This is a genomic window from Streptomyces sp. STR69 (assembly GCF_024519455.1).
Classification (GTDB): Bacteria; Actinomycetota; Actinomycetes; order Streptomycetales; family Streptomycetaceae; genus Streptomyces.
This window is the reverse complement of record NZ_JALJRY010000044.1, coordinates 1-56,937: the sequence shown is the minus strand read 5'-3', so window position 1 is coordinate 56,937 and position 56,937 is coordinate 1. Positions and strand designations below refer to the sequence as shown.

Here is a 56,937-nt window from a genome sequence, read left to right as displayed (position 1 = left end):
GGGCCGGGCCCGGTGCCGGGAGCGTATGCGGCGGGGCAGGGCGCGGCGCCTGGGGCTTATGCGGCGGGGCAGGGCGCGGCGCCCGGCGCTTATACGGCGGGGCATGGCCCGACGCCCGGGGCGTATGCGGGCGGGCAGGCCTCGATGCCGGGGGCGTACGTTCCCGGGCAGGCGGCGGAGACAGGGCCGTACGGAGCCGGGCGAGCCCCGGCGCCGGGACCGTACGCACCTGGACAGACGCCGGGAGCGGGGGCGTACGGCCCCGGGCAGTCCCCGACGCCAAGCCCGTACGGGCCGTACGCCCCCGGGCAGGGCACGGCATCCGAGGCGTACCCGGGCGGGGCCAGCCCGAGCGGGCCCTATCAGGGTGCGCCGACAGTTGTCCCCGGCGCCGCCGGACCGTTCCCCGGTGCTCCGGGCCGCGGGGATTCCGGCCCCTACCCGGCTCAGGCCGGACCTGCCGGACCTGCCGGGCCCACCGGATCCGCCGGACCGACCGGGCCCGTTGGATCGACCGGGGTCTCGCCGTATCCGCAGGGGCCGGTCGCGGGTATGCCGGCGGCCACGCCCTACGGCTCACCGCCCGCCGGGTACGCCCCGCAGGGCCCGTACTCCGGCGCCCCGGCACAGCCCCCGGCGTCTGCTCCGGCCGCGGTGCCGCAGCCCTCGGGACAGCACCCGGGCTCGACACCCGCCGCCCTGTCCAAGGCTCCGGCCGACCAGTCTCCGGCCCCGGCACCGGCACCGGCACCGGCACCGGCACCGGTCGGCACCGCCGGGGCCTCCGGATGGGACACCTCGGGCTCAACTCCCGCCGCCGCACCCGGGACACCCGCCTCGCAGCCCCCGGCCCCGGCACCCGCCGCCGCGTCCGAGGGATCCGGATGGCAGCCCCCGCCCGGTTACGGCCGGACACCGACCCTGCCCGCGCAGAACCTGCCGGAAGTGACCGCGGGCTCGGAGGAGGAGGGCATCGAGGAAGCCGACAAGCCGGAGGGCGGCGGCGCATGACCACGCTCGACCCCGCACCCGCCCCCACGCCCTCACCCGCTCCAGTTCCCCACCCCGACACCGACCTCGTCCCCCTCTGCGAGCGGCTGCTCGCAGAGCTGCGCAACGAGGTCGCCCGGGCCGATGGCAAGGCGTCCGTGCTGGTCGGGGCTCTGGGGATGACCGGGGGTGTGTTCAGTGGGCTGTTGGCGGGGCGGGGGTGGACCCCGGGCGAGCTGTCGGTCCTGGGCACCGTGCTGTGGTGGGTCGCGCTGGCCGCGCTGGGGCTCTCGCTGTTCGCGCTGCTGCTGGCCGTACTGCCCCGCTACCGCTCCGAGCAGTGGACGCCCGGCCGCCCCCTCTCCTACTTCGGTGACATCCAACAGGCCGTCCGGCAGGGCCAGTTGGAGACCGCGCTCGGCGACACCCGGCGTGACCCCACGACCGGGCTGACCACGGCCCTCGCCGAGCTGAGCCAGATCGTCGCCCGCAAACACCAGTGGATCCGTACCGGCCTGATCGCTTTCTGCACCGGCACGGTACTGCTGCCCGCCTCACTGCTGATCGGCTGACCGCCGCACCGGCACCCGTCCCCGCCTCAGAAGGAAGCAAGCACCATGACCCAACCACCACCGGGATACCCGGAGTACCCCGAATACCCGGAGTACCCCGAGCAGTCGGCGCAGGCACCCCAGCCCCAGGTACCCCCGCAGTACCCCACTCAGGCTGCCCAGTCACCCGTACCCCCGCAGTACCCCCAGCAGCAGCCGACCTCACCCGCCTATCCCCAGAACCCGTACGCCTACCCGCAGGCCCCGCAGGCCCCGCAGGCCTCCGCGCCGATACCCCCGCAGTACCCCCAGACCCCTCCCCAGGCGCCCCTGACTCCCCCGGCCCAGGCCGCGGCCTCGGCTCCCGCCCCGGCCGCCCATCCCGCGCCCGCGCCCGCGCCCGCCGACGACCCGGACCACCCGAACCACATCAACACCGACGCCCGCCGCGTCCACATCGCCAGCCAGCAGCGCCACACGGACGCCACCGCGGTCGGCAATCTGCTGCTCTATCTGCCGAACTTCCTGTGCAGCCTCGCCGTCGTCGGCCTGTTCTCCGCCTTCTTCGGCAAGCTCGCGTTCCTGGTGATCCTGCTCTGGCTGGCCAGCGGCGCACTCGTGTTCCACCGCCCCACGGAAAGCGCCCTCGCGCGCCGTCTGCTCCACCTGCGCTACCCCACTCCGCAAGAACGAGCCAAAATCGAACCGGTCTGGCGGGAGGTCACCGCCCGCGGCGGCGTCGAGGGACGTAACTACGAGCTGTGGGTCGAGGACAGCGACGGCCTCAACGCGGTCGCCGCGGCCGGCCACATCGTCGGTGTCACCCGCTTCGCCCTGAACGAGCTGCCCAACGGCGAGCTGGCCGCCGTCATGGCGCACGAACTCGGCCACCACGTCGGCGGCCACGCCTGGTCCGGGCTGCTCGGCTACTGGTACGCGCTGCCGGGCCGGATGGCCTGGCGGGTGCTGAAGGCGCTCTCCGTCGTCGCCTTCCATGTCTCGCGGGCCTTCGGCTGCTTCGGCGTCGCGTTCGTCGTGATGATCGTCGGCGGTCTCGCGTTCGCCACCATCAGCACTCTCTACGGGCTGCCCCTGCTGATCCTGGGGGTGCCGTACGCACTGGCCGCCGTCGGACGGCGTGCCGAACTCCGCGCCGACGAACACGCCGCCGCCCTCGGGTTCGCCCCGATGCTGGCGTCCGTGCTCGACAAGCTGCACCAGGGGGAGCAGCGCGAACAGGCCGTGCAGACCGCGAAGAACGGCGGTGTGCCGGTCGAGGAGAGCGCGCTGAGCAAGCTGCTCTCCTCGCACCCGGACTACCACACGCGGCTGCACCACCTGCAGCAGTACCTCCAGCCGCAGCGGCCGTACTGAGTACAGACACCAGGCACGGCTGAGGGCGGTCACCCCGTACGAAACGGGGTGACCGCCCTCAGTACTTCAGAGCCGACTACTACTGGTTGTACGGACCGTAGTCGTAGTCCTCCAGCGGGACGGCCTGGCCGGAGCCGGTGCCGAACGGCGAGTAGTCGATGTCGTCGTAGCCGACGGCCGAGTACATCGCGGCCTTGGCCTCCTCGGTGGGCTCCACCCGGATGTTGCGGTAGCGGGACAGACCCGTACCGGCCGGGATGAGCTTACCGATGATGACGTTCTCCTTGAGGCCGATCAGGGAGTCGGACTTGGCGTTGATCGCCGCGTCCGTCAGAACCCTGGTCGTCTCCTGGAAGGACGCCGCCGACAGCCAGGACTCCGTGGCCAGCGAGGCCTTGGTGATACCCATGAGCTGCGGACGACCGGAGGCCGGGTGACCGCCCTCCTGGACCACACGACGGTTCTCCTGCTCGAAGCGGGAGCGCTCGACCAGCTCGCCGGGCAGCAGCTCGGCGTCGCCGGACTCGATGATCGTCACGCGGCGGAGCATCTGCCGGATGATGATCTCGATGTGCTTGTCGTGGATCGACACACCCTGCGAGTTGTAGACCTTCTGGACCTCGCCGACCAGGTGGACCTGGACGGCACGCTGACCCAGGATGCGCAGCACGTCGTGCGGGTTGGTGGCACCCACGGTGAGCTTCTGGCCCACCTCGACGTGCTCGCCCTCGCTGACCAGAAGACGGGCACGCTTCGAGATCGGGAACGCCGTCTCGTCGCTGCCGTCGTCCGGGGTGACGACGATCTTCTTGGTCTTCTCGGTCTCCTCGATCCGCACGCGGCCCTGGGCCTCGGAGATCGGGGCGACACCCTTCGGCGTACGAGCCTCGAAGAGCTCGACGACACGGGGCAGACCCTGGGTGATGTCGTCACCGGCCACACCACCGGTGTGGAAGGTACGCATCGTCAGCTGCGTGCCGGGCTCACCGATGGACTGGGCGGCGATGATGCCGACCGCCTCACCGATGTCGACCAGCTTGCCGGTGGCCAGCGAGCGGCCGTAGCACATGGCGCAGGTACCGACGGCGGACTCGCAGGTCAGGACCGAGCGGGTCTTGACCGTCTCGATGCCGTGCTTGACCAGCTCGTCGATGAGGACGTCGCCGAGGTCGGTGTTGGCCGGGGCCAGCACCTTGCCGTCGACGGTGATGTCCTCGGCCAGCGCACGGGCGTACACGCTGGTCTCGACGTTCTCGGCCTTGCGCAGGACACCGTCCGCGCCGCGCTCCGCGATGTGCAGCTTGAGGCCGCGGTCGGTGCCGCAGTCCTCCTCGCGGATGATGACGTCCTGGGAGACGTCGACGAGACGACGGGTGAGGTAACCCGAGTCGGCGGTACGCAGAGCCGTGTCCGCCAGACCCTTTCGAGCACCGTGCGTCGAGATGAAGTACTCCAGCACCGACAGGCCCTCACGGAAGGAGGCCTTGATCGGACGCGGGATCGTCTCGTTCTTGGCGTTCGACACCAGACCACGCATACCGGCGATCTGGCGCATCTGCATCATGTTTCCTCGGGCACCCGAGTCAACCATCATGAAGATGGGGTTCGTCTTGGGGAAGTTCTCGTTCATCGCCTCGGCGACCTCGTTGGTCGCCTGGGTCCAGATCTGGATGAGCTCCTGCGTGCGCTCTTCCTTGGTGATCAGACCGCGCTCGTACTGCTTCTGGACCTTCTCGTCCTTGGCCTCGTAGCCGGCGACGATCGCCTTCTTCGCCTCGGGCACGACGACGTCGGAGATGGCCACGGTGACACCGGAACGGGTCGCCCAGAAGAAGCCGGCCGCCTTCAGGTTGTCGAGCGTCGCCGCCACGATGACCTTGGGGTAGCGCTCGGCCAGGTCGTTGACGATCTCGGAGAGCTGCTTCTTGCCCACCGAGTAGTCGACGAACGGGTAGTCCTCGGGCAGCAGCTCGTTGAAGAGCGCGCGGCCCAGGGTCGTACGGAGGCGGAAGGTGTCACCCTGCTGCCACTCCGGCTCGCCCTCCTCGCGGACCGGCGGCACCCAGCCACGCGGCGGGATGGTGCCCACCGGGAAGCGGATGTCGACGGCCGACTGGAGCGCCAGCTCTCCGGCGTCGAACGCCATGGTCGCCTCGGCCGTGGAGCCGAACGCGCGGCCCTCGCCCTTGACGTCACGGAGCTCGCCGTCGGTGGTGAGGAAGAACAGACCCAGCACCATGTCCTGGGTCGGCATGGTGACGGGACGACCGTCGGCCGGCTTCAGGATGTTGTTCGAGGACAGCATCAGGATGCGGGCCTCGGCCTGCGCCTCCGCGGAGAGCGGCAGGTGCACGGCCATCTGGTCACCGTCGAAGTCCGCGTTGAACGCGGTGCAGACGAGCGGGTGGATCTGGATGGCCTTGCCCTCGACCAGCTGCGGCTCGAAGGCCTGGATGCCGAGGCGGTGCAGCGTGGGCGCACGGTTCAGCAGAACCGGGTGCTCCGCGATGACCTCTTCGAGGACGTCGTAGACGACCGTGCGACCGCGCTCGACCATCCGCTTCGCCGACTTGATGTTCTGCGCGTGGTTCAGGTCCACCAGGCGCTTCATCACGAACGGCTTGAAGAGCTCCAGCGCCATGGCCTTCGGCAGACCGCACTGGTGCAGCTTCAGCTGCGGACCGACGACGATCACGGAACGCGCGGAGTAGTCCACACGCTTGCCGAGCAGGTTCTGACGGAAGCGACCCTGCTTGCCCTTGAGCATGTCGGACAGCGACTTCAGCGGACGGTTGCCGGGGCCCGTCACCGGGCGGCCACGACGGCCGTTGTCGAAGAGCGCGTCGACGGCCTCCTGGAGCATGCGCTTCTCGTTGTTCACGATGATCTCGGGGGCACCGAGGTCGAGAAGGCGCTTCAGGCGGTTGTTGCGGTTGATCACACGGCGGTACAGGTCGTTCAGGTCGGAGGTCGCGAAGCGGCCACCGTCCAGCTGCACCATCGGGCGGAGGTCCGGCGGGATGACCGGGACGCAGTCGAGAACCATGCCCTTGGGGCTGTTGGAGGTCTGCAGGAACGCAGACACGACCTTCAGCCGCTTCAGGGCGCGGGTCTTCTTCTGGCCCTTGCCGGTGCGGATGATCTCGCGGAGGCGCTCGGCCTCCTCGTCGAGGTCGAAGGACTCCAGGCGCTTCTGCAGCGCCGCGGCACCCATCGAACCGTCGAAGTAGGTGCCGAAGCGGTCGCGCAGCTCGCGGTAGAGCAGCTCGTCACCTTCGAGGTCCTGGACCTTGAGGTTCTTGAACCGGGTCCACACCTCGTCCAGGCGGTCGATCTCGCGCTGCGCACGGTCGCGCAGCTGCTTCATCTCCCGCTCGGCGCCTTCGCGCACCTTGCGGCGCACGTCGGCCTTGGCACCCTCGGCCTCCAGCTCGGCCAGGTCGGCCTCGAGCTTCTTGGCGCGGGCTTCGAGGTCGGAGTCACGCCGGTTCTCGACCTGCTGACGCTCCACGGAGACATGCGCCTCCAGGGAGGGCAGGTCGCGGGTGCGGCGCTCCTCGTCGACGAACGTGATCATGTACGCCGCGAAGTAGATGACCTTTTCGAGGTCCTTCGGGGCGAGGTCGAGCAGGTATCCCAGCCGGGACGGGACACCCTTGAAGTACCAGATGTGCGTGACGGGCGCGGCCAGTTCGATGTGGCCCATCCGCTCACGGCGCACCTTGGCGCGGGTCACCTCGACGCCGCAGCGCTCACAGATGATGCCCTTGAAGCGAACGCGCTTGTACTTGCCGCAGTAGCACTCCCAGTCCCGGGTCGGACCGAAGATCTTCTCGCAGAAGAGTCCGTCCTTTTCGGGCTTGAGCGTGCGGTAGTTGATGGTCTCGGGCTTCTTGACCTCGCCGTGGCTCCACTGACGGATGTCGTCAGCGGTTGCCAGACCGATCCGGAGCTCATCGAAGAAGTTGACGTCGAGCACTATGCGTCAATCCCTCTCAGGGTTGTAAGTCTTGGGGTCTGATACGGGGGTCCTGGGGCCGGAGACCTGCTTGGCGCAGGTCTCCGGACTCCCGTCAGACCTCTTCGACGCTGCTCGGCTCGCGCCGGGACAGGTCGATGCCGAGCTCCTCCGCTGCGCGGAAGACATCCTCGTCGGTGTCACGCATCTCGATGGACATACCGTCACTGGACAGCACCTCCACGTTCAGGCAGAGCGACTGCATCTCCTTGATGAGCACCTTGAAGGACTCGGGGATGCCGGGCTCGGGGATGTTCTCGCCCTTGACGATGGCCTCGTAGACCTTCACGCGGCCGGTGACGTCGTCGGACTTGATGGTCAGCAGTTCCTGGAGGGCGTAAGCGGCGCCATAAGCCTCCAGCGCCCACACCTCCATCTCGCCGAAGCGCTGACCACCGAACTGCGCCTTACCACCCAGCGGCTGCTGGGTGATCATCGAGTACGGACCGGTCGAACGGGCGTGCAGCTTGTCGTCGACCAGGTGGTGCAGCTTCAGGATGTACATGTAGCCGATCGAGATCGGCTCCGGGAACGGCTCGCCGGAGCGGCCGTCGAACAGGTTGGCCTTTCCGGACGCCTGGACGAGGCGGTCGCCGTCGCGGTTCGGGATCGTGGCCTCGAAGAGACCGGAGATCTCGTCCTCGCGGGCACCGTCGAAGACCGGGGTCGCGACGTTGGTGCCCGGGGCGACCTGGTCGGCGCCGATGACCTGCAGGCGCCGCGCCCAGTCCTCACTGAGCCCGGAGACGTCCCAGCCGCGGCTGGCGAGCCAGCCGAGGTGGATCTCCAGGACCTGTCCCGGGTTCATTCGGGACGGGACACCCAGCGGGTTCAGGATGATGTCGACCGGGGTGCCGTCCTCAAGGAACGGCATGTCCTCGATCGGCAGGATCTTCGAAATAACACCCTTGTTGCCGTGACGGCCGGCCAGCTTGTCGCCGTCGGTGATCTTGCGCTTCTGCGCAACATACACCCGGACCAACTGGTTGACGCCGGGCGGCAGTTCGTCGCCCTCCTCGCGGTCGAAGACGCGGACGCCGATGACCTTGCCGATCTCGCCGTGCGGCACCTTCAGCGAGGTGTCGCGCACTTCGCGCGCCTTCTCACCGAAGATCGCGCGGAGCAGGCGCTCCTCGGGGGTCAGCTCGGTCTCACCCTTGGGCGTGACCTTGCCGACGAGGATGTCACCGGCGACGACCTCGGCACCGATCCGGATGATGCCGCGCTCGTCGAGGTCGGCGAGGACCTCCTCGGAGACGTTCGGGATGTCCCGGGTGATCTCCTCGGGGCCGAGCTTGGTGTCACGGGCGTCGACCTCGTGCTCCTCGATGTGGATCGAGGAGAGGACGTCGTCCTGCACGAGGCGCTGCGACAGGATGATCGCGTCCTCGTAGTTGTGACCCTCCCACGGCATGAACGCCACGAGCAGGTTCTTGCCGAGCGCCATCTCGCCGAACTCGGTCGCCGGACCGTCGGCCAGCACCTGGTTGGCGACGACCCGGGCGCCCTCGTCCACGACAACCTTCTGGTTGACGGAGGTGCCCTGGTTGGAGCGGGAGAACTTGGCGAGGCGGTACGTGGTGTACGTGCCGTCGTCGTTGGCGGTGGTGATGTAGTCCGCGGAGACCTCCTGGACCACACCGTCCTTCTCCGACTTCAGGACGTCACCGGCGTCGACCGCGCAGCGGTACTCCATGCCGGTGCCGACCAGCGGCGCCTCGGACTTGATGAGGGGCACGGCCTGACGCATCATGTTCGCGCCCATGAGGGCACGGTTGGCGTCGTCGTGCTCCAGGAACGGGATCATCGCGGTCGCGACCGACACCATCTGGCGCGGGGAGACGTCCATGTAGTCGACGTCGTCACCGGGGACGTAGTCGACCTCGCCGCCGCGGATGCGGACCAGGACGCGGGACTCCTCGAAGCGGAACTCCTCCGTCAGCGGCGCGTTGGCCTGCGCGATGACGAATCGGTCCTCTTCGTCGGCCGTCAGGTAGTCGACCTCGTCGGTGACGACACCGTCGGTGACCCGGCGGTACGGCGTCTCGACGAAACCGAACGCGTTGACGCGGCCGTAGGAGGCGAGCGAGCCGATCAGGCCGATGTTCGGGCCTTCCGGGGTCTCGATCGGGCACATGCGGCCGTAGTGCGAGGGGTGCACGTCACGGACCTCGAAGCCGGCCCGCTCACGGGAGAGACCACCCGGGCCAAGAGCCGACAGACGGCGCTTGTGGGTGAGACCCGACAGCGGGTTGTTCTGGTCCATGAACTGCGACAGCTGGCTGGTGCCGAAGAACTCCTTGATGGAGGCGACGACCGGCCGGATGTTGATCAGGGTCTGCGGCGTGATCGCCTCGACGTCCTGGGTCGTCATCCGCTCGCGGACGACTCGCTCCATACGCGCCAGACCCGTACGGACCTGGTTCTGGATGAGCTCGCCGACGTTGCGCAGACGACGGTTGCCGAAGTGGTCGATGTCGTCGGTCTCGACGACGATCGTGGTGCCGTTGTCACCGACGGTCTCGGTCTCGCCGGCGTGCAGCTTCACCAGGTACTTGATCGACGAGATGATGTCCTCGACGGTCAGCACACCGGCGTCCAGCGGGGCTTCGCCGCCCAGCTTCTTGTTGACCTTGTAGCGGCCGACCTTGGCGAGGTCGTAGCGCTTCGGGTTGAAGTAGAGGTTCTCCAGAAGCGTCTGCGCGGCCTCACGGGTCGGGGGCTCGCCCGGACGCAGCTTGCGGTAGATGTCGAGGAGCGCGTCGTCCTGGCCCTGGGTGTGGTCCTTCTCCAGGGTGGCGCGCATGGACTCGTACTCGCCGAACTCCTCGAGGATCTGCTCGGTCGTCCAACCGAGAGCCTTGAGCAGGACGGTGACGGACTGCTTGCGCTTGCGGTCGATGCGGACACCGACCATGTCGCGCTTGTCGATCTCCATCTCCAGCCAGGCACCCCGGGAGGGGATCACCTTGGCGGAGAAGATGTCCTTGTCGGACGTCTTGTCGATCGAGGAGTCGAAGTAGACGCCCGGCGAACGGACCAGCTGCGACACGACGACACGCTCGGTGCCGTTGATGACGAAGGTGCCCTTGTTGGTCATGAGCGGGAAGTCGCCCATGAAGACCGTCTGGGACTTGATCTCGCCGGTCTCGTTGTTGGTGAACTCAGCGGTTACGAAGAGCGGGGCGGCGTACGTGAAGTCGCGCTCCTTGCACTCGTCGATGCTGTTCTTGGGAGGTTCGAAACGGTGGTCGCGGAAGGTCAGCGACATCGACCCGGAGAAGTCCTCGATCGGAGAGATCTCCTCGAAGATCTCCTCCAGACCGGACTTGGTGGGGACGTCCTGACCCGACTCCAGAGCCGCCTCGACCCGACTCTGCCAGGCGGTGTTGCCGAGCAGCCAGTCGAAGCTCTCGGTCTGCAACGCGAGCAGGTTGGGAACCTCGAGGGGCTCCTTGATCTTTGCAAAGGAGATGCGCAGCGGGGCGGTGCTGGCGCCGTTGTTCATATTCGCGGTCGAGGCAGTGCGCGAGGCGGCCAAGAGGGGGTCCTTCCGAGGGCTCGGACTCACTACGCGCGTACCGGCCCCTCGCAGGGGCAAGGAGACATGGACTTCCTGAGACGGCCCGGAAAGGCCAGGTCAGAGATGGTCCGGTCATCGATGCTCAAGTGAGGGCATGCCCCTGGTGACGGGCAGGGAGCAGCTAACAGGCAGCGCAAAGGGTCAGTGTAGCCACTTGGCGCACTGATGTCCAGCCCCGCTTTTTTGAGACCCTCGTCGTGCTCAACACCCTCGGCAAGCTCACGTCCTCAACGCGTTGATACTGCCCTCTTCGCCGCCGATCCATGCCTCGGATTCGGATCGTTGTGACGACGCGTCCTGAGAATTGCGCGCTGCGTGCAGTTCGTCAAGGCCTCCATGGCCCACACCACATGCCACCAGGGATGCTCGGAGGCACGAAGAAGATCACCATACTCCGCGAACCCCTGACCGCAAGGCTGCCGCTCACCCGACCCGGGAACGCCGAAGAGCGACCACCCAGATGGATGATCGCTCTTCGGTGCTTAGGCGTTACAAGGTCCTTGGGACCTCGTCCACGACCTCGACGGTGTTACTTGACCTCGACGGAGGCGCCGGCGGCCTTGAGGGACTCGGCGGCCTTCTCGGCGACGTCCTTGGCGACCTTCTCGACGACGGGCTTCGGGGCGCCGTCCACGAGGTCCTTGGCCTCCTTCAGACCCAGGGAGGTCAGCTCACGCACGACCTTGATGACCTGGATCTTCTTCTCGCCGGCACCCGTGAGGATGACGTCGAACTCGTCCTGCTCCTCCGGGGCGTCGGCAACGGCGGCCGGGCCGGCCGGACCGGCGACGGCGACCGCAGCGGCGGCGGTGACGTCGAACTTCTCCTCGAACGCCTTCACGAACTCGGAAAGCTGGATGAGGGTCATGGTCTCGAACTCGGCGAGCAGTTCGTCCTGGGTGAGAGCCACGATGGCTTCCTTCCACTAATTTTCGGCTGGTGCCGGTGTGTACATGTCTGGCGGGCGTACGTTCGGCCCGCTACGACCACTGCCTTGGGCTGGCTGCTTCAGGCGGCGGTCATGCTGCGAGCCGAATTACTCGGCACCGCCCTGCTCTTCTTGCTTGGCGCGAAGGGCGTCCACCGTGCGGACGAGCTTCGACGGGAGCGCCTGGAAGAGCTGCGCAGCCTGAGTCTGCTTGCCCTTGAAGGCACCCGCCAGCTTGGAGAGCAGAACCTCGCGGGACTCAAGGTCCGCGAGCTTCTTGATCTCGTCGGCGGACAGCGCCTTGCCGTCAAGGACACCGCCCTTGATGACGAGGTTCGGGTTGTCCTTGGCGAAGTCACGAAGACCCTTCGCCGACTCCACCGGGTCACCGGTGATGAAGGCGACCGCCGTCGGACCGTTGAACAGGTCGTCGAGCGTAGAGATCCCGGCCTCGTTGGCCGCAATCTTGGTCAGCGTGTTCTTCACCACGGCGTACTGGGCGTTCTCACCGAGCGAACGACGCAGCGTCTTGAGCTGCGCCACAGTGAGACCCCGGTACTCGGTCAGCACGGCGGCGTTCGAGTCGCGGAACTGTCCCGCGAGCTCGGCTACCGCGGCAGCCTTGTCGGGCCTTGCCATAGAGCGTCGGCCTCCTTCCGGGTGATGAGGACCGCTCAGAAGGGGCTGGGACAGAGAAAACGCCCCGGCGCAGGCGCACGGGGCGTAGCTCGACCGGAAACAACGTTCCCGGGAGCACATCCAGTTCACCTGCGCGGGTCGTCCACTGTTCAGCGGATCCTTCGGTCACCACACCCTTTGACAGGCACGGCAACGACCAGCGGTCTTTGGCTTCTTCACCACCGTACGCGAGCGTCACGGATTCAAGCAAATCCGCCCGTACGGCTCAGCCCTGGGCGTCCTTCATCAGCTGGGCGAGGTCGGTGGTGTCCTTCGCCGCCGGGGCGGTGACCGTCACCGGTTCATTGACGTCGAGGAAGGTGACCGTCATGTCGAGCGGGCCCTTGTCGCCCTCGCCGCGCATCCGGAACCGCTTGGTGTGGTGGTCGCCGTCGACCCACATGTCCATGGTGAGCGCGTCGACGCCCATCTTCTCGTAACTCTCGACGCTCTTCGCGCGCCGCTCCCGGGTGTCCTTGTCCTCGCCCTCGGCCGCGGCGGCCCTGACGTCGGCGAGGGTGACCTTGCCCGCGTAGTGGGTGGTGCGCACCCCGTCGACGGTCTCGGTGCCGACCTTCCTCACGTCCTTGGCGCCGGTGAGGAAGGCGGCCTCGGCGGCCGGGTTCTTGTCGGCCTCGGCCGCGCCGGCCCCGTTGGCGGTGAGGTTGTTCCCCAGGCCGCCCAGGGCCGACATGTCGAGCTTCAGCCAGTGCTTGCCGCCGAGTTCCTTGGCCGTTTCGGCGCCGCCGTCGAGGTAGAGCGCCTTGTCCACGACGCGCACCTGCACCGTGGAGCCGGTCCTGGCCGAGGTCATCCTCATGCTCATGGCCTGGGGTTTCATGCTCATGGCCGCCTCGGCCGTGATCTTCCCCTCGCCGGGCATCGTGCCGGCCATCCGGTAGCGGAGCGACGTGATGTCCTGTGTCCGCTTCGCCGCCTCGGCCACGGCCGCCGCGGGCGCCATGTCCGGCGAGGAGTCCGCGGCGAGCTTCGAGCAGCCGACCGCTCCCCCGGCGAGGAGCAGGGCGACGAGCCCGGCACCGGCCGCTCTGCGGCGCGTGGCACGACGTACGGAAGACCCCATTGATTCCCCCCGAGGAACCCGACAGCCACAAGGAACACATGGCCGATTCACAGCAGAAGCCGTGAGCCTAACCTCGGGCCGGTTCGGCGGTCATCCGAATTCCCTTGGGCCTACGGCCAGTTGGGCGGCTCAGGAGCTGGTGCCGGACCCGGTCGCCGTGTCGGCGCTGCCCGGTGTCACCCCCTGTTTCTTGAGCAGCGTCATGAAGTCCTCGGTGTCGCTCGCCGGGGGCACGGTGGCCTCGACCTTCACGCCGTAGTCGCTGTAGTAGGCGGTCTGGCTGTACTCGCCCGACGACATCTCGCCCTTCTCGACCTTCTTGACCAGCAGGTCCTTGGCGTTGATCCAGATGTCGACCCGCTCCGTGGAGACGCCGGCCGAGGTGAGCTGCTTCTTCAGGCCTTCGAGCTGGCTCGCGGTGAGGTTGGAGTTCTTCGAGGCGAGGTCCGCGACGTTCACCGTGCCCGAGTAGTGCGTGGTCTGCTGGCCGCGGACCGATTCCGTGCCGACCTTCTTGACGTCCCCGGAGGCGAGCAGGAGCTTCACCGACTGGTTCGGGGTGGAGTTCTGCATCTGGTCCTTGAGGTACGCGCCGGAGCTGCCGCCGAGCTTGGCGAGGTCGTCGTACGCGTACTTGATCCAGTGCTTGCCGCCGGCCTGCTCGGCGAACTTCTCGCCCATCTTGGCGTAGTAGGCGTCGGGCAGATAGCGCGCCTCCATCGAGGTGCTGCCCGCCGCGCGCATCGCGTCGGCCATCGTGCCGCCGGTGTAGTTCATCGTGAGGGTGCCGCTGATGCCGTCGCTCCAGCCGAGGTTGCCCTTGGCGTCCATGGACATCAGGGTGCCCAGGACCGTGGAGGACTCGACCTTGGCCGAGTCGGCCTTGTCGGTGGACTGCTCAGCGGTGCGCAGGGCCGCTATGGGGCTCACATGGGCCGTGCCCTTGCCGACCGTCTTGTCGTCCTTGCCGGAGCCCCCGGAGGAGCCCGTGGAACTGCAGGCGGCCACCGAGGCCAGCGCGGTCCCCAGCGCGATCGAGAGACCCATCCTGCGCACGGTCCTGCTCTTCATCCGTCCCCCACCTCTAAAGCGATTGCTGTGCCTGCCTCAAACGCTAGCGCAGGGCACTGACACCCCGTACGAAAGAGGACGAGCCCCGCACCTCGAAGGTTGCGGGGCTCGTCCAATTCTGACGCGTACGCGACGCGGCTACCGGGGTGAGCGCGGGGCTCAGACGGCGGCCGGGTCCTCCTCGACGAGGAGGTTGCGGGTGCGGTTCGGGTCGAGCGGAATGCCGGGGCCGATCGTGGTGCTGATCGCGGCCTTCTTGATGTAGCGACCCTTGGCGGCGGACGGCTTCAGACGGAGGATCTCCTCCAGGGCCGCGCCGTAGTTCTCCACCAGCTGGGTGTCGTCGAAGGACGACTTGCCGATGATGAAGTGCAGGTTCGAGTGCTTGTCGACGCGGAACTCGATCTTGCCACCCTTGATCTCGGTGACAGCCTTGGCGACGTCCGGGGTCACGGTGCCGGTCTTGGGGTTCGGCATGAGACCACGGGGACCGAGCACGCGGCCGAGGCGGCCGACCTTGCCCATGAGGTCCGGGGTGGCGACGACGGCGTCGAAGTCCAGCCGGCCCTTCGCCACCTCGTCGATGAGTTCGTCGGAGCCGACGATGTCGGCGCCCGCGGCGGTCGCGGCCTCGGCACGGTCACCGGTCGCGAAGACCAGGACCCGGGCGGTCTTGCCGGTGCCGTGCGGGAGGTTCACGGTGCCACGGACCATCTGGTCGGCCTTGCGCGGGTCGACACCCAGGCGGAAGGCGACCTCGACGGTGCCGTCGAACTTGGAGGTGGAGGTCTCCTTGGCGAGACGGACGGCCTCGAGCGGGGCGTAGAGCTTGTCCCGGTCGATCTTGGCGTCCGCAGCGCGGAGAGACTTGCTGCGCTTGCTCACTACTGCTCCTGTGTGTGTTCTGAGGAGTCGTGGTGTGGGCCGAGCAGGCCCTGCCACGGTCTTTCCTACGAGGTGAAGGTCAGCCCTCGACCGTGATGCCCATGGAACGGGCGGTGCCGGCGATGATCTTCGACGCGGCGTCCAGGTCGTTGGCGTTCAGGTCGGGAAGCTTGGTCGTGGCGATCTCACGGACCTGCGCCTGGGTGATCTTGGCGACCTTGGTCTTGTGCGGCTCGCCCGAGCCCTTCTCGACACCCGCGGCCTTGAGGATCATCTTCGCGGCCGGCGGAGTCTTGGTGACGAAGGTGAAGGAGCGGTCTTCGTAGACCGTGATCTCCACCGGGATCACCCAGCCACGCTGCGACTCGGTCGCCGCGTTGTAGGCCTTGCAGAACTCCATGATGTTGACGCCGTGCTGACCGAGCGCGGGGCCGACCGGCGGGGCCGGGTTCGCCGCACCGGCGTTGATCTGGAGCTTGATAAGCCCCGTGACCTTCTTCTTCTTGGGAGGCATTGCTCTCTCCGGGTCCTAGTGAGAGTGTTCGGCCGCCGTCCGGTTAATCCGGATGGAGGCATACCGCACAACGATAACGGGTATCTGTGCGCGGCCAAAAACCGAGCAGGTCAGAGGGGCTTTTGACAGCCCGTCTGACCTGCTCGGAAGACGTACGTCCAGGGAGAAACTAGTTCTTCTGGATCTGGTCGAAGGAGAGCTCCACCGGCGTCTCGCGGCCGAAGATCTCGACGAGACCCTTGACCTTCTTCGAGTCGGCGTTGATCTCGTTGATGGTCGCCTGCAGCGTCGCGAACGGGCCGTCGGTGACGGTGACCGAGTCGCCGACCTCGAAGTCCAGCACCTGGACCTCGACCTTGCGCTGCGGAACCGGCTTGCCCTCGGCCTCGGCGGCCTCGCGGGCGGCCTTCTCCTCGGCCTCCGGGGCGAGCATCTTGACGATCTCGTCCAGGGTCAGCGGGTACGGGTCGTAGGCGTTGCCCACGAAGCCGGTGACGCCGGGGGTGTTGCGGACGACGCCCCAGGACTCGTTCGTCAGGTCCATGCGGACCAGGACGTAGCCCGGGAGCTTGTTCTGCTTGATGGTCTTGCGGTCGCCGTTCTTGATCTGGACGACCTCTTCCTGCGGCACCTCGGCCTGGAAGATGTAGTCCTCGACGTTCAGCGAGACGGCGCGCTGCTCCAGGTTGGTCTTCACGCGGTTCTCGTAGCCGGCGTACGTGTGGATGACGTACCACTCGCCGGGGAGGGTGCGGAGTTCCTCGCGCAGGGCGACCACCGGGTCGACGGGCTCGGCCGGTTCGGCCTCTTCCTCGTCGTCCTCGGGCACGGTCTCGTCGTCGAGGTCCTCGGTCGCTTCCTCGTCCTCGTCCTCGACGTGCAGGGCGGCTTCCTCGGCGGGCTCGCCCGCTTCGGCGTCGGCAGCCTCGACCTCGTCCAGCTCCTCGTCCGCGCCCTCGACGATGTCGAGTTCGTCTTCCACGGACTCGTCCGGCTCGACGGCCTCGTTCAGGTTCGGGTCAGACACGTGGCTGCTTCTTCCTGGATACATGGGGGTGGAACACGCGAAAGGGGCGCCGGTCAGGGCGCCCTTCGCTTCCGGCCTCAGCCGAAGACGTACTTCGCGGCGTGATTCAGTCCGTAGTCAATCACGGTCACCAGACCGATCATGATGACGACGAAGACGATCACGACGGTCGTGTACGTCGTCAGCTGGTTGCGCGTCGGCCAGACGACCTTGCGGAGTTCCGCGACGATCTGGCGATAGAAGATGCCGAGTCGCTTCAGCGGGCCCTTCTTGGCGCGCTTACCGCCCTTGCGGGCCTTCTTCTTGGACTCCGACACCTCGTCCTGGGCATCAGGCATGTCGATGGAGCCCACGGCGTCCGCCATTCATCCTCACCTGTTCCCGGGTCGTGGCCGTGCCGCGCCCGGTCTGAGCCGCACGGCGGTGCATTGCTGTACGTACATGCGCTGCGCACACATCTTGGTGAAGGTGTGTGTAGCAGGGCCGGAGGGACTTGAACCCCCAACCGCCGGTTTTGGAGACCGGTGCTCTACCAATTGAGCTACGACCCTTTGTGACATCCCCAACGTACCGCATCCACCCGGGTGCTCGGTGTGCACCAAGTAGGGCGCGGCTGCTGAAGGCCAACGAGGTAGGAGTGTACGTGCTCCTGAGGCGGTCGTCGAACAGAAAGTGCCTGTACGGGGATTGCCGACGGAAGATCGCCCAGGCGGGAGCGGGAATCCGGACGGTTGTTCAATGCCCGCCCGATCCTGTTCAGTCTGTGAAACCGGTGTGCCGGGCGGGTTTCGGGTCTGAAACGATGGGCCCATGAGCGCCTCAACCCCTCCCACCGAGCGCCGGGTCTCCGCCCGAGTCGGCGCGATCTCCGAGTCCGCCACCCTCGCCGTGGACGCCAAGGCCAAGGCCCTCAAGGCCGCCGGACGTCCGGTGATCGGCTTCGGCGCGGGTGAACCGGACTTCCCGACTCCGGACTACGTCGTCCAGGCCGCGATCGAGGCCTGCTCGAACCCCAAGTACCACCGCTACACCCCGGCCGGCGGTCTGCCGGAGCTGAAGGCGGCGATCGCCGCGAAGACGCTGCGCGACTCGGGCTACGAGGTGGACGCCTCGCAGATCCTGGTCACCAACGGCGGCAAGCAGGCCATCTACGAGGCCTTCGCCGCGATCCTCGACCCGGGCGACGAGGTCATCGTCCCGGCGCCGTACTGGACGACGTACCCGGAGTCGATCCGTCTCGCCGGCGGTGTCCCCGTGGACGTCGTCGCCGACGAGACGACCGGTTACCGCGTCTCCGTCGAGCAGTTGGAGGCCGCGCGCACCGAGAACACCAAGGTCGTCCTCTTCGTCTCGCCGTCCAACCCGACCGGCGCCGTCTACAGCGAGGCCGAGGCCGAGGCGATCGGCCGCTGGGCCGTCGAGCACGGCCTGTGGGTCATGACGGACGAGATCTACGAACACCTCGTCTACGGAGACGCGAAGTTCACCTCGCTGCCGGCGATCCTGCCGGAGCTGCGCGACAAGTGCATCGTGGTCAACGGCGTCGCCAAGACGTACGCGATGACCGGCTGGCGGGTGGGCTGGATCATCGGCCCGAAGGACGTCGTCAAGGCCGCGACCAACCTCCAGTCGCACGCCACCTCGAACGTCTCGAACGTGGCCCAGGTCGCCGCGCTGGCCGCTGTCTCCGGCAACCTGGACGCCGTCGCGAAGATGGGCGAGGCCTTCGACCGCCGCCGTAAGACGATCGTGCACATGCTGAACGAGATCGACGGCGTGCTGTGCCCGGAGCCCGAGGGCGCGTTCTACGTCTACCCGTCGGTCAAGGCCCTGCTCGGCAAGGAGATCCGCGGCAAGCGCCCGCAGGACTCGGTCGAGCTGGCCGCGCTGATCCTGGAGGAGGCCGAGGTCGCGGTCGTCCCGGGCGAGGCCTTCGGGACCCCCGGTTACCTGCGGCTGTCGTACGCCCTGGGTGACGAGGACCTCGTCGAGGGCGTGAGCCGCATCCAGAAGCTGCTGGCGGAGGCCCAGGACTGACGTTTTTCGTGCTCCACGCGTGCGTGCGGGCCGTTTCCCTCCGGGGAGGCGGCCCGTTGCTTTGTGCGAGCAAGACCACTATCGGGGAAAGCGGTACCGGGACGACGGGAACGTACGGCAGGATTCCTGGATGGAGCGCGTACGTGATGTCTCTGAACTGCCGAAAGCCCATCTGCACCTGCACTTCACCGGGTCGATGCGGCCGACCACCGTGCTGGAGCTGGCCGACAAGTACGGCGTACGGCTGCCGGACGCCCTGACCGAGGCGCTGACCAGCGGGGAGCCACCGAGGCTGCGGGCGACGGACGAGCGGGGCTGGTTCCGTTTCCAGCGGCTGTACGACGCGGCGCGGTCGTGCCTGCGGGAACCCGAGGACATCCAGCGGCTGGTCCGCGAGGCCGCCGAGGAGGACGTCAGGGACGGCTCGGGCTGGCTGGAGATCCAGGTGGACCCGACGTCGTACGCGCCGCGCCTGGGCGGGCTGATCCCGGCGCTTGAGGTCATCCTCGACGCGGTGGAGACGACCTCCCGCGAGACCGGGCTCGGGATGCGGGTCCTGGTGGCCGCGAACCGGATGAAGCACCCGCTGGACGCGCGCACGCTGGCCCGGCTGGCGGTGCGGTACGCGGACCACGGGGTGGTCGGTTTCGGCCTCTCGAACGACGAACGCCGGGGTATGGCACGGGACTTCGACCGGGCCTTCGCGATCGCCCAGGAGGGCGGCCTGCTGTCGGCCCCGCACGGCGGTGAACTGGCGGGCCCGGCCTCGGTGCGGGACTGTCTGGACGACCTGCACGCGACCCGGATCGGGCACGGGGTGCGCGCGGCGGAGGACCCGCGGCTGCTGAAGCGCCTCGCCGACCGGGGCATCACCTGCGAGGTGTGCCCGGCGTCGAACGTGGCCCTGGGCGTCTACGAGAAGCACGAGGACGTGCCCCTGCGGACCCTCTTCGAGGCCGGCGTCCCCCTGGCGCTCGGCGCCGACGACCCGCTCCTGTTCGGCTCCCGGCTGGCGGCCCAGTACGAGATCGCCCGCCGCCATCACGCCTTCTCGGACCGCGAACTGGCCGAACTGGCCCGGCAGTCGGTACGGGGTTCGGCGGCCCCGGAGGACATGAAGACCAAGCTGCTGTCGGGCATCGACGACTGGCTCAACGCCCCGGTCTCTTGAAGTGCGCGTACGGCGGATACGGCTTGAAGCAGATCAGGACCTCGGGAGGGTGCCCACCGCCGCGCGTGGGCTCCAGCTCGTTCTGCAGGCCGGCCATGAACGCCGACTGTCCCTTGACGACCCTCTTGTGCCGCGGTCCCCAGCCGGCCGCGTAGGCGAAGGCGGTGGCGGCTTGGGCGAGCACCTCACGGCCGCCGATGAGGAAGTACGTCCGCGCGTGCGTGGTGTGCCGCAACAGACCGCGGTCGTACGGCCGCTCCAGCCACGCGCGCGCGTGGCGCTCGGTACGGGCCTCGTCCGTACGGACGGTGAGCGGTGTGCCGTGCCCCAACCCCCGCCTCAGTTCGGGCCACTGGGAGGGCCGCAGCCCCGCCTCCGAGTGCGCCAGCACCAGATCGACGAGCTCCCCGCACCCCTCGTCGGGCGGCACGCAGCCCCGCAGCGGAACGTGCACGATGGTGTGCCGCGAGCAGGCGGCGAACGAGAACAGCCCCGCGAGCCGGCTCAGCCCGTCGTGGTCCCCCATGAGCATCCCGATCGGCGCCGGTTCGCGCAGTGAGGTGTGGCGCAGGGGTTGCCTGGGCTGGACGACACGGTGTTCGTAGGGGCCGGTCCTGGGCCTGAACTGGGTGAGTCTCAGCTCCATTTGGGGTGCCTCATGCGGAATGCCTCATGCGGCAAGGATCACGGTCGGGAGGGGGCCTCGGCAACGGAGATTCCGCCCAGCAGCGTCCTGGCGATGCGTGGCGCGAACTCGTCCACGGGCGGGCGTACGCCGGTCCGCGTCGCCTCGTAGGCGAACACACGCTGTGCGCAGGCGCCGAGGAGGAGGGACGCGGCGGCGAAGGTGTCCACGTCATGGCGGACGCGGCCGGCGGTCTGTTCGGCGCGGAGGTAGGCGTCCAGGCCCTCGATCGGCTTGTGGGGGCCGGAGCCGAGTTGTCGCAGCGCCTCGTCGTGGCGTCGCTTGAGCTGGGTCTCGGCGTACAGGGAGGCCGCGATCGGGAAGCTCTGCTCGTAGAAGAGCGCCGCCTGGCGGGCGATCTCGGTGAGGTTGTCCTCCAGGGAGTGCTGTCCGGGCTCGGCGGCGAGGCTGTGCAGCAGCGGGGTCAGCTGGGGCAGCCGTTCGGAGAGGACGCTGATGAACAGCTCCTCCTTGCTCGCGAAGTACTTGTAGAGCGCGGCTTCGGAGCAGGCTGCGGCCTTCGCGATCTCCTTGGTGGTCGCCCGGGCCAGCCCGACGGTGAGCATCAACTCGTGGGCGGCGTCGAGGATGCGGACCCGGGCGGGCTTCGAGGATTCCATGGACGGTCCGTTCGGGCTTGACGAGTGGGTGAGTACTTACCCACTCTAGAGGGAGACAGAGGTGAGTAAACGCTCACCCACCCCGTGAGGCTGAGGAGCAGGCCATGAAGTTCACCGTTTTCGGTGCCACGGGAGGCATCGGTCAGGAGATCGTCCGCCAGGCGCTGGCCTCGGGTCACCAGGTCACGGCGGTCGTACGCGACCCGGCCGGGCTGACCGTGCGCGGCAGGGGGCTGGAGGTGTTCCGCGCGGACCTCACCGCCCCGGAGGCGCTGCGCCCCGCGGTCGCGGGCCGGGACGCGGTCCTCTCGGGGCTCGGTGCCCGCAGCCGCAAGGACGCCGGGGTCGCGGCCCGGCTCACGCGGACGGTTCTGGCGGCGATGGAGGCGGAGGGGGTGCGCCGGGTGCTGGTGGTGAGCGCCGGTCCGGTCGGCCCCGACCCGGAGGGCGCGGGTCTCCTCGACCGCACCGCGCGCGGGCTGGTCTCGGCGCTCCTGAAGGACGTGTACGCCGACCTGCGGGAGATGGAGGCGGAGTTGGCCCGCAGTTCGACCGACTGGACATCGGTCCGCCCACCGCGCCTGCAGAACAAGCCGGTGACCGGCACGTACCGCACGGTCGTGGGCGGCTTCCCGGACAAGGGCCGGTTCATCGCCCGCGCGGACGTGGCCCACGCGATGCTGGCGATGACCGATGATCCGGGGACGGTCAAGCAGGGGGTGGGAGTGGCCTATTGAGCCCCTCCGGAGTGAGCTGTCAGAGGCTGACGCCGACCGTCACCGGCTCGTTGACGAGGGTGATCCCGAAGGTGTCGTGGACGCCGGCGACGACCTCGCGGGCCAGGGCGAGCAGGTCGGCGGTGGTCGCCTCGCCGCGGTTGGTGAGGGCGAGGGTGTGCTTGGTGGAGATGCGGGCGGGCCCGCTGCCGTACCCCTTGGTGAAGCCCGCCTTGTCGATCAGCCAGGCGGCGGAGGTCTTGGTGTGCCCCTCCCCCGCCGGATAGGCGGGCGGCTCCGCACCTTCTCCGAGGCGCTCCCGCACGCGCGCGTGGAACGCGGTGAACTGCTCCTCTGTGAGGATCGGGTTGGTGAAGAAGGAACCGGCCGACCAGGTGTCGTGGTCCTCGGGGTCCAGGACCATGCCCTTGCCGGCGCGCAGCGCAAGAACGGTCTCGCGGGCCTGCGCGAGCGGCACCCGATCGCCGGGCTCGACGCCGAGGGCACGGGCCGTCTCGGCGTACTTGACCGGCGCCGACAGCCCGTCCGCGTCCTCCAGCCGGAAGCGGACACGCAGCACTACGTAGCGCTCGGGTTCGGCCTTGAAGCGGCTGTGGCGGTACGAGAAGGCGCACTCCTCGTTCGTGAGGGTGACCGTCGCGCGGGTGGTGCGGTCGTAGGCGACGACCTCGGTGATGGTGGCGGACACCTCCTGGCCGTACGCCCCCACGTTCTGGATCGGGGTCGCGCCCGCCGAGCCGGGAATCCCGGCGAGGCACTCGACTCCGGCGAGCCCGGCCTCGACGGTGCGGGCGACGGCGTCGGTCCACACCTCACCGGCGGCCAGCTCCAACCGCGTGCCGTCGAGTACGAAACCGCGCGTGGCGATGCGCAGGGCGGTGCCCTCGAACCCCTTGTCGCCGATGACGAGGTTCGACCCGCCCCCGATGACCAGCAACGGCGTCCCGGCGTCGTCGGCCGCGCGGACGGCGTCGATCACCTCGGCATCGGTGCCGGCGGTGATCAACCTGGTCGCGGGACCGCCCAACCGGAAGGTGGTCAGCGGGGCGAGGGGAGCGTCGTGGAGTTCCTGCACGCGGCCAAGACTACGAGACGGGACTGACAACGCCGGGCTCGGTGGGGTGGCGCACACGCGCGCGTGGGGTCCCACCGGTGTTGGTGGGGCCCCACGCGCGCGTGCCGGTTGTTCGTTCTCAGTCGTGCTGGTTGTTCGTTCAGCCGTGCCGGGTGTTCGTTCTCAGCGGCCGGCCGACTCCATGACCGACTCGGCCCCGGCACCATCGGCCGGCTCCGCGTGCCCCGCCGAATCGGCCGACTCGGCCACCTTCGCGAGCTCCGCCGCACGGCGCCGCGTCGGGATCAGCAGGGTCGCGATCCCGGCGAGGGCGACCACTCCCGAACCGGTGACCAGCGCGGGCTTCAGTCCGTCGACGAAGCTCTGCCCGGTCTCGTAGCCGCCCTGTGCCGAGAAGATCGACGCCATGATCGCGACACCGAGCGCGCCGCCCACCTCGCGGAGCGCGTTGTTGGCGCCGGAGGCTATGCCCTGTTCCGACGGGCGGACGCTGGACATGACCAGGTTGGCGGCCGGTGCGAAGAACAGGGCCATGCCGATCCCGCTGAGGATCAGACCGGGCAGCTGGGCGGCGTAGGAGACGTCGGTGGTGACGATGTACGCCATGTAGCCGAGACCGGCGGCCTGGAGGAACAGGCCGGCGGCGACGACCGGGCGGCCACCGACACGGTCGGACAGGATGCCGGCGACGGGGGCGACCAGCATCGGCATACCGGTCCAGGGCAGCATCCGCAGGCCCGCCTCGGTGGGCGAGTAGCCGAGCACGCCCTGCATGTACTGGCTGAGCAGGAAGATCGACCCGAACATCCCGAGGAACATCAGCAGGCTCGCGGCGTTGATCCCGGAGAAGGCGCGGGAGCGGAACAGCCGCATGGGGAGCATGGGGTTCTTGGCGTTGACGCTGTAGAGGACGAAGCCGGCGAACAGCGCGCTGCCCGCGAACAGTCCGGTGAGGACGAACGGGCTGGCCCATCCGTCGGCGGGGCCGCGGACCAGGCCGTAGACGATCCCGAAGAGGCCGCCGCTGACGAGGAGGGTGCCGGGGAAGTCGAGCGGGGCGCCGGTGCCGTGGGACTCGGAGAGGCGCAGGCGGGCGAGCGGGATCAGGGCCAGGCCGAGCGGGACGTTCAGCCAGAAGATCCAGTGCCAGGAGACGTGTTCGGTGAGGCTGCCGCCGATGAGCGGTCCGGAGGCGACGGCGAGTCCGTTGACGGCGCCCCAGATGCCGTAGGCCATGCCGCGTTTGGCGGCGGGTACGGCCGCGGTGAGCAGGGTCAGTGTCAGCGGCATCATGATCGCCGCGCCGACGCCCTGGACCGCGCGGGCCGCGATCAGGGACTCGATGCCGGTCGCCATGGCCGCGGCGGCGGAGGCGCCGGTGAATATGGTGATGCCGACCAGGAAGAGCCGACGGCGGCCGAACCGGTCGCCGAGGGCCGCGCCGAACATCAGCAGGACGGCGAAGGTGAGCGTGTAGGCGCTCACGGTCCATTCCAGGTCACCCAGCGCGCCACCGAGGTCCTTGCGGATGGAGGGCAGGGCGGTGGTGACGACGAGGTTGTCGAGGGCCGCCATGAATCCGGCGACGCTGGTGATGACGAGGGCCCAGACCATTCCCCCGCGACGTGCGGTCTGTTCTGACATCGCTCCCCCAGTGTGGGTGATCGCTACTGGTGATTAGTTATTGATGACTAACTTTGACGGTCATGAAAAGGCGCAGAATCCGCCTCTCGGCCGCCGCTACGACTTCTCCAGCCGACCGGTGACACGGGCCTCCGGGTACATCCCCTCCCAGACCCTGTGCGCGGGCGGAAAACCCATGGCCGCAAGGGTGTTGATCAGCATTCCGTGTGCCATGAAGGTCGCGGTGTCGTTCACATCCGCCCCCATGACCAGATGCACGATGTCCCAGAGCCTCAGCCAGCCCTTGCGTACGGCCTCGCCGAACTCGTGGTCGCCCTCCGCCTCGGCGGCGGCCACCGTGATGTAGGTCTGCATCTGCATCTGGAGCTTCTCGGGATGCTCCGTGATGAGCCGCACGTAGGCGTCGGCCATAGCATGCACGGCCTCTTCGCCCTCCAGCCCCTTGGACGACTCCTCCACGACCCGGCACACGTCCTCGACACACCTGAGTGCGGCCGCCGCGAACATCGCCTTCTTGCCCGGGAAGAGCCGGAAGAGATACGGCTGCGAGACACCGACCCGCTTGGCGATCGCCTCCGTGGAGGTGCCGTAGTACCCGCGCTGCGCGAACTCGGCGATCGCCGCGCGGATGACGCTCTCGCGCCTCTCTTCTGCGCTCATCCTGACCATGCGAGAAAGTTAGTACTCAATCACTAACTTAGTCAAGGGGGCGGGTCGAAGGGAGTTCGGGGACGGGAACGGTCCGCGGAGACCGCTCGATGTGGGGCACAGCACATGGGCGGGGCGGCTCGGGGCCCGCCGGCATCACCGCCAGTCACCGAATCGGCCCGGGACGGCCCATAGGTAAGGGGCGCCCGCAATGGCGGACGCCCCTTACCTCGGCTCAAGGTCACGCCAGTCGTACGACGGCTCGTGACATCCCGAGCACCTTCTGTCCGGCGCTGGTCGCCACGAGGTCCACGCGGACCGTGTTGTCGTCGAGCTTGGCGGTGACCTTGGCGCCGACTTCGACGGTCGCGCCCTGGTCGTCGTTCGGGACGACGACGGGCTTGGTGAAGCGGACGCCGTACTCGACGACCGCGCCCGGGTCGCCGGCCCAGTCGGTGACCACGCGGATCGCCTCGGCCATGGTGAACATGCCGTGCGCGATGACGTCCGGGAGCCCGACCTCCTTGGCGAACTTCTCGTTCCAGTGGATCGGGTTGAAGTCCCCGGAGGCGCCCGCGTACTGGACGAGAGCGGCGCGGGTCACGGGGAAGGTCTGGGCCGGCAGCTCGGTGCCGACCTCGATGTCGTCGTACGCGATCTTCGCCGTCATGTCAGCTCCCCTCCGCCGCGCGGGCCACGAGCTTGGTCCAGGCGGTCACGACGTGTTCGCCCGCCTCGTCGTGGACCTCGCCGCGGACGTCCAGGATGTCGTTGCCCGCCATCGACTTGATCGCCTCGATCGTGGAGGTGACCGTGAGACGGTCACCGGCGCGCACGGGGCGGACGTAGACGAACTTCTGGTCGCCGTGCACCACGCGGCTGTAGTCGAGGCCGAGTTGCGGGTCCTGGACGACCTGTCCCGCCGCCTTGAAGGTGATGGAGAAGACGAAGGTCGGCGGGGCGATCACATCGGAGTGGCCAAGCGCCTTGGCGGCCTCAGGGTCCGTGTATGCCGGGTTGGCGTCCCCCACCGCCTCCGCGAACTCACGGATCTTCTCCCGGCCCACCTCGTAGGGGTCGGTGGGCGGGTAGGTCCGCCCCACGAAGGACTGGTCGAGCGCCATGACTCGGCACCTCCTGATGTGTCTGCGCTGCTGATAACGACACGAGGCCGCCCCCAACGTGCGGGGACGGCCTCGTGTACGAGCCTGTATTTATCGCGTTTCGCGGTGCGCGGTGTGCGCATTGCAACGCGGGCAGTGCTTCTTCATCTCCAGTCGGTCCGGGTTGTTACGCCGGTTCTTCTTGGTGATGTAGTTCCGCTCCTTGCACTCCACGCAGGCCAGCGTGATCTTCGGGCGGACGTCGGTGGCAGCCACAGGAGTGCTCCTTGACGAACGGATGGGACTATGAACGCATAACAGAGTAGCCGATCGAAGGACCGACCCCACAATCGGCTACTGTCAGTAGCGGTGACCGGACTTGAACCGGTGACACAGCGATTATGAGCCGCTTGCTCTACCGACTGAGCTACACCGCTGTGATGGGATTGGTTCCCACCTTGCGGTAGGAACCTCTCACACCAGAGCCCCAATACGGAATCGAACCGTAGACCTTCTCCTTACCATGGAGACGCTCTACCGACTGAGCTATTGGGGCGAGCGATGAAGACATTACACGCTCCGCCGCCGTTCACCCAAATCCGTTTCGCGGCACCGCTCCAGCCGCTTCCACGGCCCTCCCAGAGGCCTCGGGACCCCCTCCCGTACGGGGGACCACACCGGTACGACTATTGCGCTCCTCCCGGCCGCGAGCGGATCACCGCCCTAGGCTCGACTCACTCTGCGTGATCTTGCGCCCCTCTGCGCAGCCCCCCGCCGTGAGCCCCGAAGCCGAGCCCGCGAAGCCCTGAGCCCCTGGAGCGCGATGCCCGACAGCCAGCCCCAGCCGTCCCACTCGTCATCGGGTTCGTCGGGCTCCTCGGGCTCGTCGGGACCGGCCGACCCGGCCGCGCTCCTGTTGTGCGGGGCCCGGCTGACCGACGGCCGGACCGTGGACGTACGGCTGGGCGGCGGGCGCATCGAGGCGGTCGGCACGGCGGGCAGCCTGGCGACGGACGCCACGCGCGCGTGCGGCGCGCGCGTGGACCTCAGCGGCTATCTCCTCCTCCCGGCCCCGGCCGAACCGCACGCCCACAGCGACACCGCGCTGTCGGCCGAGAACGGCGGACCGGTCTCCTACGACCCCCAGGACGTCCAGCGCCGCGCCACGGAGGCCGCGTTGCTGCAACTCGGGCACGGGGCGACAGCGCAGCGGGCACACGTGCGCGTGGGGGACGTCCAGGGGCTGAGCGCGCTGGCCGCCGTACTGCAGGCGCGGCGGGCGCTGCGCGGGCTGGCGGAGTTGACGGCGGTGGCGATGCCTCGGCTGCTGACCGGGGTGGCGGGGGCGGACGGGCTCGCGATGCTGCGGGACGCGCTGAAAATGGGTGCCTCCGTAGTGGGCGGTTGTCCAGATCTGGACCCCGATCCGACGGGGTACGTGGAGGCCGTCCTTGAGGTCGCGTCCGAGCACGGCTGCCCGGTCGACCTGCACACAGACGCCGCCGACCCGACCCGGCTGGCCCGGCTGGCGGCGGTCGCGGGCGGGATGCGGCCCGGGGTGACGCTCGGCCCGTGCGGCGGCCTGGGGCGGCTGCCCGCGGACACGGTCACCCGGATCGCGGACCAACTGGCCGCGGCCGGTGTGACGGTGGTGTGCCTGCCGCAGGGCGGCTGCGGCGGCGTCGACCGACGGGGCACGGCTCCCGTACGACTGCTGCGCACGGCCGGCGTCCAGGTGGCCGCGGGCAGCGGCGCCCTGCGTGACATGTCCAACCCCGTGGGCCGCGGTGACCCCTTGGAGGCGGCCTACCTGCTCGCCTCGCGGCACGGGATGCGGCCCGAGGACGCGTACGACACGGTGAGTTCGTCGGCACGGGCGGCGCTCGGTCTGCCCGAGGTGCGCGTCGAGGCGGGATTTCCGGCCGAACTGCTCGCGGTGCGCGGCGACCGGCTCGCGGGCGCGCTCTCGCTGGCGTACAGCCGGATCGTGGTGCACCGGGGGCGCGTGGTGGCACGGACGAGCGCGGTACGGGAGTACTGCAACACGGCGGCGGGCGCGGAGTTGGGGCTGCCGCGGCAGGGGCGGGGCGAGGTGTCGTGAGCCGGGTCCGAGGCGGGGCGCGGTGCCTGAGCTGCTCGACGTGACCCAAGGCGGAAGCGGGGCGCGGTCCGTGAGCCGCTCGACGGGACCGGAAGCAGGGGCTGGGCGCGGTGCGTGAGCCGGTTGGTGTGACCCGCTGGCGCTCGGGGGCGTACGCCTGGGGCGCGGAGGCCCGTGTGCATCCAGGCTCGCGCGCCCGGCGCGTGCGCCGCGAGGGTGTGCTGCTGGGACGCGGCTGAAGTCATGCGGCGCGTGCGGCCGTCCGGGCGTACGGTCGGAGGCATGCGCATTGTCATCGCTGGAGGTCATGGTCAGATCGCGCTGCGGCTGGAGCGCCTGCTCGCCGCGCGTGGTGAAGAGGTCGCGGGCATCATCCGCAACGCCGGGCAGAGCGACGATCTGCGGGCGGCCGGCGCCGAACCGCTCGTGCTCGACCTGGAGTCGGCCTCGGTCGAGGAGGTCGCGGCGGTGCTGCGGGGCGCGGACGCGGCGGTCTTCGCGGCGGGCGCGGGCCCGGGCAGCGGTACGGCCCGGAAGGACACGGTGGACCGGGGTTCGGCGGTGCTGTTCGCCGACGCGGCGGTCCTGGCGGGCGTACGGCGTCATGTCGTCGTGTCCTCGATGGGCGCGGATCCGGCGCACCGCGGGGACGGCGTGTTCGACGTGTATCTGCGGGCCAAGGGTGAGGCCGACGCGTACGTACGCGGCCTGGATGCCCTGGACTGGACGATCCTGCGCCCCGGTTCGCTCACGAACGACGCCGGCACCGGCCTGGTCCGCCTGGAGGCCCACACCGGGCGCGGCGCGGTCCCGCGCGACGATGTGGCCGCCGTACTCGCCGAGTTGGTGGAGACCCCGGCGACGGCCGGCCTGACGCTGGAGCTGATCGGTGGATCCGCGCCGGTGTCGGTGGCGGTGAAGTCGGTGGCGGGGAACTGAGGCTGTCCGCCGGCCAGTTGCCGCGCCGCTAGAACAGCGGCATCTGGCCGGGGAACTCCGGCACCACGTAACCGTCCAACGCGGGCTGGGCCGCTCCGAGTTCCGCCTGTCGGCGCGAGCCGGGGCACGACACGAGTTCGCCGCTCTCGCGTGCGCCGGGCGGGTCGTGTCGCGCGTATCGTCCGGCGACGACGGCGATCTCGCGACGGCACTCGGGGCAACTCCTGCGGCGTGACGACATGGGATCAGTCTGCCCCGCCGCAGGCCGCGTCGGCCGTCGAGGCTCGCTCAGCTGTGGGAGACGGTGAGTCCGTAGAAGGCGACCCGGGCACCCTTGGTGGTGCTGTCGGAGGACGACTGGTTGTACGAACCGGCCTTGAAGTACTGCTTGTAGGCGTTGAAGGACGACGGGATGGCGTAGTGCGTGGTGCTCCCGTTGACCGTCAGATTGATGGTGTTCCCGCCCGAGACGCCGATCGTGTAGCTCCATGTCTTGCCGACCGCCACATTGCCGACGGTGTGCAGCGTCTGCCCGCCGTCGGGTGAGTTCTCCGTGCCGAGGACGATGTCACCGCTCGACCGGTAGTACAGCTCCAGCAGCGGCTTGGTGGACGTGCCTCCCGTGCCGAGGTGGATCTGGCCGACGCAGACGTTCGACGTGACGGAGACGACCCGTAGCGTCGCCTTCATCGTGTGCGTGCCGCTGAGCGACCAGTTGGCGGCGCTGCCGCTGCGGTTCATCTCCCGCAGTTCGGAGCGGGCGTAGTTCGAGTTGGGCGTGGTGACGCCCTTCTCCGGCGCCCAGAAGGTCATCGCGCCGTCACGGGTGTCCGTGTAGAAGTACGAGTCCTGGAAGCCGTTGGCCCCCTGGAGCCGGGCCGACGAGATCGTCGTGGGCGAGCCCGGGGAACCCACCGGCTCCTGGAGCTGCCACACCCCCAGGTCGAAGTTCCCACCGGGCGCGACGGTCGGGTCGGCGAGGGGTGAGGCGACGGCGACGGCGACGTGAGTACTGCCCGACGCGGCCGGAGCGGCAAGGGCCAGCCCGCCGGTGACGGCGGTGACGGTGGCCAGGGAGGTGAGCAGCGTACGCATGCGCATGGGGGGTGCCTTCCTGTCTGCTCGATGGACTCGGTTGGCTACGCGCGTTCACATAGATGAACTTTGTGTTTCAACATGAACACGATGCGGCGACAGTAGGGCTGTGGCACGGTCACGTCAAGACTGGCGGCGGGGCGGCGGAACGCTCCAGGAACGACGAAAGGGTCTGCGCTCGGCATTGCTGCCGAGCGCAGACCCTTTCGGTCATATGAACTGCGACTTTCTACCGAATCACCACTCACGATCCGCGGCCGGCCCGGAACTTGGACTGTCAGGCGGCTCCTCCGCGTTGCTCCCCGCCGCCTTCCTCGTCGTCCCGCTGCCCGTGTGTGTCCTCAGGGGGCGGACCGAGCCGGTCGTCGAAGTCGATGCGGACTCGATCAGCCCGGTTGTCGGAGCGGAGTGCCCCCGCGATGCTCTCGACGGCCATGACGATGCGTTCGTGAACAAGGCCTGCGATTGCCCGAGTCCCCAGATCGACGTCCGGGTCGTCCTTGACGTCACCAAGTGTGGCGAGAATGGCGACGATGCTGGGCCCGGAGAGGTCGACGAGGACGGTGTCCGAAGCGTCCTTGACTTCGCCCGGAATTCGGAAGTGGCGGTCCTTGCTGGAATGTTCAACGAGGAATGCCCAGGTGTCGCGATGCGCGTGGATGGTCGCGGCGGAGATGCCGGCGGCGACCTGGAGAAGCTGAAGACGCTGCCCCTCGTCTCCCCTCCCCGTCTCCCCGTTGTCGTCGCCGACCTCCGGCTCGCTGCCATCGGTCCCGGGCGGAGAGTCGTCCTCGGAACGTGCGTCGTCCACGGGACGAGTGGGCTGTGATGCCTGCTGAGCGCTGCGGACGAGGTCGTTGACCGAGCCACGGACAGCGACGAGTTCACTGCCGATCCGGGTGAGCGGGTCACTGATGTTTTCACCGGTCCGCGCAATTCCTTCGCGGATGACAGCCCGGGTTCCAGTAAGCCCTGTGTTGATGGCCGCCGTGGTGTCCTGCTGTATCGCCTGAGGTCGGGACATCACTGCAGCAAGGGCGCGATTCAGACAGTGGAAAGCCGAACAAGGGCAAGTGGTGAGAGGCGAGAGGTGGGCAGCTACGGCCGCTGAGCTTGAACTCGGATTGTGGTGAGTGTGAGTGACAGTTCAAGGTGGCCCGCACCAGGACGACGGGGTCGCCGAGCTGCCGGTGTGCGGCATCGAACAGACGGGCGTAGCGGTTTCGGTGAAGCCCTTGCACCGGCCTTCGGCGTCGCCGGAGCGTCCGCCGAGCCGCCGGCGCCTGCAGAGCCGGCGACGGCTCCGATCGCGAAGCCGATCACGACGGCTGCGACGTGCGTCAGGACGCCCCTGCTCAACCTCCCCCACCGAGGTCGAGGAGCTGCGCCACTCTGCCGCCCGTCCTGCCGCAGCGGGCCTTCCGGGGCCCTGATGGAGCACCGGCCGTCATGCCCTCAGCGTGCGCCGGCCCAACGCCGTCCGCATCTCGTCCATATGAGCCTCGGACGCACCGGCGCGCAGATGACCAACAGAGCCGGCCCTCGCAACAGGCCGGCCCCTCGACCTGGCTCGTGTACGGCCCGGAAGACCTGACCAGCCCGGGGTCCATGCGTCACAGCGTGAGACAGGTCACCTGGTTTCGATCCCATGCGGAAGAGCGCCCCTGGACAGGAAAAGACCCCCTCCGGTCTGCGTTCCCGCAGATCAGAGGGGGTCTACCTACATGTGGCGGCGCCAGGGTTCGAACCTGGGTAGGCGTAGCCGGCAGATTTACAGTGGGCCGCGCTGCATGCTCCTGACCTGCTCTTTCCTGCCAACTCACTGGTCATGGTCCGCAATTGGCCCGGATCTTGACCTAGCGACGACTTCTGAAGCACCTTTTGAGGCCGCCCGCCCGCGCCAGGTTCGGATGGGCCAGACCGACGGCGGTCCCCAGCCTCCCCAGGCAACCCACTCCAGCCGAGCCTTCGTTATCTCTCCCCCACGCTGAAGCGCCCAGGCGTTGTCCGGCGACTCTGCATTGCTGGGCAGCTCCAAGACCGCCCGACGCGCCGAAAGCCTACGTGGCCATGATCACTCACGCCAAAGCGGCTCCAGCCCAGACGGCTCCGCCGCGCCTTTTCGGTCAACTATCAGCCGACGAGATTACATAATTCTCGCCAGGGGTATTGATTTGGCTTCATGGAAAATCGATCGGCGGAACTTGGGAGGCGTCATGCGTGTTTCCGAATACTACAAGCTGGGTCGAACCCAACCAACTCTCGACTTTGTCGATGTGGATGTAGAAATGGATACCCCAGTCTACATAGACCCCAGCACGCTAAAAGACCTTCCGGACGAATGGTCGAGCCAATGCCATACGATGCTTTCGACATTTTTCCACAGCGTCGTCGACGCAATTACTCACAGCGACCCTCAACAGCTGCGTAAACTACTTGCCCGCCTCACGGAGCCTAATGAGACACACTTCGGATTATCCAAAGGAAAATCACGCGGTCGCGGTCTAGGACCTTACCTCGTGCAACGAATTTCCAAGAACCTCGCCGTGAGTAAAGCTGCAGAAAGTGGACTACTTGAGGATCTGGAAGACACGGCACTATTCATTGAGGGGATCGGCAAGGATATTATTTCAGATGTCACGACGAACATAATTCGAGGAATGCTGATCTCCTACACCCAATCAATGGCTTCAATGTACGGAATGGAGCTTCGCGAAGGAATCAACAGCGGACTCGTTTGGAATCCTTCAACCCGCGAGTGGGAGGAGGGTAATACGAGGATGCTCGTCCCACAAGGCAATCCGCTACTGCTAGTACCCAAAGTGATCGTACGTCACGATCTGCATCTAACCAAGGAGGATTATTTCAGAAACCACCTGGCACCCACACTACAGGATGAGGAACTCGACAACCCGAGCAGCAAGCTAGTCCAGACAGCCAAGAACGGGCGAAAATTCGTCACCAAAATAGACGTTGAAATGGAGTACGGCGGCGGCAAGGAAAAAATGGTTGACCTGAGTTCGGCCCGAACTCAGGTCTTCCGCGATTACAAGGAGGAGAAGCGTCAGAATCCGTCACGTCCTCTCGATCACGATGAGCTAAGTCAGGCGACCGGAACCAAGCCTGTCAATTACCGGAATTTACTCAGGGTCGTCCTCGATACACCGCCGGGTGCAGAGTACGCCACTGAGTATCACCACAGAGTCCACGCGGTCTTAAGCGCAATCTTCTACCCATGGCTAACCTACCCTGTCGTCGAGCACCCATTAGACCAGTCTAGAAAACGCGTCGACATCACCTATACGAACAATGCGACAGACGGATTCTTCGGATGGGTGATGCGACAGGGGCACCCAAGTTCACACGTATTCGTCGAGTGCAAGAATTACCATTCCGAAATCGGAAATCCAGAATTGGATCAGTTGTGTGGTAGATTCTCACCGCTCCGCGGAAAGGTCGGGTTGTTGCTATGTAGGTCTCTTTCTGAAAAGGAGAGGTTCCTGCAGCGTTGCCGTGATACAGCACTGAGCCGGCATGAATTTGTACTCCTCCTAGATGACGAGGACCTATCGGTGCTTGTTGACGAAGTCGTAACAGCCAACACCCCGGTCGATCCAAACGAACTCGAAGACACGGAACAGGAACGGCCGTATCCGGGTGAGTTCCGCCTCCTCTTCGAGCGATTCCGGAAGCTCATCAGCTGATCCCTCTCAGCTGCCAGGTAACGTTTCTGCCGACACTCGCTAGAGGAAACACGAAGACCACAGTCACTTAAGATCACGCTTCCCAAGGCCGTGACTAAGCAGTCGAAGCTGACGGCTTGTTGTCGCTACGAGCGTCAATCAGGACGATGTTCTCCTTGTCCCTTAGACCGAGATCGGCAAGGGCCCGTCGAACTCTCCTTTCATGGGTCTCCGTGTACGAGACGATCACCTTAATTGAATTGAGGGTATCGTTGGCTTTCTCGTAGATCTCAACTTGATTTTCGAGGTTTCGCCTAAGCTGGGAATTGCTCGCGAGTTTAAATTCAATCAACGTCTTGTCGGTTGACCCTTTAGAAACTTTGTAGTCCACCGGGCCGCGTCCATTGTTCACTTCTCTGTTGACATCAAAGGCCGTTCCGTACCAGACGAGCCCAAAGAAGAGTTGGACTTCTGACTCATGACTAAAACCTCCACCACCCCTATTAATGAGCTTGTAGCCGTCTTGGTGCTCTACGTACCGTTTGAATGCGTTCACTCTCTCTAGGCACTCAGCGTACGAGTCTGGAAGCTTGTCGTAGAAACGAATCTTATCTTGCAGATCGGTGACAACGGAATCCAGACCTTCGACGAAGATGCTGACCAGATCTTCTACTTTGATTGAACTCGCATCCGCTGCAATATCTCCCGATTCCTCTTTGGCCTTAATGTAATAGTCGATCAGTTCGGGAAATTTTCGAATTGTCGCGACTGCGGCAGCATCAATTTCCTTGCGTTTAGGCTTATCAGGAAGGGACTTGTAGAAGTAGTTGTTAATCTGCTCGCGGAGCTGCGCATTGGATACGGCAAGTGGAAGGTTCTGGAAGTCATTTACAAGATCACGCTTATTGATCCACGTGTCATCGCGAGTAAGCATATCTTTGGGCGTGAGTAGGACAAAGTCGTTGCGCAATTGAGGCAGTGCGAAGTTCCCATCCTCCCAAGTTTCAGTTTCATAGTTAAACCTCACCCTCCTGACGCGAAAAGTTCTATAAAGAGACGGATCCAGATTGTCCAGGGTGAACTTCTGCGTGTAAGCGAGTAGGTACTCCTTGATCAGATTGGTAGTGAAGTCACTGACTGAGTCCCGACCTACACCTCCTGTGATTAGGCAAAGCTTCTCCGGGTGACTTCCTTGAGTGATGGTTTCCTGGCCGAAATTTTCGAATACATCGGCCAACCCCTCGTTGAGTGAAGTCGCGAATGAGGCGCCCAGTGCATGCCCACCATTTCCGAGCACTGTGAAGCCTAGCCAGTTCTGCTTCACTTCCTTGAAGTAAAACCAGGATTCCAGAAGACCTTGACTAATTCGGCCCGCGCTTGACTTGTCGCGCAGGAAGGCCATGTAGCGAAGAATTTCAGAATGAAGTGTCTGATACTCCTCCTTTTCGCTATGAAAAAGAAGGAAGGGATCGATGAAGAGAGGTAGGTCGCTAAGTAGGCACACATCCAGGGCGCCGTACTCGTCGAGGCTGGCCCGGTTCACACCAAAATGATCCGAGAAGAAGATGCCCATCAATCCCCCATCACTATCTGCTTCACCTATGGCAAGGCTCGCACAGAGGATCCCGATGCGCGACGGTATGCCGAAAACCGACGCGAGAGGGGATGCCCGGAGGCACAGCACCAGCCGCACGGCGGTCTCTCCCTTGGGGCGACCGTCAAGTACATGAAGAAGACGTAAAGCACGTGTGCCACATCGTGCGAGGGTCCTGATAATCGAAGACTGAAGGGCGGGATGGCCGCTCGTCAGTCGCTGAGGCTACGTAGGCGGCGATCGTGATATCAGGCAAGCAATCGGGACCACCTGCCTTCGCCCGGGAGGGTCGACGTCTGGATTCGCATCAAGCCAGCCCCGGGCTGACTCCATCACGTGCTCAATGACCTCAACCAACTCGCCGGACCGGCTCCGCAACCTCTCATCCAACTCATCAGCTAGCAGGCTGTTCTGGAGAGCAACTTCCCACCACTCATCCAAGTACCGCACAAGACCAGTCACCTGCTCGACAAGGCTGTCCGTAGCCATGCGTTCAAGCGACGACACAGACAGGCGCAGCAACGACTGTTGAAACCAGAGGCGCTTCATGACTTCAGCTACGGCCATACGGGCCTCGGGGGCAGTACCGCCGAGCGTCTGGTCTGGGTGCTGCAAGCGCACGACCTGGATCCCCCGGGCGTCAGCGACGGCCGTTCGTACCTCCTCCACAGCCCCGAAGAACGCTGCATACGCGTCACGGCGCATTTGCCAGCGAGCGTCGAACTGCTGCCCACGTACCTGCATCCGGACTGACTCCAACGCTGCCCCCGCCTGCGCTCTTGCGCCGACCCACGCAATCGCACCACCCAGAGCGGTCGCGCCAGCTCCAAGTACCGCGCCCTGGATCTGCGGGTCCATAGTCACACCTACCGATGTTGTTCTCGGGCACATCTCCATGCTGCGGACGCGTCAGTCCATCACGTGCCGTTCTTGCCCGGTCGTCCTCATCCAAACTTCGTGTCCCCTGGTCGAGATACTTCGCTGGCATGCTGATCCGTACGCCTGGACACTGAGCACATGCGATCACAACGGGGTGAGACCACATGACAGCTACAGCGACCGACGGTCGAGTCTGCTCCCGGTGTGGAGCGCGGTTAAGTCGCGCGAACTCAGGGACGGTGTGCGGCCCTTGTGAGCGGGCGGTGCACGATGCTCCCCCGAGCGCCGTATCGGCGTCGGGGCCTGCACCATGGCTCTACGAGGCCAGCGAGCAACAAGCGCCACCAGACGGGTCGAACCTCAAGGCAGCGCTACGGGCGTACCGAGCCACACACCACCTCACGCAGCAGGACCTGGCCGACCTGCTCGGATACGACCAGTCGTACGTGTCGCTGTTGGAGCGCGGGAAGCGTTCGATCCGGGACGTTGATGAACTGCGGCGGGTGGCCAGCGTCTTGGGGCTCCCCGAAGACGAGTTGGGATTGCTGCCGGCGGCCCTGTCCAGCCGCGGTGACTATGCACCCCGCGTGCCCGGACCCGCGGGGAAACCGCAGAACGCCGTAGAGGATCAACGGCGATGGAAGCTGGTGCGTCGCGAACTCAACCGGCGTCGCAGCGAGTTGACTGCCGCGGCGGCCGCGTTGTACCCCGAGTTCGAGCGGGCAGGGAACAGCCCGGTCCTGACACGGCCGGGTTGGATGGCGCCAGCGCCGATCGACCTCGCTGGAGTGGAGCTGTCATGGCTCTCCCAGGTGGAGCACCCAACCGTGGTCGGCTCCGAGCCGGAGGCCGAAGCAGTACGCCCCCTGTCCGCCCGTGGCGGGAGATACGACCGGTATTCCCAGGCCATTCGCGCAGTCGACAAGCCATCGCTCTTCGAAAACCGACCCAGTTTCCGCCTAATGGGCACCGACTGGGCCGGCGACACCGCGCGAATGGCCTTCGGATACACGACGTACTTCGACATGGTCGACGTATGCGAGGGCGTGTCCCATGAGTTGGCCAACGCCTGGCTCGCTACCGGCAGCGATCCCGAGTGGCTGCAAGCGCCGCGATGGGACGACCTGCCGTTCCGCTCGCTGGTCGGCGACCCGTTCGACCTCACCCGGCGCCCTCTGTTGCCGTCGATCGACACGCTGACCATTCGGCGAGACCGCGACCGCGCGTCGTTCGTCTTACACCACCGGTCCGCCGCGAACGTCGCGTTGGCCGGCGGGATCTACCACATCATGCCCGCCGGAGTGTTCCAGCCGTCGTCCGTGATGCCCTGGGACCAGTCCAACGACTTCGACCTGTGGCGCAACATGCTGCGCGAGTACGCCGAGGAGTTCCTCGGGATGCCGGAGGCTGACGGAAGCAGCGGTGAGCCGATCGACTACGACGGCACGGACCCCTTCAAGTCCCTCAACGAGGCACGACTCACAGGCAAGTTGCGGGCATACACCTTCGGTATCGGCCTTGACCCGCTGACGTTGGCCGGCGAGATCCTCTCCGTCGTAGTGATCGACGCCGACGTCTACGACCGGGTCTTCCAGACCATGGTCAGCCAGAACACCGAAGGCTCCGTCGTCTCCAGCAGCGCAACCGATGGCGCCGCGGGCATCCCGTTCACGGAAGCCAACGTCCGGCGGCTGCTGGACTCCGAGCCCCTAGCACCGGCCGCTGCCGCATGTATTGACCTGGCGTGGCAGCATCGGAAGCTGATGCTCGCCGGCTGAGGAGGACCCTTGCGCGTACTGGTGACCGGAGCGTACGGATTCGTGGGCAATGCCGTGGTGCGGAGGCTCTCTGAGGCCGGCCACGAAGTGACCGCGATGACTCACCGGCCGGTCGGCGATGAGCTACCGCCAGCGCCGGTCGCCGACACCGTGCACGCCGACCTGCTTCACCCCGAGCAGCTGCGCGCGGCCCTGCAGGGAGCCGATGCCGTGTGCCACCTGGCCGCGCTCACCCGAGTCCGCGAGTCGTTCGAGCGGCCCGACGACTACGAAGCCGTCAACCTAGGCGGCACGGTGGCACTGCTGGCAGCCTGCGCCGATGAGTTTGCTCGCACTGGCCAGCCTCTCCAAGTCATCCAGGCTTCGACCGCCGCCGTCTACGGCGTGCCTGAGCGCCAGCCGATCGACGAACAAGCGCCGCCCCAACCGACGTCGCCGTACGGCAAGACCAAGCTGGCCGCCGACGAGGCGCTGATCCACCGGGCTGGCAACGGTTCGGTGGGAGCAGTGATCCTTCGTGCGTTCAACATCTCAGGTGCCGTGGCCGGCGTAGGCGATTCAGATCTCACCCGGATCATCCCGAAGGCAGTCGCGGTCGCGGCTGGGCAGGCCTCCCACGTAGACGTCAACGGCGACGGATCCGCGATACGGGACTTCGTCCACGTCGATGACCTGGCACGCGCCTACGTGCAGGCCCTGCAGGTGTGCCAGCCAGGAACGCACGCCGTCTACAACGTCGGTGCCACCGCGGCGAGCGTCAGCGAGATCGTCGCCGCGACCGAGCGCGTCACCGGCCGCCAGGTCCCAGTCGTCCACCACCCACCGAAGCAGGAACCGTCGACTCTGCTGGCGGACACCTCGCTGATCCGACGGGAACTCGACTGGAAGCCAGAGCGGTCCTCCCTGGAGGAGATCATCGCCGACGCCTGGGGAGCCGTGACCCCGACCCGGACCTGAGACGGCACCCAGTACACGGACGCCCCTCCCCCTGGCGATCGCACGCACTGCAAAGGAGCGAGACCTGCCCGAACGGCAGGTCTCGCTCCTTTGCGGATACGACCTAGAGCCGGGCCTGCCGCCGGATCTGCCCGGCCTCGTCCAGGGCGCCGGCCCGTTCGTAGTCGGCGGCCGCCTCGGCCCAAAACTCCCTGGCCTCCGTGATCAAGCCTTGAGCCCTGAGCAGTTCCGCAGCATTGCGGCCAGCGTTCCCCGCCACATACCAGTCGTGGCTCGCTCTCAAGAGGTCTCGCGCCTGCCTGAACGACGCCAGGGCTCTGTCGAAGTGCCCCTCCCTTGCGAGCAATGCACCCACGTGGTTGCTGACCAGGCCCACTCCATGTGCGTCCTCGAGGCCCACGAAGAGGTTATGGGAACGCTCCAGGGACGCGTAGGCATCTGGCATTTGGCCGACCTGGGCCAGGACGACCCCCAGACTGTTGCGGGCGCCAGCCTCTCCGTAAGGGTCCTCGACGGCGGCGAACAGGTCTGCGGCCTCGGCCAGATGTGGAAGGGCAAGCTCGGGGTGGCCGAGCTCCGACAGTATGGCCCCTATGTTGGTGCGCGCATTGGCTTCCTCGCGCCGGTTCTCCTGGCTTCGGTAAGCGTCCAAGGCCGCGAGATAAGCCTCCAGCGCCTCGTCACGCCGCCCACACTGCCGCAGGGACAGACCGAGATTGTTGTGGGTGCTGGCCAGGCCTTCCTGCTCTGTGAGCCCCCAGGCCACCAGGGCACTTCGGTACGTCCGAACGGCCTCCTCGAATCGCCGCAAGCCGTGAAGTGCCTGGCCCTGGGCATCCAGTGACATGGCTTGGCCGTCACGATCTTCAAGATCCCGGGCACCGTCCCAGGCGGCTTGCGAGACGCGCAACAGGTCCTCGAAAGCCCTGCTGTGTATCAGGTGCCTCCGCAGGATGTGCGTCAGCAGGATCGCTGCCCGCCGGGTCTCCACCGGGGCTTCCCGGTCCGTTGCCCAAAGGGCAGCTGCCACCAGCCCGTGATGCTCGGACGCCAGCCATGTGAGCGCCAGGTCTCGGCTGCCGTGAAAGAAGTCCTTGTGCTCCGTGCCGAGCTCCTCCCCGAGGTACGCCGTCGCCGACGCCACGAGCATGAGGTAGCCGAGTGCCAGGTTGTAGCGGGCTTCCGAGGAGGTCTCGGGCGCTATGCCATCCTGCGCCGCCGAGGCCCTGGCGTGGCTGCGCACCAGGTCGTGCATCTGCCAGCGCCTGGGGTTCGGGTGGGCAGTCAGGAGGCATTCCGCCGTCAGGTCGTCGAGCACCGGCAGTACGTCCATGACGGGCATCGCGGCCAGGAGCGCCGCCGAGAACGGTCCGATGGCCGGTCCTGGGTGGAGTGCCAGCAGCCGCATGACGCGAGCCAACTCCGGTGCGAGGTGGGCATACAACGTGTTGAGGACGGGTTCGAGGGCGTGCTCCCGGCCGTACTGATCTCCGCCTCGCGCGCGCATGCGGTGCCCCATGGCGCTGATCTCCTCCGCGACAGCCGAGATCTTGCTCCACCGTCGGTACCGCAGGATCACGCTGGCGATGACCAGGGCGAGCGGCAGGTGCCCGCAGAGACGGGCGAGCCGGTCGGTGGCCTGCTCCTCCTTGGACACGCGGTCGTCGCCCAGGTTCAGCGACCTCGCGAGGAGACGACGACTCTCTCCCGGGGCAAGCTCTTCGATACGGAACTGCCGGACGGGAAAGGAGTGGAACACCTGCCGAGAGGTGAGGAGTACCTGATGCCCGCCCATGCCCGGAAGCAGGGAGGCGATCTGTGTGGGGTCGGAGGCATTGTCCAGCAACACCAGCATCCGTTCACGTCGGCTCAAGACGTCGCAGTATCGGCGGTATCGCCCCTGCGGTGTCGGTGGCAGTTGCGGCCCGTGTATCCCGAGGTCTTCCAGCAGCGACACCACGGCCTGATCAGGAGTGAGGGGGTCGTCGTGGTACCCCTGGAGATCGATGAAGAGGGCACCGCCTGGGAACCAGGCCTCAGCGAGGGCGCCATGGGCGACGTGCAGCGCGAGCGCGGTCTTGCCCGCGCCCCCCAGGCCAGCGATCGCGCAGACAGCCCCCAGCTCCGCAGTCACGGCACCCGGCCTGAGAGCGCTTCTGAGGTCGTCGACCTCGATATCCCGCCCGGTAAACGCCAGCGGCTGGCCCGGCAACGTGCAGATGGCCCCGGACTCGGCCTCTCCGGTTCTCAGGTGCCCAATGACATCACCGTGGATAGTGGCGTACCTAAAGTCGAACAGGTCACCGTCCCCCACGACCCGCCTCCCGTCGCACGGCGTCTTGTCTCCGTCAGCTACGTACCAGAGATACCCGCCCGCGGGCATCAATGTACGCATCGCGCCGAACGAGCTCGCTCCTGGCAATCGGTCAACTGTCTGGATAGCGTCCCCCTGGCTGGATTGGCCGCAGCCGCATGCACGGTGTGGGGCGCTCCCGTTCCAGAGGAACAATCCGTCGAACCTGGAAGAGGTTCCGTACAAGCATCGGCAGCCCTTACGGCCTCTGAGTAACTCGATGAACCCAGTTCGCTACCTTTCTGGTGCGCCTGGGAGCTGCCCTGCCATCCTCATCGCCGCGTAGTACGCGGCGCCATGACAGCCGACACCCCAGATAGGGCGGTGGCCAGGCCGAGACTCTGCAGGCGGGCAGCAAGGCCGGGCGTAGCCGCGAGACCCAAGCCCCCGTCCAAGATCACTCTGCGGAAGTGCAGGTAGCGGGGTAAAAATCGCTGGGGCGCACTCCTAGTCCTCCGTGACAGCCTGCCGCCGCGCGGTGAGCAACGACTCCGGCAGCTGCTCGCTGACCGCATGCCACGCGGTCAGCGCGTCCCGGGCCTTCGACGGCTCCACCGGATGCCCTTCCGCGATCTCTTCGACCAGGCCCGCCAAGGCGTGTGCCGCATCGATCACTGGCGGGGCCCACTCAGGCAGAGGTGTGAGGGGCGGATTCTGGGCATAGACCGCCTTGCCCTGGTGACCCACGACGAAGCCTTCGGCCCGCAGCACGCTGATCCCGTTCTTCACCACGGTGCTGGACACCTCGAACTGGTTCATCAGCTCAGCCGCCGACGGCAGGGGCGCGCCATTCGGGATCTCGCCGCTCTTGATGCGTTCCCGCAGGTAGTCGGCAAGCTGCCGGTACGCCGGCTTGCCCCTGAACTCGGTCATGCACCACACCTTCACCTGGGTCATCTCACCTATCTCACCTAGTCCACCACACTGCGGCCCCATCGCTCCCTACTCAATCCGGCGAGACCTGTTGCCAAACTTGGTGCACTAGGTGCACCATGATGAAACCGGGTGGGATTCCCGTGAGACAGAAGCCATATGACAGACCGTCATTGGTAGCGCTCGCAGGAACCCATCAACCTGGTGAGACAGAACGGCCCCGGCAGATACGGCCTGAGACGTGTTGGCCCACATCTCAAGCCTCTGCCGAGGCCGACGCATCGAGTCCCTGTCTAGAGGAGTTCAACGATGCTCAACGATCGTATCGCCGCATCGGCGATCGAATCCAAGTCGGCGGAACCGGCTTCCAGCTCCCCCTCTGACGCTCTGCGACAGCTCGCCGACTTCCTGGCCGGCGTCCCGGGTCTTCCGGAGCTCTACATCACGATGTCCGACAACGCGCGCGTCGGACTGCAGCTGCCGACGCACGAACCGGTGGAACCGCAGGACCGCTTCCCGGCCCTCGCGCGCCTGGCCCAGGCCATGGGATCCGACACGCATCTGAACGCGTGGAGCCGAGGCGGCTGGGTCTTCGAGACCCACGGCGCCGTCGGCGGCCTGCACATTCACGCCTACGCGCCCTTCAACGACGATGAGGTTGTGCCCGCGGGCGGGACCCAGGACGGGCAGGCGGACGCCTGATGGGCGCGGCTCCGTTCTACGACCAACGCCCTGTGTGTCCGAAGTCGAAGTGCCCGCGCTGCCGTCGCACCGTCTTCGTCTCGCGCTGTCACATGGCGCGCGGGGTGTGCGGGTCGTGCGGCTTCGAGTGGACGCCGTCCGCCAGGAAGGGGGCTGCGGCATGAACGAGCCGAACCTGCCGCTTCCCCAGGCTGCACAGCAGTACGTGCTCACCGACGCGCTCGGCCGTACGTATCTGTCATCGGCCCCCGCCCCGGCCGCCGTTGCTCCGGTGCATGCACCTACCGGCCTGGTCCCGTCGTGCGGTTGCTCGCACGCCCCGGCCGCGCCGTCTCGGATGTCCGCGATGTCGCCCGGCGCCCTAGTGGCAACAGGCGTGGCCGGCGCCCTGGTTGTCGGCGTGGTCCTGGTGGCGCTGCTGCTGTCGGTCGCGATCGTCGCCGCCTCCGTCGCCGTGGTGGCCGTCTCGGTCACCGTGTGCGCGATGGTGCTGCGGTCGATGACCCGCGACAGCGGACGCTCCCGCCGTGGCCCGCACGGCATCTGATCCGCTCCCCTCAACTCTCTTTCTCCGTACGGCTGCCGGGTGTCCCCGGCCTGGCTCAGCGCTGCCCGCTCACGCCCGACAGCCGTCCGATCCACGGAGGTTTCTCACCTCATGTCCACTCAGCCCCTCCCGCGCCGCCCGAAGCCGACCATCGCCTCGCTGACCGCTGCCAACTCCCAACTGCGGCGCCAGCTGGCCGCGTTGTGGCACGACAACGCCGAACTCCTGGCCGCCGCCCGCGCCGCCGTGATCGCGCACTACGACGGCCAGGCGCTCCCGCTCGCGGTGCTGATCGACACCCTCGATCAGTTGGGCGCCCTGCCGGAGTACGAGCCGATCCTCACCGACGTCGCCCTCGCGACGGCCGACGGCGAGACGCCGGCGCTCTCCGGAAGGCGCATCGCATGAGCGCCCGGCCCCGCTGCCCGGTCTGCGGCTGGCACCCCGCTTACCGCAACCAGCGCGCCGCCCGCCGCGCCGCCCGCACCCACGTCTGCCACCCCACGCACGCCCGGAGGACCGCGCGATGACTGACACCACCACCCCGGAAACCCGCCTGCGCCGCCTGCTACGGCTGGCCTCCCAGTCCCGCGAGGTCATCGAGCTGGAATGGGAGCGCGAGAAGCGCGAACGCATCGAGGCACAACGGCAGATGGCCGTGCGGCTGGCCGACGACCAGACGCAGGACGCCTTCCCCGACACCCTTGCCCGCGTCGTGCAGGCCGACGACTGGGCCGGTTACCCCGCGCTCTACGTCGACGGGATCGACTACGAGTGGGCCATCGCCCCGTGCGCGGTCACGTACCTGGACGAGGACGCGTGGCTGCACCACACCCTCACCTCCCAGCCGGGCTGCATGCCCGAGCCGCGCTGGACGTTGATCGTGCCTTGCGTGTGTGGCGACTACCGCGAGGTTGCCGTCTCCGACGACTACGGCCTCGCCCGCGATCTGCAGCACATCGACGACCACCGCGACGTCTGCTTCGGCGACTGCGCGCCCAGCGACCTGCCGCCCTCCGCCGACCGGCTCGCTGAGTTGCTGCCCGGTCAGGAAGGCGCGGCGTGATGAGCGCTCCGCAGCCACTGCCGGAGTCCGTGACGCTGCCGGACGTGCCTGTCGTACGCCGCCGCGCCTACCTCGCCGTCTGTGCCCACCACCCCGGCGTTCTCGGCCGGCGCTGGCACGTGTGGCACGCGAACGGCACCTACGCCGGCTACTGCACCGACCCCGGCCTGATCGACCTGACGATCGCCGCATTCGAGCGCGGCCCCGACCGGTAGCCGCCCCTGCCGCCCGCCCCGCGCGGTCGACCCCCGCACCCCGCGCCGGGCGGGCCACCACCCCCGCCGACTCACCTCTCCCACAGCCCTGTTGAAGGAGCCTCAAGTGTCCGCCCCCATCCTGTTGGCAGCCCCGTCCGCAGCTCCCGTGGTGACCATCTCGGTCCTGCTCCTGCTCCTGCTGCTCTTGATCGCCGGGATGCTCTGCTACTTCACCGAACACCGCTGGTCGACGCTGACCCTGGGCGTCCTGATCGGCCTCTATCTGACCGGCGACTTCGCCAACGGTGTCAAGGGCGCCGTCGCCCAGACGGTCATCGCCATCACCTCTGGCCTCAGCAACTCCCTGGGGTGAACGCGATGACCACCGAAGCTCTCACCCAGCCCACCACGCCGGAAGTACCGCGCCGGGACTGGCTGTTGTACGCCGGGATGGGCGCCGTCGGCCTGGCCGCTGCCGCATCGTCGTATGCCGCTCTGCAGGACCTCGCCGTGCGTACCGGCTGGTGGCCGTGGCTGTCCTGGCTGCTGCCGCTGACCACCGACGCCTATGCCATGACCGCCGTACGGGTGTGGCTGGGACAGTCCACCCGCAATGCCACGGCCCGCGCCTGGGCCAAGGCGAACGCGATCGGCGCCATCGTCCTGTCAGTGGCCGGCAACGCCGTCGACCACGCCATCGCCTCCCAAGTGATCGCCGTGGACTGGCCGCTGATCGTCGCGGTCTCCGCCATCCCGCCCGTCGTCCTGGGCCTGCTCGTGCATATGGCGCACCTGCGCACACAGCCCCCTGCCGACAGGACACCAAGCACCCCCGCCGCCCCGGCCGGAAAGCACCCCATGCCGCCCGCTCCGGCAGCACCCCCGCCGCCGGTTCCTACGGCACCCGCTGCCGAACCGAAACAACGGCAGCCCCGCCGACCCGTCGCGGCAGGCTCCAAGCGGCAGGCACTGCCGCCCGGCCCGACGGATGAGGAGCTGATCGCGGCAGCCCGCGAGCGCGTGGCGGCCGGGCAGGAGGCGTCGGCCACCTGGCTGATCAAGACCTACGGCATCGGCACCCGCCGCGCCGCCCGCATCCGCGACATCTCTCTCAACGCCCCGAAGCCCGACCCGGAACCAGCTGAGAACCCTGCTCCGGAGCCGACCCAAGCACCCGCCCTTGAGGGCGAGTTGGCCCTGACGGGAGGCGAGGGCTGATGGGCGCCGCATACGCCAAGTGCTACGACCCGAACGGGGTCCGGTTCGGCATACCGACCTTCCCGTGGCGGATGGCCCCCGACGGCTACGCCACCCGCCGTCAACTGCGCGCGAAGGGCCTGCGTCCAGGCGGACAGCATGTGTCCGCGCAGGTCCTGCGCTACACCCGCCACGGCTACGCCCGCGTCGCCTACCTCTACCGCGTCACGGACGCCAAGCCCGTGCGGCCCATGACGTCGCGCAAGTGGGGTGCCCTCGCGCTGGCGATGCTCGCCCGCCGCACCTGCCCCCAGTGCCAAATCACCTACAGCTACTGCATCCCCCGCTCCCTCGGCACCTGCGTCCTCTGCGCCTACCCCGCCCCGAACACCCCTGCCCCCGCTCAGGAGTTGACCCAGTGACCGACCCGATCGCCCTCGCCGCCGCCTTGCCCGCCGCGGGCTGGGCCACCCACACCCTGTGGCTCGCCCGGCGGTTGCGCATCGCCCGCACCGACCCGCTAACCGGCCTGTCCACCCGCGACCCGTTCACCTCCCGCGCCTTACGAACCACCGCGCGCCGGCCTTTGAGCGTGCTGTTGCTGGACGTCGACCGCTTCAAGCACGTGAACGACACCTTCGGCCACGCGGCCGGAGACGCCGTGCTCGCCGCGATCGGCCGGCGCCTGCAGCAGTGGAGCTCCGAACACGGCGGGTTCGCCGGGCGCCTGGGCGGTGACGAGTTCGCCGCCGCAGTCGACCTGGACGACAGCGCAACCACAGCCCTGGACGACCTGGTGCACCGACTGCAGCAGAGCGTCGACATAGACGAGCCGGCCCCGCTCTCGCCGCGCGTCTCGATCGGCTTCTGCCGCCCGGCCGACCGCCCCGGCCTGCCGTTCGACGTCCGACTCCGCGCCGCTGATGAGGCCATGTACGCGGCCAAGAGCCTCGGCACCCGCTGGCGCTACGCCACCCTGCAGCCCACCCACGCCACCACCGCCGGCCGCCGCGCCGGGCGCCGTGGCACCCACACCACCCACTGAAAGGACCCGGTCCCGCCATGCCCAACCGAACTCGGAAGGTGTCGTACGGCGGCACACGCACCGCGCACGTCCCGCGCACCCGTCGCCGCGACGCCCAGCCAATCGTCTTGGTCGTCCCCGAACGCCCGACCCTCACCCAGCGCGCGATGCGTGCCCTCGGTACCTGGCTGTGGGAGACACGACGCAGCTGGGCGCCCACCGGCATAGCCGTCGCCGCGTTCCTCGCCACCGGCATCGTGCACGTCCTGGCGTGGTGGACCGCGCTTGTGCTCGCCCCGGCCGTGGCCGTCCCGTTCGGCTGGCTGACCTGGGTCGGCAACCGTCGCCAGACCGATGACCGTTCCGTCCGCCGCTGGCGTCGCACCGTCGCCGCACTCGCCACCACTGCCACGGCCTGGGCCGCACTCTCCGTCGCCTTCGGCCCGCTCGCCCGCCCGCTCCCGCTGCTGTGGCTCGCCCTGGCCATCACGGCCCAGGTGCTGTGGCTGCGCACCCGCCGGGCTGCTGCCACCGCCCCGATTGAGGAGATCCACTGATGACCACACCCCCCAACAGCAACAACTGGCAGAGCAGCTTCAACTCCTCGCGCAGCGCCCCCGGTTCGCCCGGCGGCAACGCCGCCAACGGCAACGGCAACGCACGCCGCACCACCGGCGGCGGCTCCCGCAGCGGCGGGGCCCGGCACTACCACGTGCACGTCGGCGGCAACCCGCAAAACGGCGGCCAGGGGCAGGGCACCGCCGGGCCCGGCGGCGGCTTCTTCTCCCGCGGCGCCGGCGGCGGCACCAAGCAGGGCCACAGTCCGCTCGCCGACCCGCAGTTCTTCAACAGCACCGACGTCCGCAACTACTGCGACCAGGCGCGCAGCGTCTTCCTGCAGCTGTCCTTCGAACTCGCGGGCGCCGCCGAAGTCCTCAACGCCGCCCTCGCCCAAGTCCCGGACCCGCAAGGTCGCGGACGGATGGGCTCCCGAATGAGGGCCCGCCGGGTCAGCAAGAAGCTCAAGAAGACCGCCGACGACGTCCGCGACGCCGCGAAGAACGCGGTCGCCACCTACGCCGCGTTCCAGCGCGAGTTCGAACCAGAGCTGGCCCCCTACAACACCCGCCGCGCGGCCGGCCGCAAACGCTTCGACTTCAACCTCTGACCCGTCAACTCCCCTCGCAGCTCTGCTGATTCGCGTACGACCAGGAGGACCAGGCCGTGTCCCATCCCACCCCCGAGCAGCTGATCGAAGAGCAGCTACGCGCTGCCCAGGGCGGCGGCGGTGTTGTCGAGTACCTGCTGCACCGCCTCAAGCCGCACCTGCCGCCGTGGCTGGCCGGGGCAGGCACGGGCCTGGTCTCCTGGCCCGCCCACCTCTACTGGGCGGACAACGCGGCTGTCACCGCCGGCCTCACCCTCGCCTCGGTCGCGCTTACCGGCGCGACCTGGGCCGCAGGCAAGTCCACCACCGCACAGCGCCGCCTGCACTCCGCAGTCACCGTTGCGGCCAGTTCCGGCTGGTTCACTGCGGCCGCGATCGCCGGCCCCGACGCCGGACCGCTCGCTGGCCTTTACTTCATCGGCGCCCCCTCGCTGGCGCTGTCCTGGAACATCCGCCAGATCCTGCGCCGCAACCCCGATTCCACCGGCGGTGCCGACGGCGGCATCTGGGAGAAGGTAGGCCTGGCCAAGACCCTGACCACCAAGGCCGAAGCCGCCCCGAACAAAGCCACCATCGACTACCAGCTCCCGCGCGGCGAACTCACCAACGACGACGTCTCCAAGGCACTCCCGAAGCTCGCCTCCGCCCTGGACGTCCCGCCCAACGCCGTACGACACGCCCCGGATCCGGAGTCGGCTTCCCGCGGCGCCATCACGATCGTCCCGCACGACCTGCTCAAGAACACCGTGCCCTGCCCCGGCCCCTCGCACCCGGGCGGCTCGATCGCCAACCCGGTCCACGTCGGCATCTACGAGGACGGCGCCGAAGCGGCCATGTTCTTCCCCGGCGAGGCAGCCGCCGCCCGCAACGCCATGCACCTGCTCATCATGGGGATGACCGGCTCCGGCAAGTCCGAAGGCGGTCTCACGGCCCTGGCCGAAGTCTTCACCCGCCGCGACGTGATCGTGTGGGGCTCCGACCCGGCCAAGGCCGAACAGACCCTGGGCCCGCTGTTGCCCGCCTTCGACTGGGCCGCGCTCGACATGCCGTCCACGAAGGCCATGGTCGCCGCCCTGCACGCGGTCATCCCAGCCCGTACCGCATGGCTGGCCAAGTACGGCTACAAGCAGTGGGAACCGGCCTGCGCCCGCACCCAGGTCGACGGCTCGCCTGGCATGCCGTACCTGCTCGCCTGGTTCGAGGAAGCCGCCAAGACCATCCGCGAGACGGAGGAGGACGCCTTCACCGGCATCGCCCAAGAGGCCCGCTCCGCAGGCGTCTCCCTGGTCGTCTCCATGCAACGCGCCTCCCACAACCAGATGTCCACCGACACTCGCGCTTCCCTCGGCTCCTCCTGGTGCCACGGCGTCCGCAACGACACCGACGCCGGCTTCGCCCTGGACGACGACGTCCTGGACGCCGGAGCACGCCCGCACGTGTGGAAGGACAAGAAGCCGGGCTACAGCTACTTGGTCGCCAACGGCATCCCCGAGACGTTCTGGGCCACCCCGCTGCGCGACTACCTCACCGGCCGCGAATACCTGGAGTGGGTCGTCCTCGCCTTCGCCGAAGTCCGCGCCGCGATCGACCCAGTCACCGCCCAGGCCGCCGCCCAGGCCGCCGGCCGCAAGTACACCCAGCGCACCCGCCACCCGATACCCGGCACCACCCACGCCCAGCCCACTCAGGAGGACACCGACATGCCCACCCGCCCGCGCTCCATCCCCACCACCTCCGACGACGACCAGGACCACGCCTTCACCGCGTACGACGGCGAGGACCAGGACGACGACTTCGACGACGAGGATCTGGACGGCATCGACCCCGAGCAGGAACTCCCGCACCCCACCACCGTGGTGCAGTTCGCCGAACGGCCGCCCGCTCAGCCAAAGATCCAACTCACTCCGAAGCAGGCCCGCCAGGCCATGGAAGAGCTACTGACCGAGTTCGAGTCCGAGGGCCGCACCGTCGTCCGCCCCGCCGACTTCATGGAGCACTGCGACCGACACGGCCGCTCGCGCGCCTGGGTCTCCGGCCAGGTCGCCCAGTTCGTCATCGCCGGCCGCCTCGCCGAGACCGACGAGACCGGCGTGTACGTCATCGTCCGCGACGACGAGGACGAAGCCGCCTGACGGCCCTGACGCGTCAGACGCGTCTGACACCGCTGACGCCAACGGGCCCCAAACGCACGGGTCATACGCGCCCGCGACCCCCGTCAGACGCGTCTGACACCCCCGGCCTGACGCCCCTGACACCCCCGAGTTTCTGGACTTTCTGGACCGCTCTACGCGGGCGCGCGCGTCATGCGCGACCGCCTGCAATCCGCAGCAGGTCAGGCCTCTGACCTGGGGGTGTAACGGATTTTCGCAAGAGACGTACCTAGACGTGACCGGAACTGATCAAGACCGGTCCGAGACACCCCAAGCACCGAAGCACCGGAAGGGTCTCCCGTGACCGAACCGCATCCCCCTGCCCACAGCACCGCCCTGGCCCACGCCCTGAGCGCTGCCCACCGCGGGTTGGCGGTGATCCCGCTCAGCCGCACCAAGCTACCCGCAGTCCGCTCACCCCACCGAGCCGAGCACGGCCGAGTCCGCTGCCACGGCGAGTGCGGACAGATCGGCCACGGCATCCACGACGCCACCACCAACCCCAAGGCCGTACGAGCCCTGTTCGCTGTGGCCCCATGGGCGACCGGCTACGGCATCGCCTGCGGCCGCACCCCGCACCACATGATCGGCATCGACCTGGACGTGAAGAACGACATCGACGGCATCGCCAACTTCGAAGCCCTCACCCGCGAACACGCCTTCACCATCCCGCCCACGATCACGGTGGCCACCCCGAGCGGTGGCCGGCACCTGTGGCTGCGTGGCCCCGCCGACCGGACCATTCCCAACTCGGTCGGCCGCCTCGCTCCCGGGATCGACGTCCGCGGCTCCGGCGGCTACCTAGTCGGCCCCGGCTCCACCACCACCCGCGGCACCTACACCCTCGCTCCCGGCACCGAGGACCAGGTCCTCGCCGACGTCCCGGACGGTCTTCTGCAGCAGCTCACCCCTCCCGCTCCGGCAGCACCACACGCTGCGGCTCTGCTTCCGATCGCCGGCCGCCAGGCGGTCGCTCTCCTGCAGTTCGTCATCGACGCACCCGAGGGCCAGCGCAACGACCGCCTGTACTGGGCCGCTTGCCGCGCTCACGAGACGATCGACGCCCCAGCACTCGCGGAGGCGCTCATCAATGCCGCCACCCGCATCGGCCTGCCTGAGAGCGAGGCCCGCGCAACCGTCACGTCCGCCGCCCAGCGGATCGCGCGAGGCGCCCGATGACGAAGCACGTCAACGGCAGCACGCCGCACACCGAATCCGCCGCCATGGCCAGAGAGATCCTGACCGCCCACGGCGTCGACCCGGAGAAGAAGGGCCCGTCCCAGGCCTCCCAACTCGTGGCCCTGGCTCGCGAACGCTACGACCTGTTCATGTCCGACGACGGCCGCCCTTACGGCGTGAAGGTCGACGGCCCCAACCTCGCCCTGCCCCTGCGCGGCAAGGCCGGCCTACGCTCCCAACTCGCCCGCATCTACACCGACGTGAACAACGGCACGGTTCCGTCCCAGTCGGCCCTCGCCGACGCGATGACGGTCCTCGAGGGCCTGGCCGCGAACGCCGACCCGCGCACCCCACTCCTGCGCGTCGCCCGTCCCGACGACCAGATCCTCATCGACCTCGGCACCGCCGACGGCCGCTGCGTCAGCGTCGGCCCCGACGGCTGGCACGTGCGGTCCGCCTCCCCGATCGTCTTCCGCCGCTCCGGAGCCATGAAGCCCCTCCCCGCACCCGTGCGAGACGGCGACGGCCTAGCGAAGCTGCACGACCTGCTCAACACAACCGACGAGGGCTTCCACCTCCTGGTCGCCTGGCTGTTGGCCGCGTTCATCCCCGACCTGCCCCACCCGATCCTCGCCTTCCGCGGCGAGCAGGGCACCGGCAAGTCCAAAGGCGCTGCCATGGTGATCGGCATCATCGACCCCTCAGGCGCCCCGAAGCGCACCGCACCGCGCGACCTGAAGTCGTGGTCGGTGCAGGCCTTCAACTCCTGGGCCATCTGCCTCGACAACATCTCGATCATCCCGGACTGGCTCTCGGACGCCCTGTGCCGCGCGGTCACTGGCGACGGTGTCGTCGACCGCGCCCTGTTCACCGACGACGACGTGGTGGTCCTGGAGTTCCGCCGGGTCCTGGCCATGACGACAATCGACGCCGGAGCGTTGGCAGGCGACCTCGCCGAACGCCTCCTCACGATCGAGCTGCAGCTCATCCCGGACCGCAAGCGCCGCGAGGAAGCCGAACTCGACCGCGCCTACGCCGACGCCCACCCGGCCATCCTCGCCTCACTGTTCGACCTGCTCGCCCAGGTCCTCAAAGCCCTGCCCAACGTCGAACTGACCGAGCGCCCCCGCATGGCCGACTTCGCCCGCGTCCTGGCCGCCGTAGACCACGTCACCGGCTGGAAGACCCAGGAGTCCTACAAGGCCACGGCCGCCGACGCCGTAGCGGACGTCCTGGACGGCGAGCCCTTCGCCCAGGCCGTCGTCGACCTCGTACGCTCCGCCGGCTCCGAAGGCGTCACGCTGACAGCCGCCCAGCTCCTGGAGAGCGTCAACGCTCCGGAGAAGCTGCCGAAGAAGTGGCCCAAGGACCCCACCCGAGCCGCCGGCCAACTCAAGCGTCTCGCCCCGGCCCTGCGCACGATCGGCATCGACGTTGACGACTCCAAACGCCAGCCCGACGGCAACCGCTCCCGCCTCTACAACCTCACGGCATCAGAGAAGCACCGCATTTCAGCACCCGGAACACCCGCAGTACCCGAACTGGCCCCCGACCTGCACCAATCGCCGGGTGCTCACACAGACCCCAGCACCCGCACGAGCACCCGCAGCACCCGCATCCCCAGTCCTCCGGGTGCTACGGGCACTACACCGGGCGCTGAGCCACTCGCAGCACCCGGTGACCACAATCCGGCTGACCAGGCCGAACACCCAGTCCCGGGTGCTGCGGGCGTTCCGGGCGCTGGATTGCACCTCTTCTCTAATCCCACACCCTCATGCCAGGGCTGCGGCGATCCCCTGGACCCCGCCCTCGCCGCCGCCGGCGAATCCATCCACCCCGGCTGCGACCCCGAACCCATAGCCAGGAGCTGAACCATGCGCATCCGCCTGCACGGCACCGAAACCGAAGTCCAAGCCGCCGCCGACCACCTCGCCCACCTCCTGGACGTGCTCGACACGAGCCGCCTCTACCCAGACCGCCCACCAAGCCGCCTGGTCCGCCTCTACCTCACCGTCGCCCCACCGACTGCCACCAAATCCGAGATACCCAAGGGGGCCTGATCACCTTGCGACGCGAACCCCACATGAAGCTCATCGACGTCCTGGACGAACTCGGCATGTCCCGCGCCGCCTTCTACCGAATGCGCGCCCGAGGCAAGGCCCCGAAGTGCCTGAAGCTCCCCAACGGGCAGCTCCGCTTCCGCCGTGCCGACTTCGACGTCTGGCTGCAGAACTGCGAGGAGAACAACGCCTGATGGCCTTCAGCTACAAAGTGCACTTCTGGGCCATCCGACAGCGCTCGGGCCGAAGAAAGCCGTACGAGGTCCGCTGGCAGGTCAACTCCCGTGAGAGGTCAGAGTCCTTCACCACCAAGGGCCTCGCCGAAAGCCGCCGCTCCGAGCTGATGCAAGCAGCCCGTCGCGGCGAGCCCTTCGACGAAGAAACGGGACTGCCCGCCTCGGAGCTCCGAGCGAAGCTGCAGAACGTCACGTGGTACCAGCACACCCGCGACTTCATCGAGAAGCGCTGGGATGGCACCCCGGCCAAGTCGCGTCGCAATTTCGCGGACGCGTTGGCGACGATCACCCCAGTCCTGGTGAAAACGGAGACCGGCTGCCCGGACCCGCACGTACTCCGCCGCGCGCTCTACAGCTGGGCCTACAACAAGCTGGCCTGGCAGCAAGAGCCTCAGCCGGAGTGGCGCAAGGCCCTCAACTGGTTGGAACGGAACTCGGTCCCGATCGGAGACCTCGAGGACCAACAGACCCTCCGTAAGGCTCTGGACGCCCTGGGCAAGAGGTTGGACGGGAAGTCGGCCGCCGCGCGAACCGCACTCCGCAAACGCGCCTGCCTGAGCGACGTGCTCGGAATGGCCGCGGAGGCCAAGTACTTCACGACCGCCCTGAATCCGCTCCAGTCGGTGCAGTGGACCGCGCCACGCACAACCGAGGAAGTCGATCCCGAGGCGGTCGCCAATCCCCGCCAGGTCCGCCGCCTGCTCGCCGCTGTACGGGCTCAGGGCGACCGAGGCGAACACCTCGAAGCATTCTTCGGCTGCCTCTACTACGCGGGCATGCGCCCGGCCGAGGTCATCCGCCTCCAAAAGTCGCAATGCCGACTGCCGGAGAAGGGATGGGGAACCCTGACGCTCCGGGGCGGCACGGTCCGCGCCGGCCGAAGTTGGACCGATGACGGCAGCGCACACGAACAGCGAAGTCTGAAGTGGCGCGCTCCGGAGGACTCACGACCAGTCCCCATTCCCCCCGCTTGTACTCGCCTACTCCGCACGCACATCGAGCGATTCGGCACAGCCCCAGACGGCCGGCTCTTCCGCACCAACCGCAACGGCCTCGTCCAGGAGAGCGGCTACGGCGAGGCATGGGCAAAGGCCCGCGCCTCCGTTCTAACCCCAGAGGAAACGTCCTCCTCCCTCGCGCGACGCCCATACGACCTCCGCCACGCAGGCATCTCGTTCTGGCTCAGCTCCGGCGTCGACCCTGCCGAGGTCGCCCGCCGTGCCGGCCACAGCCTCGCGGTCCTGTTCCGCGTGTACGCGAAGGTCCTCGCGCAGTCGCAAGAGCGCGCCAACCGGCGCATCGACGCCGCGCTCAAGGAATGGGGCGAAGCCTCCGAACCTGACGGCCCAAAACTAGGTCCAAATTTCCCTACCTGATCAAGGCGGCTCGCTCCGCTCCCTGCTCGCGGCAGGGGGCACCCCGCACCGCACAACATGCGGCGGCCTCTCGTGAGAGAAAGACTATGTCGTGGGCTGAGGCCATCACCTCCAAATCAAGGCGAGGCTCCTATTCCTCCAAATGAGAAGTTGGGTCTACTCCTAATTCTTCACGCATCTCTTGCCGCAGGCGCGAGAGGAAGCCCCACGAGTCGGTCACACTTTGCTCAAAAGCCTGCAGTTCATCTGCAAAATTATTCATCTCCCCTTCACTCGAGGAGGAGAGCGCTAAGTGCTTTAATGTACCGTAACCTTCATTCAGTCTCCTGCTTGCCGCCGCCGCTGCTACCAGAATCCTCTGGGGGACAATCATCTGCGCCTCAGCGTAGCTGTCACGATGAGCGATTCGACGGGCCTCAAGCTCCTCCAGGCTCTCATTGATATCAGTTTCACTGAGCAACGCATGGAGAAGGTTCACCAATGCCGTCATATAGCGTCGACTCGCTATGTTTAATCCGATATAGCAAGCCCGGCGAATCTCGAGAGCTTCAAGTGAGCGCGCTTCAGTCAAATCCAAATTCCGTACGGTTTCAGCATGGAGACGCCCCTCTCGTTGCTGTTCAGTAGCTACACGAAGTTCCATTCTTTTCGTTTGGTCAGCTCGATACTGTGTGAGCAATGACCCGCCGAGTGTTCCCGCAACTCCAACCATGGAGATAATTAGCGAGGTGACACCACCGTCCATAAGATCTCCCTACACATACCGACACCCATGAAATCTCGGGTGGAAATCACAGGAGCCTCACCTCCGCACTTTCCCTACAATGCGGTACCAGTCACTACTACGCAATGCAACCGGAAGGAAATTTACAAGATCCTTCGCTGTTGAGCCAAGAGTGCGGGCTGGGAATTTACGAGAATTCAGAGAGCTCTAGTTGTTGCTGTGACGCCTGAGCCGGTGGAGGTGGATGGCCAGCCCGTGGATCGTAAGTGATGAAACTCGGCCACACTCTCGAATGCCTCGTTACAGAGTGTTCGATGACGCGCGATGCGCCTAGCGCTACTTTGAGCACACAATCTGGCTACGGGGGGCGTATGTCATCGATCTTTTGCACGGTCGTGCCGCCTCACATCCTGGACGCCTTAGTGCGGCATGAAGATCTCGTACTTTCCGGACTAGCGCGTCGAACTCTGGAGCGCGACGCCTACGAGCGCACCCACCGCCGGCTGACCACGGTGCTCGGTGCACCGACCGTCGCCGCGCCCACCGAGTCCGACAAGCCGAAGCGCACGATCTACGACGCGAAGCACAAGCAGGACCTGCCCGGCAAGAAGGTCCGCGCCGAGGGCTCCGACCCCG

General features: G+C 67.5%; 55 protein-coding genes, 3 tRNA genes and 1 pseudogene (1 of these 59 only partly in view). 30 read left to right on the top strand and 29 right to left on the bottom strand.

What is annotated here, in order from left to right; genetic code table 11:
* The 3 genes in view from OC490_RS45755 to OC490_RS45745 are tightly spaced (at most 45 nt apart) and all read left to right on the top strand, a layout consistent with a single transcriptional unit that may run on beyond the window.
* A protein-coding gene (locus tag OC490_RS45755) for a hypothetical protein (protein ID WP_262063992.1) crosses the window boundary here: on the top strand, positions 1-1,011 show its final stretch. It extends 1,299 nt beyond the left edge of the window; 1,011 of the gene's 2,310 nt are visible here — the last part of the coding sequence; its start codon lies off the left edge, out of view; it ends in the stop codon at positions 1,009-1,011.
* Positions 1,008-1,562 (top strand): Pycsar system effector family protein, encoded by a 555-nt coding sequence (locus tag OC490_RS45750; RefSeq protein ID WP_262063991.1) that lies wholly within the window; start codon positions 1,008-1,010, stop codon positions 1,560-1,562. Before OC490_RS45755 ends, OC490_RS45750 begins: the two co-directional genes overlap by 4 nt.
* A gap of 45 nt (positions 1,563-1,607) precedes the next feature.
* A complete protein-coding gene (locus tag OC490_RS45745; RefSeq protein ID WP_262063990.1) occupies positions 1,608-2,915 on the top strand; it encodes a M48 family metalloprotease in 1,308 nt (435 codons plus the stop codon).
* Positions 2,916-2,994: 79 nt separating this feature from the next.
* Here the strand turns inward: OC490_RS45745 and OC490_RS45740 are convergent, their stop codons facing one another.
* The 11 genes from OC490_RS45740 to OC490_RS45690 all read right to left on the bottom strand — a co-directional run bounded on the left by OC490_RS45740 (position 2,995) and on the right by OC490_RS45690 (position 17,254).
* The gene (locus OC490_RS45740) at positions 2,995-6,894 is read right to left on the bottom strand and encodes a DNA-directed RNA polymerase subunit beta' (protein ID WP_262063989.1); all 3,900 of its coding nucleotides are present in this window, start codon (positions 6,892-6,894) and stop codon (positions 2,995-2,997) included.
* Positions 6,895-6,988: 94 nt separating this feature from the next.
* Entirely contained in the window at positions 6,989-10,474 is a 3,486-nt protein-coding gene (rpoB, locus tag OC490_RS45735) for a DNA-directed RNA polymerase subunit beta (RefSeq protein ID WP_200710702.1), read from the bottom strand.
* Positions 10,475-11,045: 571 nt separating this feature from the next.
* Positions 11,046-11,429, bottom strand: a complete 384-nt coding sequence (gene rplL, locus OC490_RS45730; protein ID WP_262064007.1) for a 50S ribosomal protein L7/L12 — start codon at positions 11,427-11,429, stop codon at positions 11,046-11,048.
* A 123-nt stretch (positions 11,430-11,552) separates the two neighbouring features.
* Positions 11,553-12,083: a 50S ribosomal protein L10 gene (gene rplJ, locus OC490_RS45725; RefSeq protein WP_033279978.1), complete on the bottom strand. Its 531-nt coding sequence runs from the start codon at positions 12,081-12,083 to the stop codon at positions 11,553-11,555.
* A 265-nt stretch (positions 12,084-12,348) separates the two neighbouring features.
* The gene (locus tag OC490_RS45720; RefSeq protein ID WP_262063988.1) at positions 12,349-13,206 is read right to left on the bottom strand and encodes a DUF1396 domain-containing protein; all 858 of its coding nucleotides are present in this window, start codon (positions 13,204-13,206) and stop codon (positions 12,349-12,351) included.
* Positions 13,207-13,335: 129 nt separating this feature from the next.
* A complete protein-coding gene (locus OC490_RS45715) occupies positions 13,336-14,277 on the bottom strand; it encodes a hypothetical protein (protein ID WP_262063987.1) in 942 nt (313 codons plus the stop codon).
* 159 nt (positions 14,278-14,436) lie between these two features.
* Positions 14,437-15,162, bottom strand: a complete 726-nt coding sequence (rplA, locus tag OC490_RS45710) for a 50S ribosomal protein L1 (RefSeq protein ID WP_200710700.1) — start codon at positions 15,160-15,162, stop codon at positions 14,437-14,439.
* A 79-nt stretch (positions 15,163-15,241) separates the two neighbouring features.
* A complete protein-coding gene (gene rplK / locus OC490_RS45705) occupies positions 15,242-15,676 on the bottom strand; it encodes a 50S ribosomal protein L11 (RefSeq protein ID WP_019072313.1) in 435 nt (144 codons plus the stop codon).
* A gap of 169 nt (positions 15,677-15,845) precedes the next feature.
* Positions 15,846-16,703 carry a transcription termination/antitermination protein NusG gene (gene nusG / locus OC490_RS45700; protein WP_262063986.1) on the bottom strand — a complete coding sequence of 286 codons (858 nt, stop codon included), beginning with the start codon at positions 16,701-16,703 and terminating at the stop codon, positions 15,846-15,848.
* A gap of 77 nt (positions 16,704-16,780) precedes the next feature.
* Complete coding sequence (secE, locus tag OC490_RS45695) at positions 16,781-17,068, bottom strand: preprotein translocase subunit SecE (RefSeq protein WP_019055477.1); 288 nt, start codon at positions 17,066-17,068, stop codon at positions 16,781-16,783.
* Between the two features lie 113 nt (positions 17,069-17,181).
* Positions 17,182-17,254, bottom strand: a tRNA-Trp gene (locus tag OC490_RS45690).
* 259 nt (positions 17,255-17,513) lie between these two features.
* Here OC490_RS45690 and OC490_RS45685 point away from each other — a divergent pair.
* Positions 17,514-18,740, top strand: coding sequence for a pyridoxal phosphate-dependent aminotransferase (locus OC490_RS45685; RefSeq protein WP_200679114.1), 1,227 nt, complete (start codon positions 17,514-17,516; stop codon positions 18,738-18,740).
* Positions 18,741-18,870: 130 nt separating this feature from the next.
* A complete protein-coding gene (locus OC490_RS45680) occupies positions 18,871-19,911 on the top strand; it encodes an adenosine deaminase (RefSeq protein ID WP_262063985.1) in 1,041 nt (346 codons plus the stop codon).
* Here the strand turns inward: OC490_RS45680 and OC490_RS45675 are convergent.
* A complete protein-coding gene (locus OC490_RS45675) occupies positions 19,892-20,557 on the bottom strand; it encodes a hypothetical protein (RefSeq protein ID WP_262063984.1) in 666 nt (221 codons plus the stop codon). The two genes, OC490_RS45680 and OC490_RS45675, sit on opposite strands and share 20 nt — an antisense overlap.
* A 38-nt stretch (positions 20,558-20,595) precedes the next feature.
* Positions 20,596-21,216, bottom strand: a complete 621-nt coding sequence (locus OC490_RS45670; protein WP_262063983.1) for a TetR/AcrR family transcriptional regulator — start codon at positions 21,214-21,216, stop codon at positions 20,596-20,598.
* A gap of 104 nt (positions 21,217-21,320) precedes the next feature.
* Between OC490_RS45670 and OC490_RS45665 the strand changes: the two genes are divergently transcribed.
* Positions 21,321-21,953, top strand: coding sequence for an NAD(P)-dependent oxidoreductase (locus OC490_RS45665; protein WP_262063982.1), 633 nt, complete (start codon positions 21,321-21,323; stop codon positions 21,951-21,953).
* 19 nt (positions 21,954-21,972) lie between these two features.
* Here OC490_RS45665 and OC490_RS45660 read toward each other — a convergent pair whose 3' ends face one another.
* From OC490_RS45660 to OC490_RS45625, 8 genes are all read right to left on the bottom strand, one after another.
* On the bottom strand, positions 21,973-23,028 hold the full coding sequence (locus OC490_RS45660; RefSeq protein ID WP_262063981.1) for a UDP-N-acetylmuramate dehydrogenase: 1,056 nt from the start codon (positions 23,026-23,028) through the stop codon (positions 21,973-21,975).
* 162 nt (positions 23,029-23,190) lie between these two features.
* A complete protein-coding gene (locus OC490_RS45655) occupies positions 23,191-24,672 on the bottom strand; it encodes a DHA2 family efflux MFS transporter permease subunit (RefSeq protein ID WP_262063980.1) in 1,482 nt (493 codons plus the stop codon).
* A 96-nt stretch (positions 24,673-24,768) separates the two neighbouring features.
* Positions 24,769-25,341, bottom strand: a complete 573-nt coding sequence (locus tag OC490_RS45650) for a TetR/AcrR family transcriptional regulator (RefSeq protein WP_262063979.1) — start codon at positions 25,339-25,341, stop codon at positions 24,769-24,771.
* Positions 25,342-25,561: 220 nt separating this feature from the next.
* Positions 25,562-25,990, bottom strand: a complete 429-nt coding sequence (locus OC490_RS45645) for a MaoC family dehydratase (RefSeq protein ID WP_262063978.1) — start codon at positions 25,988-25,990, stop codon at positions 25,562-25,564.
* 1 nt (position 25,991) lies between these two features.
* Positions 25,992-26,444: a MaoC family dehydratase N-terminal domain-containing protein gene (locus OC490_RS45640; protein WP_093627342.1), complete on the bottom strand. Its 453-nt coding sequence runs from the start codon at positions 26,442-26,444 to the stop codon at positions 25,992-25,994.
* Between the two features lie 90 nt (positions 26,445-26,534).
* Entirely contained in the window at positions 26,535-26,699 is a 165-nt protein-coding gene (gene rpmG, locus OC490_RS45635; protein WP_003948671.1) for a 50S ribosomal protein L33, read from the bottom strand.
* Positions 26,700-26,787: 88 nt separating this feature from the next.
* Positions 26,788-26,860: transfer RNA gene (locus OC490_RS45630), tRNA-Met, on the bottom strand.
* Positions 26,861-26,906: 46 nt separating this feature from the next.
* Positions 26,907-26,979: transfer RNA gene (locus tag OC490_RS45625), tRNA-Thr, on the bottom strand.
* Positions 26,980-27,246: 267 nt separating this feature from the next.
* On the opposite strand from OC490_RS45625, the gene OC490_RS45620 reads away from it, so the two are divergent.
* Together OC490_RS45620 and OC490_RS45615 are read left to right on the top strand one after the other, a co-directional pair.
* Positions 27,247-28,524 (top strand): amidohydrolase family protein, encoded by a 1,278-nt coding sequence (locus tag OC490_RS45620; protein ID WP_262063977.1) that lies wholly within the window; start codon positions 27,247-27,249, stop codon positions 28,522-28,524.
* 282 nt (positions 28,525-28,806) lie between these two features.
* Positions 28,807-29,463 carry an NAD(P)H-binding protein gene (locus tag OC490_RS45615; protein WP_262063976.1) on the top strand — a complete coding sequence of 219 codons (657 nt, stop codon included), beginning with the start codon at positions 28,807-28,809 and terminating at the stop codon, positions 29,461-29,463.
* Between the two features lie 28 nt (positions 29,464-29,491).
* Here the strand turns inward: OC490_RS45615 and OC490_RS45610 are convergent, their stop codons facing one another.
* From OC490_RS45610 to OC490_RS45600, 3 genes are all read right to left on the bottom strand, one after another.
* A complete protein-coding gene (locus tag OC490_RS45610) occupies positions 29,492-29,704 on the bottom strand; it encodes a hypothetical protein (protein WP_262063975.1) in 213 nt (70 codons plus the stop codon).
* 47 nt (positions 29,705-29,751) lie between these two features.
* Positions 29,752-30,564, bottom strand: a complete 813-nt coding sequence (locus OC490_RS45605) for a polysaccharide lyase family 7 protein (RefSeq protein WP_262063974.1) — start codon at positions 30,562-30,564, stop codon at positions 29,752-29,754.
* A gap of 271 nt (positions 30,565-30,835) precedes the next feature.
* On the bottom strand, positions 30,836-31,369 hold the full coding sequence (locus OC490_RS45600) for a hypothetical protein (RefSeq protein WP_262063973.1): 534 nt from the start codon (positions 31,367-31,369) through the stop codon (positions 30,836-30,838).
* A gap of 1,405 nt (positions 31,370-32,774) precedes the next feature.
* On the opposite strand from OC490_RS45600, the gene OC490_RS45595 reads away from it, so the two are divergent.
* Complete coding sequence (locus OC490_RS45595; protein WP_262063972.1) at positions 32,775-34,262, top strand: hypothetical protein; 1,488 nt, start codon at positions 32,775-32,777, stop codon at positions 34,260-34,262.
* Between the two features lie 94 nt (positions 34,263-34,356).
* On the opposite strand, the gene OC490_RS45590 is transcribed toward OC490_RS45595, so the two are convergent.
* Complete coding sequence (locus OC490_RS45590) at positions 34,357-35,934, bottom strand: hypothetical protein (protein WP_262063971.1); 1,578 nt, start codon at positions 35,932-35,934, stop codon at positions 34,357-34,359.
* A 126-nt stretch (positions 35,935-36,060) separates the two neighbouring features.
* Positions 36,061-36,693 carry a hypothetical protein gene (locus tag OC490_RS45585; protein ID WP_262063970.1) on the bottom strand — a complete coding sequence of 211 codons (633 nt, stop codon included), beginning with the start codon at positions 36,691-36,693 and terminating at the stop codon, positions 36,061-36,063.
* 284 nt (positions 36,694-36,977) lie between these two features.
* On the opposite strand from OC490_RS45585, the gene OC490_RS45580 reads away from it, so the two are divergent.
* Positions 36,978-38,492: a helix-turn-helix transcriptional regulator gene (locus tag OC490_RS45580; protein WP_262063969.1), complete on the top strand. Its 1,515-nt coding sequence runs from the start codon at positions 36,978-36,980 to the stop codon at positions 38,490-38,492.
* A 9-nt stretch (positions 38,493-38,501) separates the two neighbouring features.
* A complete protein-coding gene (locus OC490_RS45575; RefSeq protein ID WP_262063968.1) occupies positions 38,502-39,449 on the top strand; it encodes an NAD-dependent epimerase/dehydratase family protein in 948 nt (315 codons plus the stop codon).
* A 103-nt stretch (positions 39,450-39,552) separates the two neighbouring features.
* Here OC490_RS45575 and OC490_RS45570 read toward each other — a convergent pair whose 3' ends face one another.
* Together OC490_RS45570 and OC490_RS45565 are read right to left on the bottom strand one after the other, a co-directional pair.
* A complete protein-coding gene (locus OC490_RS45570) occupies positions 39,553-41,763 on the bottom strand; it encodes a tetratricopeptide repeat protein (RefSeq protein ID WP_262063967.1) in 2,211 nt (736 codons plus the stop codon).
* A gap of 486 nt (positions 41,764-42,249) precedes the next feature.
* Positions 42,250-42,675, bottom strand: coding sequence for a winged helix-turn-helix domain-containing protein (locus tag OC490_RS45565; protein WP_262063966.1), 426 nt, complete (start codon positions 42,673-42,675; stop codon positions 42,250-42,252).
* Between the two features lie 309 nt (positions 42,676-42,984).
* Between OC490_RS45565 and OC490_RS45560 the strand changes: the two genes are divergently transcribed.
* From OC490_RS45560 to OC490_RS45475, 18 genes are all read left to right on the top strand, one after another.
* Complete coding sequence (locus OC490_RS45560; protein ID WP_262063965.1) at positions 42,985-43,377, top strand: hypothetical protein; 393 nt, start codon at positions 42,985-42,987, stop codon at positions 43,375-43,377.
* Positions 43,378-43,537: 160 nt separating this feature from the next.
* Entirely contained in the window at positions 43,538-43,924 is a 387-nt protein-coding gene (locus OC490_RS45555; RefSeq protein WP_262063964.1) for a hypothetical protein, read from the top strand.
* A 111-nt stretch (positions 43,925-44,035) separates the two neighbouring features.
* Entirely contained in the window at positions 44,036-44,332 is a 297-nt protein-coding gene (locus OC490_RS45550) for a hypothetical protein (protein ID WP_262063963.1), read from the top strand.
* Positions 44,329-44,454, top strand: a complete 126-nt coding sequence (locus OC490_RS45545; RefSeq protein WP_262063962.1) for a hypothetical protein — start codon at positions 44,329-44,331, stop codon at positions 44,452-44,454. The genes OC490_RS45550 and OC490_RS45545 overlap by 4 nt, the downstream gene beginning before the upstream one ends.
* Complete coding sequence (locus OC490_RS45540) at positions 44,451-44,990, top strand: hypothetical protein (RefSeq protein WP_262063961.1); 540 nt, start codon at positions 44,451-44,453, stop codon at positions 44,988-44,990. The genes OC490_RS45545 and OC490_RS45540 overlap by 4 nt, the downstream gene beginning before the upstream one ends.
* Positions 44,990-45,205: a hypothetical protein gene (locus OC490_RS45535; RefSeq protein WP_262063960.1), complete on the top strand. Its 216-nt coding sequence runs from the start codon at positions 44,990-44,992 to the stop codon at positions 45,203-45,205. The genes OC490_RS45540 and OC490_RS45535 overlap by 1 nt, the downstream gene beginning before the upstream one ends.
* Before the next feature lie 106 nt (positions 45,206-45,311).
* A complete protein-coding gene (locus OC490_RS45530) occupies positions 45,312-45,560 on the top strand; it encodes a hypothetical protein (protein ID WP_262063959.1) in 249 nt (82 codons plus the stop codon).
* Between the two features lie 5 nt (positions 45,561-45,565).
* Positions 45,566-46,405: a DUF2637 domain-containing protein gene (locus tag OC490_RS45525; RefSeq protein WP_262063958.1), complete on the top strand. Its 840-nt coding sequence runs from the start codon at positions 45,566-45,568 to the stop codon at positions 46,403-46,405.
* Positions 46,405-46,806, top strand: coding sequence for an RRQRL motif-containing zinc-binding protein (locus OC490_RS45520; protein WP_262063957.1), 402 nt, complete (start codon positions 46,405-46,407; stop codon positions 46,804-46,806). Before OC490_RS45525 ends, OC490_RS45520 begins: the two co-directional genes overlap by 1 nt.
* Positions 46,803-47,429, top strand: coding sequence for a GGDEF domain-containing protein (locus OC490_RS45515; protein WP_262063956.1), 627 nt, complete (start codon positions 46,803-46,805; stop codon positions 47,427-47,429). Before OC490_RS45520 ends, OC490_RS45515 begins: the two co-directional genes overlap by 4 nt.
* 17 nt (positions 47,430-47,446) lie before the next feature.
* Positions 47,447-47,965 carry a hypothetical protein gene (locus OC490_RS45510; RefSeq protein WP_262063955.1) on the top strand — a complete coding sequence of 173 codons (519 nt, stop codon included), beginning with the start codon at positions 47,447-47,449 and terminating at the stop codon, positions 47,963-47,965.
* Positions 47,965-48,576, top strand: coding sequence for a plasmid transfer protein TraA (gene traA, locus OC490_RS45505; RefSeq protein WP_262063954.1), 612 nt, complete (start codon positions 47,965-47,967; stop codon positions 48,574-48,576). The genes OC490_RS45510 and traA overlap by 1 nt, the downstream gene beginning before the upstream one ends.
* Before the next feature lie 56 nt (positions 48,577-48,632).
* The gene (gene traB / locus OC490_RS45500; protein ID WP_262063953.1) at positions 48,633-50,708 is read left to right on the top strand and encodes a plasmid transfer protein TraB; all 2,076 of its coding nucleotides are present in this window, start codon (positions 48,633-48,635) and stop codon (positions 50,706-50,708) included.
* 318 nt (positions 50,709-51,026) lie between these two features.
* On the top strand, positions 51,027-51,905 hold the full coding sequence (locus OC490_RS45495) for a bifunctional DNA primase/polymerase (protein WP_262063952.1): 879 nt from the start codon (positions 51,027-51,029) through the stop codon (positions 51,903-51,905).
* Positions 51,902-53,776 (top strand): ATP-binding protein, encoded by a 1,875-nt coding sequence (locus OC490_RS45490; protein ID WP_262063951.1) that lies wholly within the window; start codon positions 51,902-51,904, stop codon positions 53,774-53,776. Before OC490_RS45495 ends, OC490_RS45490 begins: the two co-directional genes overlap by 4 nt.
* 3 nt (positions 53,777-53,779) lie before the next feature.
* Positions 53,780-53,965 carry a hypothetical protein gene (locus OC490_RS45485; RefSeq protein WP_262063950.1) on the top strand — a complete coding sequence of 62 codons (186 nt, stop codon included), beginning with the start codon at positions 53,780-53,782 and terminating at the stop codon, positions 53,963-53,965.
* 5 nt (positions 53,966-53,970) lie between these two features.
* Positions 53,971-54,159: a helix-turn-helix transcriptional regulator gene (locus OC490_RS45480; protein ID WP_410099264.1), complete on the top strand. Its 189-nt coding sequence runs from the start codon at positions 53,971-53,973 to the stop codon at positions 54,157-54,159.
* Positions 54,159-55,577: a tyrosine-type recombinase/integrase gene (locus OC490_RS45475; RefSeq protein WP_262063949.1), complete on the top strand. Its 1,419-nt coding sequence runs from the start codon at positions 54,159-54,161 to the stop codon at positions 55,575-55,577. The genes OC490_RS45480 and OC490_RS45475 overlap by 1 nt, the downstream gene beginning before the upstream one ends.
* 130 nt (positions 55,578-55,707) lie before the next feature.
* On the opposite strand, the gene OC490_RS45470 is transcribed toward OC490_RS45475, so the two are convergent.
* Positions 55,708-56,322, bottom strand: coding sequence for a hypothetical protein (locus OC490_RS45470; protein WP_262063948.1), 615 nt, complete (start codon positions 56,320-56,322; stop codon positions 55,708-55,710).
* 350 nt (positions 56,323-56,672) lie between these two features.
* On the opposite strand from OC490_RS45470, the pseudogene OC490_RS45465 reads away from it, so the two are divergent.
* Positions 56,673-56,937, top strand: a pseudogene (locus OC490_RS45465) (peptidase M4 family protein); the annotation flags it as partial.

Coding starts and splice junctions, on each gene's coding strand:
- OC490_RS45550 (WP_262063963.1), top strand. CDS start 44,036: ATGTCCACTCAGCCCCTCCCGCGCCGCCCGAAGCCGACCATCGCCTCG.
- OC490_RS45555 (WP_262063964.1), top strand. CDS start 43,538: ATGAACGAGCCGAACCTGCCGCTTCCCCAGGCTGCACAGCAGTACGTG.
- OC490_RS45750 (WP_262063991.1), top strand. CDS start 1,008: ATGACCACGCTCGACCCCGCACCCGCCCCCACGCCCTCACCCGCTCCA.
- OC490_RS45715 (WP_262063987.1), bottom strand. CDS start 14,277: ATGAAGAGCAGGACCGTGCGCAGGATGGGTCTCTCGATCGCGCTGGGG.
- OC490_RS45510 (WP_262063955.1), top strand. CDS start 47,447: ATGCCCAACCGAACTCGGAAGGTGTCGTACGGCGGCACACGCACCGCG.
- OC490_RS45595 (WP_262063972.1), top strand. CDS start 32,775: ATGCGTGTTTCCGAATACTACAAGCTGGGTCGAACCCAACCAACTCTC.
- OC490_RS45535 (WP_262063960.1), top strand. CDS start 44,990: ATGAGCGCTCCGCAGCCACTGCCGGAGTCCGTGACGCTGCCGGACGTG.
- OC490_RS45540 (WP_262063961.1), top strand. CDS start 44,451: ATGACTGACACCACCACCCCGGAAACCCGCCTGCGCCGCCTGCTACGG.
- OC490_RS45685 (WP_200679114.1), top strand. CDS start 17,514: ATGAGCGCCTCAACCCCTCCCACCGAGCGCCGGGTCTCCGCCCGAGTC.
- OC490_RS45680 (WP_262063985.1), top strand. CDS start 18,871: ATGGAGCGCGTACGTGATGTCTCTGAACTGCCGAAAGCCCATCTGCAC.
- OC490_RS45525 (WP_262063958.1), top strand. CDS start 45,566: ATGACCACCGAAGCTCTCACCCAGCCCACCACGCCGGAAGTACCGCGC.
- OC490_RS45545 (WP_262063962.1), top strand. CDS start 44,329: ATGAGCGCCCGGCCCCGCTGCCCGGTCTGCGGCTGGCACCCCGCTTAC.
- OC490_RS45745 (WP_262063990.1), top strand. CDS start 1,608: ATGACCCAACCACCACCGGGATACCCGGAGTACCCCGAATACCCGGAG.
- traA (WP_262063954.1), top strand. CDS start 47,965: ATGACCACACCCCCCAACAGCAACAACTGGCAGAGCAGCTTCAACTCC.
- rplJ (WP_033279978.1), bottom strand. CDS start 12,083: ATGGCAAGGCCCGACAAGGCTGCCGCGGTAGCCGAGCTCGCGGGACAG.
- OC490_RS45640 (WP_093627342.1), bottom strand. CDS start 26,444: ATGGCGCTCGACCAGTCCTTCGTGGGGCGGACCTACCCGCCCACCGAC.
- rplK (WP_019072313.1), bottom strand. CDS start 15,676: ATGCCTCCCAAGAAGAAGAAGGTCACGGGGCTTATCAAGCTCCAGATC.
- OC490_RS45655 (WP_262063980.1), bottom strand. CDS start 24,672: ATGTCAGAACAGACCGCACGTCGCGGGGGAATGGTCTGGGCCCTCGTC.
- OC490_RS45665 (WP_262063982.1), top strand. CDS start 21,321: ATGAAGTTCACCGTTTTCGGTGCCACGGGAGGCATCGGTCAGGAGATC.
- OC490_RS45670 (WP_262063983.1), bottom strand. CDS start 21,216: ATGGAATCCTCGAAGCCCGCCCGGGTCCGCATCCTCGACGCCGCCCAC.
- OC490_RS45475 (WP_262063949.1), top strand. CDS start 54,159: ATGGCCTTCAGCTACAAAGTGCACTTCTGGGCCATCCGACAGCGCTCG.
- OC490_RS45615 (WP_262063976.1), top strand. CDS start 28,807: ATGCGCATTGTCATCGCTGGAGGTCATGGTCAGATCGCGCTGCGGCTG.
- OC490_RS45490 (WP_262063951.1), top strand. CDS start 51,902: ATGACGAAGCACGTCAACGGCAGCACGCCGCACACCGAATCCGCCGCC.
- OC490_RS45560 (WP_262063965.1), top strand. CDS start 42,985: ATGCTCAACGATCGTATCGCCGCATCGGCGATCGAATCCAAGTCGGCG.
- OC490_RS45485 (WP_262063950.1), top strand. CDS start 53,780: ATGCGCATCCGCCTGCACGGCACCGAAACCGAAGTCCAAGCCGCCGCC.
- OC490_RS45610 (WP_262063975.1), bottom strand. CDS start 29,704: ATGTCGTCACGCCGCAGGAGTTGCCCCGAGTGCCGTCGCGAGATCGCC.
- OC490_RS45675 (WP_262063984.1), bottom strand. CDS start 20,557: ATGGAGCTGAGACTCACCCAGTTCAGGCCCAGGACCGGCCCCTACGAA.
- OC490_RS45620 (WP_262063977.1), top strand. CDS start 27,247: ATGCCCGACAGCCAGCCCCAGCCGTCCCACTCGTCATCGGGTTCGTCG.
- OC490_RS45585 (WP_262063970.1), bottom strand. CDS start 36,693: ATGGACCCGCAGATCCAGGGCGCGGTACTTGGAGCTGGCGCGACCGCT.
- OC490_RS45520 (WP_262063957.1), top strand. CDS start 46,405: ATGGGCGCCGCATACGCCAAGTGCTACGACCCGAACGGGGTCCGGTTC.
- OC490_RS45650 (WP_262063979.1), bottom strand. CDS start 25,341: ATGGTCAGGATGAGCGCAGAAGAGAGGCGCGAGAGCGTCATCCGCGCG.
- OC490_RS45565 (WP_262063966.1), bottom strand. CDS start 42,675: ATGACCGAGTTCAGGGGCAAGCCGGCGTACCGGCAGCTTGCCGACTAC.
- OC490_RS45645 (WP_262063978.1), bottom strand. CDS start 25,990: ATGACGGCGAAGATCGCGTACGACGACATCGAGGTCGGCACCGAGCTG.
- secE (WP_019055477.1), bottom strand. CDS start 17,068: ATGGCGGACGCCGTGGGCTCCATCGACATGCCTGATGCCCAGGACGAG.
- OC490_RS45605 (WP_262063974.1), bottom strand. CDS start 30,564: ATGCGCATGCGTACGCTGCTCACCTCCCTGGCCACCGTCACCGCCGTC.
- OC490_RS45720 (WP_262063988.1), bottom strand. CDS start 13,206: ATGGGGTCTTCCGTACGTCGTGCCACGCGCCGCAGAGCGGCCGGTGCC.
- OC490_RS45470 (WP_262063948.1), bottom strand. CDS start 56,322: ATGGACGGTGGTGTCACCTCGCTAATTATCTCCATGGTTGGAGTTGCG.